45 protein-coding genes and 1 tRNA gene (2 of these 46 only partly in view) are annotated in these 57,671 nt (G+C 64.1%); 24 read left to right on the top strand and 22 right to left on the bottom strand.

What is annotated here, in order from left to right; translation table 11 throughout:
- A protein-coding gene (locus BA190_RS04930; RefSeq protein ID WP_068283452.1) for an FAD-dependent oxidoreductase crosses the window boundary here: on the bottom strand, positions 1-378 show its 5' end (the start). It extends 1,680 nt beyond the left edge of the window; 378 of the gene's 2,058 nt are visible here — the first part of the coding sequence; it begins with the start codon at positions 376-378; its stop codon lies beyond the left edge, outside the window.
- 655 nt (positions 379-1,033) lie between these two features.
- Between BA190_RS04930 and BA190_RS04925 the strand changes: the two genes are divergently transcribed.
- Entirely contained in the window at positions 1,034-4,735 is a 3,702-nt protein-coding gene (locus BA190_RS04925) for an autotransporter outer membrane beta-barrel domain-containing protein (RefSeq protein ID WP_068283449.1), read from the top strand.
- Between the two features lie 116 nt (positions 4,736-4,851).
- On the opposite strand, the gene BA190_RS04920 is transcribed toward BA190_RS04925, so the two are convergent.
- The 3 genes from BA190_RS04920 to BA190_RS04910 are packed head-to-tail and all read right to left on the bottom strand — an operon-like array spanning position 4,852 to position 6,815.
- Complete coding sequence (locus BA190_RS04920; protein WP_068283447.1) at positions 4,852-5,322, bottom strand: hypothetical protein; 471 nt, start codon at positions 5,320-5,322, stop codon at positions 4,852-4,854.
- A gap of 22 nt (positions 5,323-5,344) precedes the next feature.
- Complete coding sequence (locus BA190_RS04915) at positions 5,345-5,965, bottom strand: SRPBCC family protein (protein ID WP_068283444.1); 621 nt, start codon at positions 5,963-5,965, stop codon at positions 5,345-5,347.
- A gap of 10 nt (positions 5,966-5,975) precedes the next feature.
- A complete protein-coding gene (locus tag BA190_RS04910; protein ID WP_068283441.1) occupies positions 5,976-6,815 on the bottom strand; it encodes a pyruvate, water dikinase regulatory protein in 840 nt (279 codons plus the stop codon).
- 632 nt (positions 6,816-7,447) lie between these two features.
- Between BA190_RS04910 and hemE the strand changes: the two genes are divergently transcribed.
- The 3 genes from hemE (at position 7,448) to rho (ending at position 10,512) form a co-directional block, all read left to right on the top strand.
- On the top strand, positions 7,448-8,470 hold the full coding sequence (gene hemE / locus BA190_RS04905) for a uroporphyrinogen decarboxylase (RefSeq protein WP_068283439.1): 1,023 nt from the start codon (positions 7,448-7,450) through the stop codon (positions 8,468-8,470).
- A 92-nt stretch (positions 8,471-8,562) separates the two neighbouring features.
- Complete coding sequence (gene hemJ / locus BA190_RS04900; RefSeq protein WP_068283436.1) at positions 8,563-9,003, top strand: protoporphyrinogen oxidase HemJ; 441 nt, start codon at positions 8,563-8,565, stop codon at positions 9,001-9,003.
- 243 nt (positions 9,004-9,246) lie between these two features.
- Positions 9,247-10,512 carry a transcription termination factor Rho gene (gene rho / locus BA190_RS04895; RefSeq protein ID WP_068283433.1) on the top strand — a complete coding sequence of 422 codons (1,266 nt, stop codon included), beginning with the start codon at positions 9,247-9,249 and terminating at the stop codon, positions 10,510-10,512.
- Between the two features lie 582 nt (positions 10,513-11,094).
- Here the strand turns inward: rho and BA190_RS04890 are convergent.
- On the bottom strand, positions 11,095-13,116 hold the full coding sequence (locus BA190_RS04890; RefSeq protein WP_068283430.1) for a thioredoxin domain-containing protein: 2,022 nt from the start codon (positions 13,114-13,116) through the stop codon (positions 11,095-11,097).
- A 109-nt stretch (positions 13,117-13,225) separates the two neighbouring features.
- Between BA190_RS04890 and mnmE the strand changes: the two genes are divergently transcribed.
- From mnmE to xth, 6 genes are all read left to right on the top strand, one after another.
- Positions 13,226-14,548, top strand: a complete 1,323-nt coding sequence (gene mnmE / locus BA190_RS04885) for a tRNA uridine-5-carboxymethylaminomethyl(34) synthesis GTPase MnmE (protein WP_068283427.1) — start codon at positions 13,226-13,228, stop codon at positions 14,546-14,548.
- 245 nt (positions 14,549-14,793) lie between these two features.
- Complete coding sequence (gene mnmG, locus BA190_RS04880; RefSeq protein WP_068283894.1) at positions 14,794-16,662, top strand: tRNA uridine-5-carboxymethylaminomethyl(34) synthesis enzyme MnmG; 1,869 nt, start codon at positions 14,794-14,796, stop codon at positions 16,660-16,662.
- A gap of 342 nt (positions 16,663-17,004) precedes the next feature.
- Complete coding sequence (gene rsmG, locus BA190_RS04875; RefSeq protein ID WP_068283892.1) at positions 17,005-17,655, top strand: 16S rRNA (guanine(527)-N(7))-methyltransferase RsmG; 651 nt, start codon at positions 17,005-17,007, stop codon at positions 17,653-17,655.
- A gap of 41 nt (positions 17,656-17,696) precedes the next feature.
- Entirely contained in the window at positions 17,697-18,494 is a 798-nt protein-coding gene (locus BA190_RS04870; RefSeq protein WP_068283425.1) for a ParA family protein, read from the top strand.
- A gap of 9 nt (positions 18,495-18,503) precedes the next feature.
- Entirely contained in the window at positions 18,504-19,382 is an 879-nt protein-coding gene (locus tag BA190_RS04865) for a ParB/RepB/Spo0J family partition protein (protein ID WP_068283421.1), read from the top strand.
- A gap of 263 nt (positions 19,383-19,645) precedes the next feature.
- Entirely contained in the window at positions 19,646-20,467 is an 822-nt protein-coding gene (xth, locus tag BA190_RS04860) for an exodeoxyribonuclease III (protein WP_068283418.1), read from the top strand.
- A 571-nt stretch (positions 20,468-21,038) separates the two neighbouring features.
- Here xth and BA190_RS04855 read toward each other — a convergent pair.
- From BA190_RS04855 to dapF, 3 genes are all read right to left on the bottom strand, one after another.
- A complete protein-coding gene (locus BA190_RS04855; protein ID WP_068283415.1) occupies positions 21,039-21,854 on the bottom strand; it encodes a DUF3108 domain-containing protein in 816 nt (271 codons plus the stop codon).
- A gap of 398 nt (positions 21,855-22,252) precedes the next feature.
- Positions 22,253-23,491 carry a tRNA (N(6)-L-threonylcarbamoyladenosine(37)-C(2))-methylthiotransferase MtaB gene (gene mtaB / locus BA190_RS04850; RefSeq protein ID WP_068283413.1) on the bottom strand — a complete coding sequence of 413 codons (1,239 nt, stop codon included), beginning with the start codon at positions 23,489-23,491 and terminating at the stop codon, positions 22,253-22,255.
- Positions 23,488-24,351, bottom strand: coding sequence for a diaminopimelate epimerase (dapF, locus tag BA190_RS04845; RefSeq protein WP_068283411.1), 864 nt, complete (start codon positions 24,349-24,351; stop codon positions 23,488-23,490). Before dapF ends, mtaB begins: the two co-directional genes overlap by 4 nt.
- 352 nt (positions 24,352-24,703) lie before the next feature.
- Here dapF and BA190_RS04840 point away from each other — a divergent pair, with 352 nt between their 5' ends.
- The gene (locus tag BA190_RS04840; RefSeq protein WP_068283409.1) at positions 24,704-25,522 is read left to right on the top strand and encodes an APH(3'') family aminoglycoside O-phosphotransferase; all 819 of its coding nucleotides are present in this window, start codon (positions 24,704-24,706) and stop codon (positions 25,520-25,522) included.
- Here BA190_RS04840 and BA190_RS04835 read toward each other — a convergent pair.
- Entirely contained in the window at positions 25,489-26,592 is a 1,104-nt protein-coding gene (locus BA190_RS04835) for a glycosyltransferase family 4 protein (protein ID WP_068283890.1), read from the bottom strand. The genes BA190_RS04840 and BA190_RS04835 overlap by 34 nt on opposite strands.
- A gap of 574 nt (positions 26,593-27,166) precedes the next feature.
- On the opposite strand from BA190_RS04835, the gene BA190_RS04830 reads away from it, so the two are divergent.
- Entirely contained in the window at positions 27,167-28,594 is a 1,428-nt protein-coding gene (locus BA190_RS04830; RefSeq protein ID WP_156771360.1) for a hypothetical protein, read from the top strand.
- Positions 28,595-28,611: 17 nt separating this feature from the next.
- On the opposite strand, the gene BA190_RS04825 is transcribed toward BA190_RS04830, so the two are convergent.
- Complete coding sequence (locus BA190_RS04825; protein ID WP_068283401.1) at positions 28,612-29,478, bottom strand: family 16 glycosylhydrolase; 867 nt, start codon at positions 29,476-29,478, stop codon at positions 28,612-28,614.
- 493 nt (positions 29,479-29,971) lie between these two features.
- Here BA190_RS04825 and BA190_RS04820 point away from each other — a divergent pair, with 493 nt between their 5' ends.
- The 4 genes from BA190_RS04820 to BA190_RS04805 all read left to right on the top strand — a co-directional run bounded on the left by BA190_RS04820 (position 29,972) and on the right by BA190_RS04805 (position 35,763).
- Entirely contained in the window at positions 29,972-31,462 is a 1,491-nt protein-coding gene (locus tag BA190_RS04820) for an oligosaccharide flippase family protein (protein ID WP_068283397.1), read from the top strand.
- A gap of 4 nt (positions 31,463-31,466) precedes the next feature.
- A complete protein-coding gene (locus tag BA190_RS04815; RefSeq protein ID WP_245314556.1) occupies positions 31,467-32,408 on the top strand; it encodes a glycosyltransferase family 2 protein in 942 nt (313 codons plus the stop codon).
- Positions 32,409-32,423: 15 nt separating this feature from the next.
- Positions 32,424-33,287, top strand: a complete 864-nt coding sequence (locus BA190_RS04810) for a glycosyltransferase family A protein (RefSeq protein WP_068283394.1) — start codon at positions 32,424-32,426, stop codon at positions 33,285-33,287.
- Between the two features lie 163 nt (positions 33,288-33,450).
- Positions 33,451-35,763: an NADP-dependent malic enzyme gene (locus BA190_RS04805; RefSeq protein ID WP_068283391.1), complete on the top strand. Its 2,313-nt coding sequence runs from the start codon at positions 33,451-33,453 to the stop codon at positions 35,761-35,763.
- Between the two features lie 133 nt (positions 35,764-35,896).
- Here BA190_RS04805 and BA190_RS04800 read toward each other — a convergent pair whose 3' ends face one another.
- Complete coding sequence (locus BA190_RS04800) at positions 35,897-37,216, bottom strand: MFS family transporter (protein WP_068283384.1); 1,320 nt, start codon at positions 37,214-37,216, stop codon at positions 35,897-35,899.
- Positions 37,217-37,611: 395 nt separating this feature from the next.
- Between BA190_RS04800 and BA190_RS04795 the strand changes: the two genes are divergently transcribed.
- A complete protein-coding gene (locus BA190_RS04795) occupies positions 37,612-38,154 on the top strand; it encodes a hypothetical protein (protein ID WP_068283380.1) in 543 nt (180 codons plus the stop codon).
- A gap of 43 nt (positions 38,155-38,197) precedes the next feature.
- Here BA190_RS04795 and BA190_RS04790 read toward each other — a convergent pair.
- Positions 38,198-38,273: transfer RNA gene (locus BA190_RS04790), tRNA-Thr, on the bottom strand.
- Between the two features lie 325 nt (positions 38,274-38,598).
- Here BA190_RS04790 and rpmB point away from each other — a divergent pair.
- The 4 genes from rpmB to BA190_RS04770 all read left to right on the top strand — a co-directional run bounded on the left by rpmB (position 38,599) and on the right by BA190_RS04770 (position 41,703).
- Positions 38,599-38,889: a 50S ribosomal protein L28 gene (gene rpmB, locus BA190_RS04785; protein WP_068283377.1), complete on the top strand. Its 291-nt coding sequence runs from the start codon at positions 38,599-38,601 to the stop codon at positions 38,887-38,889.
- Between the two features lie 249 nt (positions 38,890-39,138).
- Entirely contained in the window at positions 39,139-40,137 is a 999-nt protein-coding gene (locus tag BA190_RS04780) for a TerC family protein (RefSeq protein ID WP_068283883.1), read from the top strand.
- A 335-nt stretch (positions 40,138-40,472) separates the two neighbouring features.
- Positions 40,473-40,748, top strand: a complete 276-nt coding sequence (locus BA190_RS04775; protein ID WP_068283375.1) for a hypothetical protein — start codon at positions 40,473-40,475, stop codon at positions 40,746-40,748.
- A 277-nt stretch (positions 40,749-41,025) separates the two neighbouring features.
- Positions 41,026-41,703 carry a FecR domain-containing protein gene (locus tag BA190_RS04770; RefSeq protein ID WP_068283373.1) on the top strand — a complete coding sequence of 226 codons (678 nt, stop codon included), beginning with the start codon at positions 41,026-41,028 and terminating at the stop codon, positions 41,701-41,703.
- Here BA190_RS04770 and BA190_RS04765 read toward each other — a convergent pair.
- From BA190_RS04765 to BA190_RS04755, 3 genes are all read right to left on the bottom strand, one after another.
- A complete protein-coding gene (locus BA190_RS04765; protein WP_082979457.1) occupies positions 41,639-42,274 on the bottom strand; it encodes a GNAT family N-acetyltransferase in 636 nt (211 codons plus the stop codon). The two genes, BA190_RS04770 and BA190_RS04765, sit on opposite strands and share 65 nt — an antisense overlap.
- Before the next feature lie 130 nt (positions 42,275-42,404).
- Positions 42,405-42,674 (bottom strand): 50S ribosomal protein L27, encoded by a 270-nt coding sequence (gene rpmA / locus BA190_RS04760; RefSeq protein WP_068283371.1) that lies wholly within the window; start codon positions 42,672-42,674, stop codon positions 42,405-42,407.
- A gap of 120 nt (positions 42,675-42,794) precedes the next feature.
- Positions 42,795-43,454: a 50S ribosomal protein L21 gene (locus BA190_RS04755; protein WP_068283368.1), complete on the bottom strand. Its 660-nt coding sequence runs from the start codon at positions 43,452-43,454 to the stop codon at positions 42,795-42,797.
- A 381-nt stretch (positions 43,455-43,835) separates the two neighbouring features.
- Here BA190_RS04755 and BA190_RS04750 point away from each other — a divergent pair, with 381 nt between their 5' ends.
- Entirely contained in the window at positions 43,836-44,474 is a 639-nt protein-coding gene (locus BA190_RS04750; RefSeq protein WP_068283366.1) for a tetratricopeptide repeat protein, read from the top strand.
- Between the two features lie 237 nt (positions 44,475-44,711).
- Positions 44,712-46,403, top strand: a complete 1,692-nt coding sequence (locus tag BA190_RS04745) for a GMC family oxidoreductase (RefSeq protein WP_068283363.1) — start codon at positions 44,712-44,714, stop codon at positions 46,401-46,403.
- 116 nt (positions 46,404-46,519) lie between these two features.
- Here the strand turns inward: BA190_RS04745 and BA190_RS04740 are convergent, their stop codons facing one another.
- The 7 genes from BA190_RS04740 to BA190_RS04710 all read right to left on the bottom strand — a co-directional run bounded on the left by BA190_RS04740 (position 46,520) and on the right by BA190_RS04710 (position 57,482).
- Entirely contained in the window at positions 46,520-49,216 is a 2,697-nt protein-coding gene (locus tag BA190_RS04740) for a nitrate reductase (RefSeq protein WP_082979456.1), read from the bottom strand.
- Between the two features lie 127 nt (positions 49,217-49,343).
- Positions 49,344-50,984: a sulfite reductase subunit alpha gene (locus BA190_RS04735; protein WP_068283360.1), complete on the bottom strand. Its 1,641-nt coding sequence runs from the start codon at positions 50,982-50,984 to the stop codon at positions 49,344-49,346.
- On the bottom strand, positions 50,981-52,744 hold the full coding sequence (locus BA190_RS04730; protein WP_068283355.1) for a NirA family protein: 1,764 nt from the start codon (positions 52,742-52,744) through the stop codon (positions 50,981-50,983). Before BA190_RS04730 ends, BA190_RS04735 begins: the two co-directional genes overlap by 4 nt.
- Positions 52,744-53,979 (bottom strand): NAD(P)/FAD-dependent oxidoreductase, encoded by a 1,236-nt coding sequence (locus BA190_RS04725; RefSeq protein WP_068283352.1) that lies wholly within the window; start codon positions 53,977-53,979, stop codon positions 52,744-52,746. Before BA190_RS04725 ends, BA190_RS04730 begins: the two co-directional genes overlap by 1 nt.
- Positions 53,980-54,005: 26 nt before the next feature.
- Entirely contained in the window at positions 54,006-55,223 is a 1,218-nt protein-coding gene (locus BA190_RS04720) for a NarK/NasA family nitrate transporter (protein ID WP_068283346.1), read from the bottom strand.
- Positions 55,224-55,583: 360 nt separating this feature from the next.
- Complete coding sequence (locus BA190_RS04715) at positions 55,584-56,837, bottom strand: CmpA/NrtA family ABC transporter substrate-binding protein (protein WP_068283338.1); 1,254 nt, start codon at positions 56,835-56,837, stop codon at positions 55,584-55,586.
- 54 nt (positions 56,838-56,891) lie between these two features.
- Complete coding sequence (locus BA190_RS04710) at positions 56,892-57,482, bottom strand: ANTAR domain-containing response regulator (RefSeq protein WP_068283332.1); 591 nt, start codon at positions 57,480-57,482, stop codon at positions 56,892-56,894.
- Between the two features lie 156 nt (positions 57,483-57,638).
- On the opposite strand from BA190_RS04710, the gene BA190_RS04705 reads away from it, so the two are divergent.
- Positions 57,639-57,671 carry the 5' portion of an HAD family hydrolase gene (locus BA190_RS04705; protein ID WP_068283326.1) on the top strand. 597 nt of this gene lie beyond the right edge of the window, so only the first 33 of its 630 coding nucleotides appear in the window; its start codon is at positions 57,639-57,641; the stop codon falls past the right edge of the window.

The following is a 57,671-nucleotide window of genomic DNA, read 5'->3' as shown; positions in this document are numbered from 1 at the left end:
GGCCGACGGGGCCAGGACCGGCTCGCGCGTGAGGCGATTATTGGCATGGGAGCCGCCATGCCACAGCTCCACGCCGGCGAGGCTGCCATGGGCATGGATGGCCTCGACCGTGGGAACGAGCGAGCGCACGTCATCCTCGTCCCACAGGGTTAAAAAGCCGAAGGGAGAATCATCGGAGCTCGGATGGATCGAGCAATATTCGGTGCACACCACCCCCCAACCACCCTCGGCCTTGATGCCGCGCAGCCTGGCACCGCTTTCGGGCTTGAGATAGCCCATGCCGATGGCGTGGGGCGTCTGGTAGAAGCGGTTGGGCGCGGTGACCGGACCGATCCGTACCGGCTCGAACAGAATGTCATATCGCGGATTGCGGGCCATCGCGGGTCGATCTCTTGTTGTACACTCGTTCAACAAGATAGGCTTTTCGCGGCGGAACGCAAGCGCCCGCGGCTTTTGTCACGATGCAGGAGGGTGACGAACGCCGTCCGACTGGAGCCGGCCTCGTCACTCCGCTGAGGCGAGGCAGTATGTGGAGGATATCGTCTCAGGTTTCGAAGACACGGTTTGATGCAGGCCGTCCGCGTGAAACAGCGATGGTCTGGCAGCAAATACTGATTTTGGCTTAGCCTTTCGGCTCGCAATAGCCGTCAAAGACCGGGTGAAGTTTCTGCCACCAGGCCGATCGCTCAACACCGGCTCCAGCAGCAGCAGAGGATTTAATCTTCTGATTTCGCTGAAGAAATTAAGGCTACATGCCGCCCCTCCATCGGTCTGGAGGGCAACTCACGCCCCGCAGGCCACGGACGGTCTCGCCACGCAAAGCGTGGGCAAAATACCTCTGGAATCAACGACATAATGCTTTTGAGTGTGCGAAATCGCACATCGCCCTGCGTCGCCGGCCTCGATATGTGCGCTATCGCACCAATCGGTCAAAGCAAGAAAAATGACAAAACGACGCAAGAATTCCTTCGGCTCTCGGAACAAATCCTCTGCAGGACAAAGGCACCAGCCGATCAGGACCACCGCGAGCCGATTGCTTGCCCCGTTCGTGTTCCGCACCTCGCTTTCCTCCATTTCGACATCCGCGCTGGCCGCCGGCCTCATCGCAGCGCCGGTAATGCTGCCTGGCGCCCTGATCAGAAATGCCGACCGCGCATGGGCCGCCTGCACTGCCGGCCCCAATGCCTATGCCTGCTCGGGCAATATGGGCAGCCTGAATATCACGGACACGCCGCTTACCTCCCTATCGCTGGACTCGACGTTCGTTGTCACCGGAACGGGCTGGGATGCCGTCGCCGCGACAAATAACGGCCCCGGTGCCATGACCATCACATCGGCCGGATCCGCCACGAGCCTGGTCTACAATTCCAACCCCTACACTGCCGGGGTGAACGCACGGAACAATGCCGGCAGCACGGACCTGACGATCAACCAGACCGCCGGAACCATCGCGGGCCTCATGTACGGCATCAATGCCTTCCAAAGCGGCACGGGGGCAATGACCATCACCACGGCCGGAACGGTGAACGGTTCGATGGATAATTTCCAGTCCTTCGGAGTCTATGCCGTCTACGGCAATTCTGCCGGCACGGGCAATGCCACCATCAACCAGACCGGCGGCACTATTTCCGCCATGATGAGCGGCATACGGATCGAGAATTACGGATTGGGCGCGACAACGGTCACGACGGCTGGAACGATCACATCGACGGGGGCAACCAACAGCGGCTACTTTTCTTACGCGGCTGTCTATGCCTCCGCATGGAATGCGCAGTCCACCAGCACTGTCACCGTCAACCAGACGGCTGGCAGCATCAGCGGCGGCGATGCCGGCATTCTTGCCCAGCATTACGGCCTGGGCTCGGTCGATGTGACGACGGCCGGCACGGTTGCCGGGACCTTCGCACCGCAGAGCGCGGGCGTGGTAGCCTCGATCGTCAACAACGCCTCCACCGGCAATGTAACGGTAACCCAGACGGCTGGATCAATCTCGGGATCCACTTTTGGCATCCGCGCCACCAACGTCGGCAAGGGGTCGACCACCGTTACGACGGCCGGGACGGTGACCGGTACTGCCGGAATCGGTGTCCTTGCCACCAATAGCGGCAAGGATCTGAAGGTCGAGCAGACGGCCGGCAAGATATCGGGGGTCTCCAGCGGCATCAGCGCAACCAATACCGGCACGGGCTCGACCGCCGTCATCACGGTGGGCACGGTCAGCGCTTCGGCCGCAAACGGTACCGGTGTCCTGGCGACCAATTATGGGCAGAATCTCACGGTAGAGCAGACAGCGGGGTCGATTACGGGCGGTGGTACCGGCATCAAGGCCACCAATGGCGGCCAGGGCTTCACCGCCGTCACCACGGCAGGCACGGTGACCGGTTCCTCCGAAAATGGTGTCTACGCCTCGAATACCGGCACCGATCTGACGGTGAAGCAGACCGCCGGCGAGATTTCGGGCGGCACCAACGGCATCAACGCCGAAAATGGGGGTATGGGCACGGCATCCGTGACGACGGCTGGTACGGTGACGGGGTCCTCCGGAGCCGGCGTCCTGGCCTATAGCTACGGCACGGATCTGAAGATAGAACAGACGGCGGGCAAGATTTCCGGCTCCAGCGACGGCGTCAACGCAACCAATGTCGGCACGGGTGCGACAACAATCACGACGGCCGGCGCGGTGACCGGTACTTCAGGCAGCGGTGTCTCCGCGACCAATTATGGCACGGACTTGAAGGTCGAGCAGACGGCGGGCGAGATCAAGGGCGCCGCCGACGGTATCGGTGCCACCAATTACGGCACGGGAACGACGACCTTGAATGTCGCCGCCCTGGTCACAGGCGGTTCGGGCGCCGGCGTGCAGACGAATACCATCACCGGTTCCACCGTTGCGATCAACCTTCAGGCCGGCTCCGATGTCTCGGCTTCCTCCGGCCTCGGTGTCCAGGATACCGACGGCAATGCAACCGCCACTTTGCAGAGCGGCTCGAAGGTCTTAGGAGCGATCAGGCTCGGCAATGGCAGCGATACCGTCAACATCGCCGGCGGCGCGGATATTTCCGCCCTCACCGCCCTCGACGGTGGCGACAACGTGTCAAGCAGTGACGGCATGATCGACACACTGAACCTCGACCGCGCCATCACGGGGTCTTCGATCTCCACTGGAATGCCCGACAATATTCAGATCGCCAATTGGGAGAAGGTCAATGTGCGCTCGGGTGGCGCGCTCAACCTTACCGGCGACCTCGCCACCGAGATGCTCGACGTCAAGGGTGGCGGCACAGTGACATCGGCAGCAGGCATCCAGGCTGTTACCGTCTCCGGTAGCATCGCCAATGCTGGCACCATCGACCTCAACGCCAACAATACCAACACGGGAAACACCTTTACGGTAACGGGCGACTATGTCGGCAATGGCGGCACGCTCGAGCTCAACACCTATCTGGCCTCGGACAATGCGCCGACCGACAAGCTGATCGTCGACGGCGATGTCTCTGGGACGACAACGCTCAATATCCGCAACAGCGGCGGTCCCGGTGCGGCGACCACCGCCAATGGCATCGAGGTGATCCATGTCGGCGGCACTTCGCAGGCCGGTGCCTTCAGCCTCGGCGCTGCCGTGGCGGCGGGTGCCTATGACTACAACCTCTATCTCGGCGGCGTGGGCGACGATGCCGGCAACCAGAACTGGTATCTGCGCTCGACCGGCAAATTGTCGCCCAACAGCCAGACGGCCCTGCCCTATGCGGACGTGCTGTCGAACTTCGCGCAGGCGACGCTCGGCACCCTGCAGCAGCGCACCGGCAATCGCATCTGGCCCGATGGCACGGCCGCGGTCGCGGCCAATCTGCCGCCCGCCGGAGCCATGGCCTATGCCAAGGGCGGGCCAGCGCTGATCGGCCAGGGTGCCTGGGGGCGGATGGGGGGGCAATATTCCTCCTTCGCGCCCAGGACGGGCTCGGCCTATAATCAGAGCATCGGCTTCCTGCAGGCCGGCTATGAAGGCGTGGCCAGGGAGACCGCGGCGGGCGATCTCACCATCGGCGCCTATGCCATCATCGGCACCTCGACAGCCCGCATCGATGTGAGCAACGACCCGGCGACGGGAGCGGCCCGGGCCAAGGGCCGAATCACTACCCAGGGCTATGGCATCGGCGCCAATTTGACCTGGCTCGGCCATGACGGTCTCTATGCCGACGCCATCGGCCAGTTCACCTGGTACGATTCGAGCCTGTCGAACAAGAACGGCCGCAACCAGGGCTGGTCGACCGCGGCGAGCCTGGAGGTCGGCAAACGCTATGAGCTTGGCTCGGGCTGGGCGGTGGTGCCGCAGGCCCAGCTCGCCTGGACCCATGTCGACTTCTCCAGCTTCACCGACAATCTGGGCAACCGCATTGCGCTCGGCCGGGGCGACAGCCTCCAGGGCCGCGCCGGCATCCGGCTGGAACATTTGTCGAGCTGGCAGGATGCCAATGGCCAGACGGCGCGCCTGCAGTTCTACGGCATCGCCAACCTCACTTACGAGTTCCTGAAGGGCAGGAGCGTGAAGGTCTCCGGCGCCTCGCTGGTGCAGAGCAATCGCCGCCTGTGGGGCGAGGTCGGCGCCGGAGCGACCTATGCCTGGAACAAGAACTGGAGTGCCTATGGCGAGGCAAGCTATGCCATGGCGCTATCCGGCAAGGGTGGCGACAACTACACCCTCAAGGGGACCGCGGGGCTGCGTTACAGGTGGTAGGCTTGCCCAGGAAGTCATGGGAGTGAATCGCGGGTGCTTTTCCACCGCCATGAGGCAATAACGAATGTCCCACGGCACTGGTGAAAGGATGGGATGCCGTTTCGGCCGAAAAAGACCTATTGCCTCAGAAAGCGGGCCGGTAGCCGCACTGCCACCAGCCAGAACACCAGGCCGCAGAGAGCGCCCATCAAGCCGAAGCCGCAGGCTAGCCGGGCCAATTCGGTGCTCCCATTGGAAATCCACTCGGTGCCGAACATCAGATAGACCGAGCTGACGGCCGCAACGATCGCGGCGGCCGCCATATAAAGCCAGGGTGCCTGCCAGCCGAGCAAATGCAGGAGGGTACGGGTCAGAAGCGCCGGCAGGCCCGCGAGCAACACGGTCATATAGGTCAGGAAACCGATCAGCTTCGGGATATCACCGGCGTCTGCGAGGCCGGTGTCGGATCGAACCATCATCGCACCGATATAGGTCAGGGCCGCAGTGAGCGAAGCGAGGGCGATGCCGATGAGGCTGAAGGCGAGGTGGATGAGGAAGCTCAGAACCGGGCGCGGCTTCGGCGCCACAGGGGTTGCATCGGCTATCATCGGCTATCGTTCCCGAACTTCGTCAGCTTGCCGTGGGTGGAGAGTCCGTCTTCGCAGGCTTGACCGGTTCAGGTCGGCGGATCGTGCCGGTTTCCGCCAGTTCCTTGAGCTGCGCCAACGAGATCTCCTCCAGCGGGCCTATGGCCTTGTCAGCCAAGAGATAGCCGGCCCAGCGCTTGAAGGTTGTATCCAGCGCAACATCGGATGCCCATTCGAGCTGGGTGTCGCCGTTTCCGGCAAGGTCGAAACGAAAACGTCCCGACAGCCAGTCGGGAACATCGACGGCAATGGCGACATGCCGATCGGCCTCGCTCTCGACGATTTCGATCTGGCCGAGGATCTCCAGCTGTCGATCGGATCCGTTGCGAACCAGCCAGATCTGTTTCTGGCCGACGCCGGATGAAGGTCCGCTGATCGTCGTCGGGCCGGCTTGATCAGGCTTCGGCGCTGGATTCGGGCTGGTGAACAGCCACCACTGGTCGAAGGCCCTGAGGTCGTTGATCAGCGGAAAGACGGCAGAGGGTGGCCGACCGATTTCCGTCTTGCGATAGATGCTGACATGGTCGGGCAGAAGAGAACCTCCGCCGTAATAGGCCAGGAGGATACTTCCCAGGATTCCCGCCAACCATGCCAGAACCCGCATGCGCTTGCCCTCACGTCTCCACGATGCGGGCGCGGCGATGGGCACGCAGCAAGCCCTGGATGGCTGCTGCGGTTTCCTCGATCGAACGACGGGTGACGTCGATCATCGGCCAGCCACGCTGGGAAAACAGGCGCCGCGACTGGGCGATTTCCTCGGCCACGGCCATGCGGTCGGTATAGGTATCGACGTCGTGATGCGGGCTGAGCGTCAGCACCCGGTTCTCACGGATCTGCACGATACGCTCGGGTGAGGCAAACAGGCCGACGATCAGCGGGTTCTTCAGATGCTCGACCTCCGGCGGCAGCGCCACGCCGGGCACCAGCGGAATATTGGCGGTCTTGACGCCGCGATGGGCCAGATAGATCGAGGTCGGCGTCTTGGAGGTCCGGCTGACGCCGAGGAGCAATACATCGGCTTCCTCGTAGTCGGTCGGCATCAGGCCGTCATCATGCATCATCGTGTAGTTGAGCGCGTCGATGCGGCGAAAATAATCGGCGTTCAGCACATGCTGGGCACCGGGCTTCACCATTACCTCGGTACCGAGATAGGATTTGAACAGGTCGAAGATCGGCTGCAGCACGGACAGCACTGGCGCACCCATCTCGCGGCAACTGCGCTCCAACCGCTCCGCCAGCTCGGGCTCGACCAGGGTATAGAGCACCACACCAGGGTTGGCCTCGATCTCGGCGATGGTGCGATCGAGATCGCGCTCGCTGCGCACCAGCGGATAGATGTGCTCGAGCGCCGAGACCGCCGGATACTGGGCGGCAACGGCCCGCCCGGCCATGATCAAAGTCTCGCCGGTGGAGTCCGAAACCAGGTGAAGATGGAAGAAGCTTCTTGTGACCATGACAGGACCTAATCAGAGTTTCCCAGCGAGGTCCACAAAGAGGCCCCGCCGGGAAACCCTGCAATGTCTGTAAGTTTCAAATTGGCGCGGGATGGCATTGTGGACAAGTGGGGACAGCTGAAAGGCCTTAACCCCTTCTTAAGAGAGGCTGTGGAAGAACTCGATCTTTCATCAACAGGCTGATCGCTTGGGATGGGATTCCACGTGCTTGGCTGCAAAAGACTCATAAGGCGCTAAGTGAGACTCGGCGCCCTCCCCCTGAGCTTGCCGCCACTGCCTTGATTCAACGGCCGGAATCCGAAAGGCTTTCTCCCGATTTTTCGCATTGAATTTTCGGCGGCATTCTCCTGTCGCCTGTGAATAGATTGTGGACGGCGAGGAAGCACGGTAAACGAAGCGTTAAGAAGAAAGAGAATGAAGATTCATATCTCTCTTTTCTATTTTCTTTGGCGGTAGGTCGGATCGCGCTCTCGGTTCGATCGGGAGAATCCACACGGGCTGGATTTCCCATACGCCCTTCACGAATGGATCTGATAGTCCAGCGACGTTTCAATCTTTCAGCCGGGCCAGCCGACCGAAACGTCGGTTCGATCGATTGCCCTGCTTGGTGTTGCCGAGAAAGCCTGACCGACATGACCAAACCTCTCCTCGACGTCCTCGCCGGCAAGGCTCAGGCAGTGCCGCCAATCTGGCTGATGCGCCAGGCAGGACGTTATCTGCCGGAATATCGGGCGATCAGGACCAAGGCTTCGGGCTTCCTGAACTTCTGCTACACGCCCGATCTCGCCGTCGAGGCGACCTTGCAGCCGATCAGGCGCTTCGGCTTCGACGCCGCTATCCTGTTCTCGGACATTCTAGTGGTACCCGACGCCTTGGGGCAGAAAGTCTGGTTCGAGGAGGGCGAGGGCCCGCGGCTGGAGCCGGTCACCGATCTCGCCGGTCTGGCCGGGCTCAAGCCCCAGATCGATCTCGATCACCTTGCGCCGGTCTTCGAGACGATCCGCCAGGTCAAGGCAGCCTTGCCGGCCAATGTGACCTTCCTCGGCTTTTGCGGAGCGCCCTGGACGGTGGCGACCTATATGATCGCCGGCCGCGGGGTGAAGGACCAGGTCCCGGCGCGCCTCGCCGCCTATCAGGATCCGGCCTTTTTCGCCGCCCTGATCGACCGATTGGTAGCGGCTTCGATCGATTATTTGGCAGCCCAGCTTGAAAATGGCGTCGACGCTGTCCAGATATTCGACAGCTGGGCCGGTATCCTGCCGCCGGACGAATTCGAGCGCTGGGCTATCGAACCGGCGAAGCGCATCGTTGAGGGTGTCAGGGCGCGTCATCCCGGGGCGCGCATCATCGGCTTTCCGCGTGGCGCCGGTTCCTTCTATCGCGATTATGCCGAAGCCGTGGCAGTCGATGCCATCGGGCTCGACTGGGCCGTCGATCCGGCCTGGGCTGCGCGCGAGGTGCTGCCCCTGAAGCCGGTGCAGGGCAATCTCGATCCGCTGGCGCTGGTGGCGGGCGGCGATCCGTTGAACCGGGCGCTCGACCGCATCCTCGAAAACCTTGCAGGCCGGCCCTTCATCTTCAATCTGGGGCACGGCATCGTGCCGCATACGCCGATCGCCCATGTCGAACAGATGCTGAAGCGAATCAGGGGCTAGGGTTGCTAGACTGATGATCGTCCGTGCCGGAAAAGCAGCCTTCTCGACGATGAGGAGAAGGGGCGGCACCACCAAATGGCAGGAACGACGCGATGGACTATGGCAGCACGGCCTATGATCTCGTAAAGGCGGGGCACATCATCGCCGTGATCGCCTGGATGGCGGGCATGCTCTATCTGCCGCGCCTGTTCGTCTATCATGCCGAGGCTGCCAAGGGCTCGATCCAGAGCGAGACCTTCAAGGTGATGGAGCGTCGTCTTCTGAAGGCCATCATCAACCCGGCCATGGGCGCCACCTGGATTTTCGGCCTTCTGCTGGTGTGGTCGTCTGGCTTCTACCACCAGCCCTGGTTTCATGCGAAATTCCTGCTCGTCCTGGTGCTTTCGGGCGTGCATGGCTGGTTTTCGAAGCTGACGCGGGAATTCGCCGAGGACCGTAATGTTCGCCCGGCGAAATTCTTCCGGATGATCAACGAAATTCCCACCGTGCTGATGATCCTGATCGTCATCCTGGTGGTGGTGAAGCCCTTCTGAGGATTTCGCGCTTTTTCGACATTTGGCCGGTCCGCCCGCTTGCCCAGGCGCAGAGCCGGCTGTATAAAGCGCTTCTCCTTCCATTGCAGGCTGGCGTCTTGAGGGTATGGGTGTCGAACCCGGCCACGGCGCTGACGCAAGACTAAGTCTGGCGATAACAAGACCTGTTCCCCCCGAAAATCCTTCTATCCGCGCTTTTTGATGCGCGTCATGAAACGAATCGATCCCCCAACAAGGACCCCCATGCGGGAAATCAAACTTCAGGATCTCAAATCCAAAACCCCAATCGAAATGCTTGCCTTCGCGGAGGAACTCGAGGTCGAGAACGCCTCCTCGATGCGCAAGCAGGAACTCATGTTCGCCGTGCTCAAGCAGCTCGCCAATCGCGAGGTCGAGATCGTCGGCGAGGGTGTCGTCGAGGTGCTGCAGGACGGTTTCGCCTTCCTGCGCTCGCCCGAGGCCAATTATCTGCCCGGCCCTGACGATATCTATGTGTCGCCCTCGCAGATCCGCAAGTTCGGCCTGCGCACCGGCGACACGGTCGAGGGCATCATCCGCTCTCCCAAGGATGGCGAGCGCTATTTCGCCCTGCTCAAGGTCAATACGATCAATTTCGAAGATCCGGACAAGACCAAGCACAAGATCAATTTCGACAACCTCACGCCGCTCTATCCCAACCAGCGGCTGAAGCTCGAGATCGGCGACGCCACCAAGAAGGATTATTCCTCGCGCGTCATCGACATCGTCTCGCCGATCGGCAAGGGCCAGCGCGCCTTGATCGTGGCGCCGCCGCGTACCGGCAAGACGGTTCTCCTGCAGAACATCGCCCAGTCGATCACCGCCAACCATCCCGAATGCTATCTGATCGTGCTTCTGATCGACGAGCGTCCGGAAGAAGTCACCGACATGCAGCGTTCGGTGAAGGGCGAGGTGATTTCCTCCACCTTCGACGAACCGGCCGGCCGCCACGTGCAGGTTTCCGAAATGGTGATCGAGAAGGCCAAGCGCCTGGTCGAGCATGGCCGCGACGTGGTCATCCTGCTTGATTCGATCACCCGCCTCGGCCGCGCCTACAACACCGTGGTGCCCTCCTCCGGCAAGGTGTTGACCGGCGGTGTCGACGCCAACGCCCTGCAGCGCCCCAAGCGCTTCTTCGGTGCTGCCCGCAATATCGAGGAAGGCGGTTCGCTGACCATCATCGCGACGGCCTTGATCGAGACCGGCTCGCGCATGGACGAAGTCATCTTCGAAGAGTTCAAGGGCACCGGCAACTCGGAAATCATCCTGGACCGCAAGGTCTCCGACAAGCGCGTCTTCCCGGCGATCGACATCACCCGCTCGGGCACCCGCAAGGAAGAGCTGCTGGTGGCGAACGACATTCTCAAGAAGATGTATGTGCTGCGCCGCATCCTCAATCCGATGGGCACGGTCGACGCCATCGAGTTCTTGCTCGACAAGCTTCGGCAGACCAAGCTCAATGCAGACTTCTTCGACTCGATGAACACCTGATACATCCATCAGGACGTTATTGTGAACGGCCCGGCAGCATGCCGGGCCGTTTTGCTATCGGCATCGATTCGGAGACGGAATGGAGTAGCCGGGCAAAAAAAGGTGCAGTTCCCCTTCTGGTACTGTGGGAGAAGACCGCTCCTGCAAGGGCGAATATGGCGGTGGCTTGGCCAGATATCGCAAAGCCGTTCCGGCAGTCCATGAGATAGGGTTGGGAACAAGGAGCGAGAACATACAGGCGCTCCCTCTCGACGTGTTCTGCTCGGAGGCAGCCTGCCGAGTGACGGCAGAAGCCGCCGGGCGGAATTAACCCTGTTTCACGTGAATCACCCTCGCACCCAATGCAGCGCATTCCGGCAGCAAGCGGGCTTGAACGAGCCTTGTCGTCGCTGGCATCGGAACCGAGGATACATTCCCATGTCCGCTCTGGCATGTCCCCGGCGGCAGGCCCATGTCCTGCGATGACGGACCAGGCGGGCTGTCTCGGCCAATCGAACGAGTTCGGACCTGATTCACGTGAAACAAGGCATACGGTGATTCACGTGAAACAGGGCCGCCTCCGCAGGAAGGCCTGACCCGGCATCATCCGGATGCCCGCATGGATCCGATAGTCGCGACCAGGCCGTCTGTATCTCCGGCGGGAAGAGAGCAGCGCTGTCCAGAGCAGACGAAAGCCGCGGGTTCGCTGCCGATACTGGCGTTGTGTGCCGCATGGCCTTCGGGCAAGTCGCCGAGGCTTTCGGCTCTGAAAACGATTCTGGATGGAAAGGGTTGATCGAGAGCGGCGCGATATAGCTGTTCGGCTGCTGCTCCCTTGCCGATCACGATAATCTCCAGGCCGTGAAGCCTCAGGTCGAGGGCATTGAGCAGGGAAGCATGTCCGAAGACATTGCCGGCCATCGCGGGGGAGAGTGCCGTCAGCAACGCGTCTGCACGCTGCAGCCAGCGCTCGTCGCCGGTCAGGGCGGCAAGGCGGACGAGATTATCCGCCATGATGCCGTTGGCATTGGGAACGGCATCATCGAGCGTGGAGCGTGGGCGGGTGATCAAGGCGGCGGCGTCCTCAGCCGTGAGGAAATAGCCGCCGCCCTCGGCATCGGCGTAATCGCGCTCGATCGCCTCGGCCCAGCCGATGGCTTGGTCGAGATAGTTCCCGCCCGCATTGGCTTCGTGCAGGGCGAGCGCGGCACGGATCATCGCCGCGAGATCGGTGGCCAGGCCGGGCTTCAACAACCGGCCCGCGCGCCAGGAGTGGCCGAGCCGCGCCCCGTCGGCCATGGATTCGGCAACGAAATGAAAGGCTGCTCGGGCGAGATCGCGCCAATCTGGCTTGCCAAATACGCTGGAGGCGCGGGCAAGCGCGGCAATGGCGAGGCCGTTCCAGTCGGCCAAGACCTTGTCGTCCCGAGCTGGGGCAACACGCCTGGCTCGCTCGGCGATCAGCCTGGGTCTGAGATCCTGCCAGCCGATATCGAGAGCCGGTTCGAGGTCGTCCCTGCCGAGACGGTTGGGAATGGATTGGCCTTCCCAATTGCCCCCGTCAGCGATGTCGAAGCTGTGGGCCACGAATTCGGCATCATCCAGACCGAGGATCTCGACGAGTTCATGCGGCCTCCAGACATAGAAGCGGCCCTCATGTCCCTCCGAATCAGCATCGAGGGAGGCGGCGAATGCGTGGCCATCTCCCGCCATCATTTCGCGTCGCAGCCATTCGACCACCTCGACGGCCGCCTGCCGATAGAGATCGCGTTTGGTCTCTTGCCAGGCCAGTGCCAGCAATTCGAGCAATTGGGCATTGTCGTAGAGCATCTTCTCGAAATGCGGCACCAGCCACTGTTCATCGACACTGTAGCGTGCAAAACCGCCTCCGACATGATCGCGGATGCCGCCCTGGCAGATGCGCTCCAGCGTCAGCAGCATCAGCTTGCGGGCTTCGCTGCCCGGTCCACCGCGCCACAGCAGTTCGAGATAGGAGGCATTTGGAAATTTCGGCGCACCCTTGGTGCCGCCATTGACCGGATCGGTGATGCCGGCCAAGGCACTGATCGCCTGAGCGAGGCCATCGGCGCCGAAGGTGCGATCGCCACGCTGGGGAATGCGGTTGAGCGCGCCGAGCAACGCCTGGCGATTGCGGCCGACCCGTTCGAAATCGGTATGGTAGGCCTTGGCGATGGCCCGGAGCACGTCGACGAAGCCGGGGCGGCCATAGCGCGATTCGGGCGGATAGTAAGTACCGCCCCAGAAGGGCTCGCCTCCAGGCGTGAGGAACATGGTGAGCGGCCAGCCGCCCTGCTCGCCGAGAGCGTGGAGGGCACCCATATAGATCTGGTCGATATCGGGCCGCTCCTCGCGATCCACCTTGATGTTGATGAAAAGCTCGTTCATGACGGCGGCGATGTCGGGATTTTCGAAGCTCTCATGCGCCATGACATGGCACCAATGACAGGCGGCGTAGCCGACGGAGAGCAGGATCGGTTTGTTCTGGGCCCGGGCGAGCGCCAGGGCCTCTTCGCCCCAGGGTTGCCAATGCACGGGATTGTCGGCGTGCTGGATCAGATAGGGGCTGGTTTCATGAGCGAGGTTGTTTTGCAGCGCGGTGGACATGATGGCAGCCTCTCTTTCAAGAAGAGAGTATGGGGGCGCCGGCCGGGAAGTGAAAGCACCTCGCCGTCATCAAGGGCAGGATCTGCCGGAGCGGGTGGAGTGCTCGCGCATGGCTGAGACCATCGTCGCACTCGCCTCGGGTGTCGGCCGTGCCGGCGTTGCCGTGATCCGGCTGTCGGGTCCCTCGGTTCGATTCGGATTGGAAACGATTGCCGGGAGCGTGCCGTCGCCGCGCCGCGCCGCCTTGCGGCGTCTGAAGGATCCTGAAGGCGGCGAGGTGCTCGACGAGGCGCTGGTGCTGTTCTTTCCGGGTCCAGCCAGCTTCACAGGCGAGGATGTCGCCGAATTGCAGGTGCATGGCGGTCGCGCCATCATTTCTGGCGTGATCGCCGCTATCGCCGCCCTGCCGGGCTTTCGTCTGGCCGAACGGGGCGAGTTCACCCGACGGGCCGTCGCGAATGGCCGGATGGATTTGACCTCGGCGGAGGGTATCGCCAGCCTGGTCGAGGCGGAGACGGGCAGCCAAAGGCGGCAGGCGCTGCGGCAGGCGGGTGGTGCGCTGGAGCGGGCGGCTACGGCCTGGCGCCAGCGTCTTGCCGGTCTGCTGGCCCTGATGGAAGCCGAGATCGACTTTCCCGACGAGGAGGATGTCCCTGCCCTGTTCCAGTCGGTCCGCTCGGGCGCCGAAGCCTTGCTGGCGGAGATCGAAGCGGCCTTGCGAGGCGCACGCAGCGGCGAGCGGTTGCGCGAGGGCGCGGTGATGGTGATTGCGGGCCCGCCCAATGCCGGCAAGTCGACGCTGCTCAATGCCCTGGCCCGGCGCGATGTCGCCATCGTCTCCCCCATTGCCGGCACCACTCGCGATACACTGGAGGTGCATCTCGATCTGGGCGGCTATCCGGTAACCCTGATCGACACTGCCGGCTTGCGCGATACAGTGGATGTCGTCGAGGCGATCGGCGTAGAACGGGCGCGCGCAAGCCTGGACCGTGCCGATCTGGTAATCTGGCTGGAGGCCGGCGATGCCCGCGCCGACCCACCCGATCTGCCCGTTCCTCTCCTGCGCGTTTTCACCAAGCAGGACGACGACCAGGCTGCCTTGCCGCAGACTCTGCCTGTGGGCTTCGAGCTCGGCCTATCGGCTCGCAGCGGTGCCGGCATGCCGGCCTTGCTGGAGCGGCTCGAGCAGGCGGCGAGAACAGCCCTGGAGAGCGGTGAGACAGCCCTTGTGACGCGGGAGCGTCATCGCCGGGAGCTCGAGATCGTGAAGGCCCATCTGGCGACGGTGCAGGCGGCGGATGAGACGACGCCGGTGGAATTCGTCGCCGAGGATTTGCGCCTGGCCGTGAGGGCCATCGGCCGGCTGACCGGCAGGGTCGATATCGACGAGATCTATGATGTGATCTTTCGCGAATTCTGCATCGGCAAGTGAGCGGAACGAGGTATTGGAAACGCCAGCGTGACTGGCTGGAACCACTCCTCCAGCTCTCGGCCACACGCTGGTTTTGACGTGGAGGCCGCTTCAGCGTAAGAGCTGCAGCCGAAACACGGATATTCTGCGCCATCACCGTGAGCGCAGCCGGACGATGCAGGCGCTGAACCCCTGGAACGTCCGGCGGCGTTCGCCATGACGGATGGGCGTTCGAGGCCGCGGATGGCGGGCGAATGGATTCGATGATGAACCGGCAATTCGATGTGATCGTGGTGGGCGGGGGCCATGCTGGCTGTGAGGCGGCGGCAGCCGCCGCACGGCTTGGCGCCCGGACGGCTCTCATTACCCATCGGGCCGAGACGATCGGCACCATGTCCTGCAATCCGGCGATCGGTGGGCTCGGCAAGGGACATCTCGTGCGCGAGATAGACGCGCTCGATGGTTTGATGGGGCGGGTCGCCGATCAGGGTGGCATTCAGTTCCGCGTGCTCAACCGTCGCAAGGGCCCCGCCGTGCGCGGACCGCGGGCGCAGGCCGATCGTGCGCTCTATGCCGCTGCCATGCAGACGGCGATTGCCGAGCAGGCCAATCTGACCGTGGTCGAAGCCGAGGTGGACGATATCGAGATCGTGGATGGCGCGGTCCGGGCCGTATCGACCACGAAGGGTGATCGATTCGGCTGCGGATCAGTTGTCCTGACCACCGGAACCTTTCTGAGCGGCATCATCCATATCGGCGATACCAGGATTGCGGCCGGCCGCGTCGGTGAAGCCCCTGCCCTCGGTCTTTCCCGAACCCTCGCCCGCATCGGTTTCGAGTTGGGGCGACTGAAGACGGGTACGCCGGCGCGTCTCGACGGCCGAACCATCGACTGGGCCTCGCTCGAGATGCAGCCCGGCGACGAGCCGCCGGAGCCGTTCTCGACACTGACGACGCATCTGTCCAATCCGCAGGTTTCCTGCGGTATCACTCGTACCACGCCGCAGACCCACAAGGTCATCCAGGACAATATCCACCGCGCACCGATCTATTCGGGGCAGATCGAGAGCCGGGGTCCGCGCTATTGCCCGTCGATCGAGGACAAGGTAGTGCGCTTCGGCGAGCGGGACGGCCATCAGATCTTCCTGGAACCGGAAGGCCTGAACGACCATACGGTCTATCCCAATGGCATCTCGACCTCCCTGCCCGAGGATGTGCAGCAGGCCATGCTCGCGACCATTCCAGGCCTCGAGAAGGTCCGGATGATCCGGCCCGGCTATGCCATCGAATATGACCATATCGACCCTCGCGAGCTCGATGCCACGCTCGAGGCACGGCGGGTGCGCGGACTGTTCCTGGCCGGCCAGATCAACGGCACCACCGGCTATGAGGAGGCGGGCGCGCAGGGCCTGGTCGCCGGACTCAATGCGGCGCACCGGGCGGGTGGCGCCGAAGGCGTTAGTTTCCGCCGCGACGAATCCTATATCGGCGTGATGATCGATGACCTCGTCACCCGGGGTGTGAGCGAGCCCTATCGCATGTTCACCTCGCGTGCCGAATATCGCCTGACCCTGCGAGCCGACAATGCCGATAGGCGCCTGACCGATCGCGGCATCGCGCTTGGTCTGGTCGGTGCTGTCAGGGAACGGGCCTGGAAGACCAAGCAGGCGGCCTTCGAAACGGCCCTTGCCTGGGGCCGATCCGTTTCGGTGACGCCCAACCAGGCGGCGGTGGCTGGCATTCATATCAATCGTGATGGCGTCAGGCGCTCCGCTTTCGATCTCCTTGCCTACCCCGATGTGGCTTTCACCGATCTTGCCCGTCTGTGGCCGGAAGCCGCCGGATTCGAGGGTGCCGTGCTCGAGCAGGTCGAGATCGAGGCCAAGTACGCCGTCTATCTGGAGCGGCAGAAGGCGGATGTGGCTGCCTTTCGTCGTGACGAAGATATTGAAATACCTGGTGATTTTGACTTCCAGGCCGTGGTGGGCTTCTCCAATGAGACCCGGCAGAAATTCGCCAGTGTGCGGCCGCGTACCATTGGCCAGGCGAGCCGGATTGACGGTATCACGCCGGCGGCAACCACCCTTCTGCTTGCGGCCCTCCGCAAGCGTAAACAGGCAAGGGCCTCTCTCTGATCGATTCGGACTCGTATCGAATCTTTTCCAGAACCGCGAAACGGTATGCAGTCGCATGACCGACATGCCGCAGGCTAAGCCCAATGCAGGTCTTTCAAGGAAGAAAACGTCTGGCCATTTAGAATGGCGCCAGCACGACGCGGAGATCTTGGTTGGATCACCGGATTGAGCCGATGATGACAAAGCCGAACAAACTGGCGGACAGCTAAGTGAACCAGATTCACGCTATGCCGTACGCCCGATGAAAATAGCCCACTCCGGTTCATGAGGCCGGTCGGCCGCAGCGTTGGATTACTCCAGGTCTCGCTTGCCACCGCGAGTGGGATCAGCCATGGTCCGGCCATGACACTCGATATTGACCGCCAGGAAGCGCTGCGATCCCTCCCTGTTTCACGTGAAACAGTTGGAGACTTAGACCTGTATGTCGAGCTCCTGCAGCGCTGGCAAAAGATCAAAAACCTGGTGGCCCCGTCGACCCTCTCCCAGGCCTGGACTCGCCATATTGCCGACAGCGCTCAATTGCTTCCCCTGCTTGGGGATGCCAGGACGATTGTCGATTTCGGCAGTGGCGCCGGCTTTCCCGGCATGGTCCTGGCGATTGCTAACAAGAGTGTGCCGGGATTTCAGGTGCATCTGGTCGAGTCGAATGGTCGCAAGGCTTCTTTCTTGCGCGAGGTGGCGCGTATAACCGGCGCGCCAGCGACAGTGCATGCGGTTCGGATCGAGGATTTTGTCTCGAACTGGCAAAGTCCGGTGGATCTGATCACAGCCCGCGCCTTGGCGTCGCTGCCCGAATTGCTCGACTACAGTGCGGAGCTGTTGAAAACGGGAGCCCGTGCGTTGTTTCTCAAGGGTCAAGATGTAGGGCAGGAATTGACCCGAGCAACTAAATATTGGAATATCCGAGCGGAATTGATACCGAGCCTTACTGACTCGACTGGGCAGATTGTTTCGATCAAAGCCGCGACAAAGCGCCTGGCGGGTGACAAATAGATGCCGTTTCCACGCTTCGTGCTGCAGGAAAGATAGGTGCCATGACGTTGCCGCGTATTCTCACTATTGCCAATCAAAAGGGTGGGGTCGGCAAGACCACGACGGCCATCAATCTCGGTACCGCGCTTGCCGCGATCGGCGAGGATGTGCTGATCATCGATCTCGATCCCCAGGGCAACGCTTCAACCGGTCTCGGAATCGGCATGAAGCAGCGCGTGCGGACCACCTATGACGTGATGGTGGGGGATTGCGATCTGCGCGCGGCAATCGTCGAGACGGTCGTGCCGCGGCTGCATATTGCGCCGTCCAATATGGATCTGCTCGGTGTCGAACTTGAAATTGCGAGTGAACGGGACCGCGCATTCCGCCTGCGCAAGGCCATCCATGCCCTGACTTCATCGAGCGATTTCCCCTGCTCCTATGTCCTGGTGGATTGCCCGCCCTCGCTCAATCTTCTCACCGTGAATGCCATGGCAGCTGCCGATGCCGTGCTGGTGCCCCTGCAATGCGAGTTCTTCGCTCTGGAAGGCTTGTCGCAACTCCTGCGCACGGTGGAGCAGGTGCGTAATTCGCTCAATCCACATCTCAGCATTCATGGTGTGGTGCTGACCATGTATGACGCCCGCAACAATCTTTCCGGGCAGGTCATGGCAGATGTTCGCGATTTCCTGGGCGAGAAAGTCTATCAGACGGTGATCCCGCGCAATGTTCGCGTGTCGGAAGCCCCGTCCTATGGCAAGCCGTCCCTGCTGTATGATCTCAAATGCCCGGGTAGCCAGGCCTATGTTCGTCTCGCCTCCGAAGTGATTCAGCGCGAGAAATTGTTACGTGCTGCGTAAGGATCGACCATGACTTCTGATGACAAGATGCGCCCGAGGCTGGGACGCGGCCTGGCAGCCCTGATCGGGGATGCGGGCGATGAAGGCGCGGCGATCGAACGGGCCCGGGGGCAGCGTCGGGTGCCAACGGGTTTCTTGCGGCCTAACCCGAAGAATCCCCGTCAGAATTTCAGCGAGGAAGAACTCGAGGATCTCGCGAATTCCGTTCGCGAGAAGGGCATCATCCAGCCGATCCTGGTCCGCGCCGTCGCGGGCAGCATGGATGCTTACGAGATCATCGCTGGCGAGCGGCGCTGGCGTGCCGCGCAGCGGGCCGAGCTTCATGATGTACCCGTAACGATCGTCGAAGCCTCCGACAAGGAAGCGCTCGAACTTGCTATCATCGAGAATGTCCAGCGAGCCGACCTCAACGCGATCGAAGAAGCGATCGGCTATGACCGCCTGATCGAGGAATTCTCCTATTCTCAGAACGATCTTGCCAAGGTCATCGGCAAGAGCCGTAGCCACGTGGCGAACACGCTGCGCCTGCTCAAGCTTCCCGATGCGATCAAGGTCAATGTGGTGAGCGGCAAGCTGACGGCTGGGCATGCGCGCGCCCTCCTGTCGGTCTCCGATCCCGAAAGCGTGGCCCGGCTGATCATCGATGAGAATATGTCGGTGCGCGACGCTGAGAGCATCGTACAGGATCAGTCGCAAAGTGCCGGCAAGATCTTGCGGGCGCGCAGCCGCGTCGAGAAAGATCCCGATACGATTGCCCTGGAGCGGACCATCTCCGACGTACTCGGTCTCAAGGTCGTGCTTGATCACCGTGGCGATGGCGGCGAGCTGAAGATTCGCTACAAATCGCTCGAGCAGCTCGACGATCTCTGCCGCCGTTTGCGCGGCTAGGCTTTGTGCCGACAGCGACCTCCTCCTTTCGGAACAGTGCCGCCGTAGCGAGAAAGTAGGGCATCTGTTCTGATCCCTGAATCGGATCGGGGCACCGTCTTCCGATCTTTCCCCGATGGCAGCCAGGCCGATCGCGAGGCCCGGCAGAGTTGGGGGGCAAGGATCATTCGGCTCCCGCTGGTAGCGTTGCCCGACAGCCGGCATCTTCGACCAGGACCACCCCACGCAAGGCGTGGCGACCCCCTCACCCGAGTATCTTCTCCATGCAGATCACCCTCACCACCTGGAATATCAATTCGGTCCGCTTGCGTATGGGATTGGTGGAGCGGCTCGTGAGGGAGAAGAACCCGGACATTCTGTGTCTGCAGGAAACCAAGGTCGAGGACGGCAAGTTTCCTCTCAACGATGTACGCAAGCTGGGCTTCGAGCACATCGCCTTCAATGGGCAGAAGGGCTATCACGGCGTAGCGATCTTCTCGCGCCTGCCTTTCGAGACCGTCGACAAGCGCGAATTCTGCCAGAAGGGCGACGCCCGCCATATCTCGATTCGGCTCGGGGCCGAAGCCGGCCTGAAGCAGCCGCTCACCGTTCACAATTTTTACGTGCCGGCGGGCGGGGATATTCCCGATCGCGAGCTCAATCCGAAGTTTGGTCATAAGCTCGATTTTCTCGCGGAGATGCATGCCTGGTTTGCCGGCGATTTTCCGCAAGCCAATGGCCGGGCCTTGCTGGTGGGAGACCTCAACATCGCGCCCTTCGAGCATGATGTCTGGAGCCATAAGCAACTGCTCGATGTCGTCTCGCATACGCCGGTGGAAACCGAGGCGATGAAGGCGATGATTGCCGTCGGAGGCTGGATCGACCTGATGCGCGAATTCACGCCCGAGCCGGCCAAACTCTATACGTGGTGGAGCTATCGCGCTGCCGACTGGATCGCCTCCAACCGCGGCCGGCGGCTCGATCATATCTGGGCGAGCCCGAGCCTGACCGGCACGGCCCGGTCGATCGAGATTCTCAGTGAAGCCCGTGGCTGGGAAAAGCCCTCCGATCACGTGCCCGTCACCGGTGTCTTCGAGATCGACTGACAGCACTTGGGCGAAGCGCCCTGGCGAGCAAAAGCGGGCGAGGATGCCCGCACTTCCGGGGGAAAACCCGTTTCAATGGCTCGCCATCCCGGAACGCAATGCCTGCGGGTGGGTCTGGGAACCGCTTGCCAAGTCGCTGGCTTGGCCTTTATCGACGTTTCTTGCCGGGATATGGTTGACGGAAAGCTAAGCCGGCAACTTAATGGCGGCTGGCGGCTGTTAATCGTGGCGGAGGATGTAGCCGAACCCTGAACGAATCACCGACGAATCGGAAAGATCCGGGGCTTTCTCGATGTTTCCACGGTAGTTTGGTGTCGATCGGGGTGGGAGGAGGCGATAGGTTCGGAATGTGTCAGCTGGCCATCCTCATCCTAGCCCTGCACGGAACGCGCCGATGAGACCCTATCGGTAAAACAGGTGGCCGGCTTCTCATCGTGTTGAACAAGCCGATCAATAGTTGGCTAAAGACAACCCTGTTCCACCCCTGGCAAGGGATGGAAGTCAATTGAGACGAAATCGGGCTGCACGGGCTTAACCTCCGGCGTCCCGTTTCGGGACAGCCGCATCGGGTTCACTCAGCGTCGCCGCCAAAGCGGGATGCGGTCAGGGTCAGACGCCCGATCTGGGTACCGATAATGATCTTGAACGGAGCGAGCACATGGGTCTCGCCGATCGGCGCCAGCCATAGCTCGATGTCGCGATTATCGACCATGAACTTGGTCTGAGAGCGCGAAGGCCGGTGTCCGGCAATCGGCACATAGCGTGCCGAGCAGACGATGGCGGGACCGGCATATCCCTTGCCGCTCACCTGCTCCGTACGGGCGTAGGACAGCCTGATGTCGAAACGCTGCGCCCCGTCGAACACCGGAAGCGAGCGTCGGCAGGCCGAGGCGTCAAGGGTCGCGCTGCCGGTGACGGGTACCAGCACGGCCGAAAGCGGGTCGATCACGCCATGCTTGTTGGCATCCGTGAGCGGCACTCGATCCTTGCGCGGCGGCAGGTCCGGCTGCAGCTGCAGGGCGGTGACATTGCCGCCTGCGAGAGCCATCTGCACGGATTGCGGCTTCTTGCCTGCCACCGAGGTGAGGGTATAGGCCGTTGGCCGGACTTGGCTGGAGCCGAGTTTGCCCGATGAGGACGCCGAGCCACGCCCATCGCTGATCAGCCGGATCAGACCGCCCACCTTGGCGGAGGCGTCGATCTTGTAGGGGCCGCCATCGCTCAGATTGATGGCGAGGTTTGCCGTGCCGATGGGAAAGCCGGCAAGGGTGACACCGTAGTTTATCGCTGTCTTGGCGCTGGCAGCCGCTGCCAGGGAAGGCGCCAGGCCGGTAGCGATGAAAAGGCTGGCGCCGAGCGCCGATCGAAAGAAATGCGAAATCGTCACGCCGGTCTCCGGGGGCCGCTTACGGCATCGGATCCGAATTCGGGTTCGGGCCCGACGCCATAGGTTATTGTCGTCGCGTCATTCTCGCCGAAAAAGGCGTCCGCTTTTCGGCAGGAGGCTCTGGTCGGCAAGTTCGTCATGCGCATAGAGTCTCTCAGGCGCATTCTAACAAGGTAAACGTTACGTAAAGCTTGCCGATGCCGGTACTGTTGGAGCTATCTTGGCGTCCCCAGGCTGAATGGCCGATGAATCAGACGTGGCGCAATTGTGTCACGGGGAGCGCGGTCATCCGGGCCGCCTCTTTCCCGCAGTCCTGCCGGTTCCAGAATACGCACATCGCACCATGCAACCATGCCGCTGAGACATGCGCGCCTCGGTGAAGCGCCGGCTGGCGCCGCCTACAGAGCCGTCGCCGTCAGTTCCCGGCCTTGCCGGCCGTCGATCCGCACACGCAGGAAGCTGCCCGGGGCCGCCGGCTTGTCGGGCCGCACGGCCGCGAATTGCGCGGTGCGGCCGATGCCGCCGCGCTCCATCAGGATCTCGCGGGTCTCGCCGGTTTCGCTGGCAAGAAAGCGTGCCATCGCCCGGTCGCCGGCCTCCCGCAGCCGGGCGGCGCGCCGCTTAACCTCCGCGCCGTCGACGGGCGGCATGCGCGCCGCAGGCGTGCCGGGCCGCGGCGAGAAGGGAAAGGCATGCAGATAGGTGATGCTGCACTGCTCGATGAGATCGAGCGAGCGGCTGAACATCGTCTCGTCCTCGGTGGGGAAACCGGCGATCAAATCGGCCCCGAACACGATGTCGGGCCGGAGGCGCCGGGCCTCGGCGCAGAAGCGGATCGCATCCTGGCGCAGATGGCGGCGCTTCATGCGCTTGAGAATGAGGTCGTCGCCGGCCTGCAGCGACAGGTGCAGATGCGGCATCAGCCTGTCATCCTCGGCCAGGGCCCGCATCAGATCGGCGTCGGCCTCGATCGAATCGATGGAAGACAGGCGCAGGCGCGGCAGTTCCGGCACCTCGCGCAGAATGCGGCGTACCAGGGTGCCCAAGGGCAGGGGATCGACCAGGTCGGGGCCATAGCTGGTGAGGTCGACCCCGGTCAGCACGATCTCCTTGTAGCCGGCCTCGACCAGCCGGCGGATCTGCGCGATCACCGTCTGCGGGGGCAGGGAACGCGAATTGCCGCGGCCGAAGGGAATGATGCAGAAGGTGCAGCGGTGGTCGCAGCCGTTCTGGATCTGCACGAAGCCGCGTGCCCGGCCCTCGAAACGCTCGACCTCGGGCAAGGCGATGTCTTCGGCCGTCATGATGTCGGAGGTCACGAGCTTGCCCGAAGTCTTGCTCAGCGAGGCCCAGGTGCGGGCTTTCAGCTTCTCTGCATTGCCGACCACGAAATCGACTTCCGGCATGGCGGTGAAGCGGTCTGCATCCGTCTGTGCCGCACAGCCGGTGACGGCGATCCGCCGCTCCGGATTGTCGCGCTTGAGCCGGCGGATGGCCTGTCTGGCCTGGCGCGCCGCCTCGGCCGTCACCGCGCAGGAATTGACCACGGTCAGATCGTCACGCGAGCCGATGACGGTCTTCATCGCCTCGGATTCGTGAATGTTGAGGCGGCAGCCGAAGGTGACGATCTCGGTCATGCCGCGTCGGCGAACCAGGAGGCCGCAAAGCGAGCCTCATGCTCGAGTTCCGCTGCGCCGGTCATCAGCACGTGACCATCGGTCTCGCGCCATTCGATCCGGAGGTCTCCGCCCGGCAGGCTGATGCGCGTCTCGCGCCCGGTGAGGCCAAGCCGCGCCGCGGCCACGCCGGTGGCGCAGGCGGCCGAGCCGCAGGCGCGGGTGAGGCCAGCGCCGCGCTCCCACACGCGCAGCACGATATGGCTGCTATCGCGAACCTGGGCGATTGAGACATTCACCCGCTCGGGAAACAGGGGATCGTGCTCGATGGCCGGGCCGATGGCCGCGAGGTCGATCTCGGCGGGATCCCGGTCGATCCAGAACACCGCATGGGGATTGCCCATGCTCACCACGCTCGGCGATTGCAGGACGGCAGCCCCGGCCGGGCCATAGGCATAGTCGATCGCCCTGGTATCGCCGGCGTCCCGGGACAGGGGGATCGCCTGCCAGTCCAGGGCGGGCGGGCCCATATCGACGGTGAAATCCGCACCGGCGCGCCGGGCCTCGACCAGGCTGGTCGGCGTCTGCAGCACCAGGCGGTCCTTGCCGAGCACCGGCATCAGATACCAGGATACGCAGCGCGTGCCGTTGCCGCAGGCGCCGGACTGGGAACCGTCACCGTTGAAGATGCGCATGAAGGCATCTGTTCCCGCCTGCTGCGGCGGATAGAGCACCATCAGCTGGTCGAACGGCTCATGTGCCGCGATGGCCTGGGCTTCCGCCGGCGTGACGACATGCGACCCGTCGGTGAGATCGAGCACGACGATCTCGTTGCCGATGCCGTTCATCTTCAGATAGGGGCGGTTGGCGAGGCCAGACATGGTGCTTCCGAGTGATTGAAGGCCCTTGATATAGGGCAAAAGCCCCTGCGAACCAATGGGGTGCCACTCAGCCCGTGGCATCCCGAACTCGAGACGCAGGATCGGCCGCTCCGGTGCCGGGGAGGGGACAGGCATAGGCGCTAACTTTGCAGGGATAGTGCGGGATTGGAGTGCCGATCTCCAGATCGACATTCTTGAAAACTCGGAAAGAAGATGTCGACCAGAGGTCGACACTCCGCGTTCCGGCCGCCGCCTCATGCCAGGGTGCGAAAGATCGACCGATGCACATCGTTCCCGGGACTTGGTATTATTCTGCACTATGGTCACGGCTCCCAATTCGGAGCGATTCGCCATGCCTTCGGCCGCCAATATCCAGAGCCTGCTGCCAGCCTTGCCATCGGCAAAAGAATGGCTCGTGGTCGGCCATGGTGAATCGGGCGACAGCGTCTATCGCCGCAGCGATGGCCTGGCCTTTGCCAAACTATCACGGGGCAGGGGCGCCATGGCCCTGGAGGGAGAATGCCGGCGGGTCGAATGGCTGAGCCGCTTCAAGCTCGGTTCACCCGAGGTGCTCGATTGGCGTGCGGGGGAGGAGGGCGCCTGCCTGGTCACCAGTGCCATAGCCGGCGTACCGGCGAGCGACCTCGACGGCAATCAGCTATTGCAGGCCTGGCCGTCGATCGCGGCGCGGATCGGCGCGCTGCACGCGCTGGCGATCGAGGAGTGCCTGTTCGAACGCGGCCTGTCGACCATGCTCGCACGCGCGACCGACGTGGTGTCACGCGGCGCCGTCAATCCGGATTTCCTGCCGCCGGAGCAGCGGGAGGCGAATCCGGCCGGCCTCCTTCTTGCGCTCGAGGCACAGCGCGAACAGCGCCTGGCGGAAGAAGCCGGGGATCGCGTCGTCTGCCATGGCGATGCCTGCATGCCCAATTTCATGGTCGATCCCGCCACGCTGCGCTGCACCGGCATGATCGATCTCGGCCGCCTCGGCACGGCGGACCGCTATGCCGATCTTGCGCTGATGCTGGCCAATGCCGGCGAGAGCTGGTCTGGACCGGAGCAGGCTGAAGCGGCCTTCACCAGCCTGTTCGAGGTGCTCGGGCTGCAGCGGCCGGACAGGGGTCGGCTCGCCTTCTATCTAGGCCTCGACCCGCTGACCTGGGGCTGAGACCCGCCTGGGGCCGAAGCCGGCAGGCATTCACGATAGACCGCAAAGGTCTCCTCGACCACGCGGTCCAGGGTCATGCGCTCGGCATTCGCGCGGGCGCGGCTCTTGCCATCCTCCAGGGCTCCGGGGGTGGTGAGCAGGGAAACCAGGGCCTCGGCCAGGCGAGCAGGATCATCGGGGGGCACCAGCAGGCCGGCCTTGCCGCCATCCAGCATTTCCGGCACGCCGCCGACATCGGAAGCGACGATGGCGCAGCCCGCCTCGCTGGCCTCGGAGAGCACCAGCCCGGCCGGTTCGGCCAGGGATGGCAGCACGAAGACATCCGCTCCCCTGAAGAAAGGCCGCGGGTCGTCCCAGCCACCGTGAAAGGTGATCGCCGCCGCGCATGGCATGGCCGCGGCCATGGCCTCGTATTCGGCGCGGTGCGGGCCGTCGCCGACGAAATGCAGCGAGGCCCCGGAAACTTCCCTGGCGACCCGCTCGAAGGCCCGCAGCAGGACGGGCGCCCCCTTGCGCGGATGCAGGCCGCCGACATAGAGAAGCGAGGGCGTGCCCAGAGCCGCAGGCGGGCCGGCCGGCGCCGAGAGGCGCGGCGAACCGATATTGCCGTTCAGCACGGTGCGGATGCGGGAAGCCGGGATGCCGCGCTTGGCCATCGAACGGGCGACGGCGTCGCTCACGGCAATCACCCGCCGGCCCACGCCCATGGCGACGGCGCTGCGCGCAAATTCGTTGTGAACTGTGGTGACCAGCGGCACGCCCGCCGCCTTGCAGGCCGGCCAGCACAGCACCGCGCTCGTCATCATATGGGCATGCACGATATCGAAACGGCGCGAACGCAGCAGCCGGGTGAGCGCGGCGACCGCGCGCAGCGCCACCAGGGGCTTCTGGCGCTGGTCGATCCGGATGATCTCAACGCCATGGGCCGCCAGCAAGGCGTCGAAGTCACCATCGCCGCTGGCGATGGCCACCTCATGACCGAGCTGCGCCTGCATGCAGGCGAGATCGATGGTGAGGTGCACATGACCGTTGAGGCGGCGTGTATGATTCAAGACATGCAGGATGCGCAAGGCCAGCTCTCGTCGGAAAGGAAAAACGCCAAACAGTTTCTTGTCGATGCGGCTTGCGAAGGCTCGTCGCCATGGTGTGGTTGCATCGCCGGGGCTGACCGCTGTGGCAAGGTCCTTCCGCCAAGCTTCGACATTCGAAACCGGCGGCATCATGGCCAAGACGATCTGAGCATAATCCACAAAAGCCCGGCGCAGGCCACTTGGCTAAAGGGATGGGGCTCCTTCTCATTGATATCCGCCGAATGGATATCTGTCGGCTGCGTGTGCCATTGTCTAGAAAAGCCCGCTGGACACCGATCCTGCCAGGCCGGTATCGCTGCGGCTGCTGCCATGCTTCGGAGGCGTTCGAACTGGAATCGTCGTGCGCCATGATGTGATACTGTCCCGACGGCGGAACCCGTGCCGGCATTTTTGCGCGAACGGGGCCATTCGGGAATATCTTTCCTGAGCCGGAAAACAGGCGTTCCACGGTTCGAACTGCTTTCGAACGCTGCGAGGCCGGGCCGAAGCAAGGATTGGAGCGGGCGTTTCTGCTGGAACGTACCCTGCCATGGGCAGACAGAAAGGGCCTGGCGTGAGTTTGGAACCCATCGGCGTCTTCTTTATTCTGCTTGGAATCCTGGCTTTGAGACGCGGGCCGATCTTCGGCGTCTCCGTGCTCATCCCATGCATGATCTTTGGTTCTTCCGCCGCGTTGATCCTGGCGGGCACCACCATCCAGCCGGCCCATCTGCTGCTGGGCTTCACGGCGGCATCCGTGCTGACGCGCCCGGGCACCTGGTCGGTCGTCACGGCACGCCTCACCTTTCCGCGCGAGGGATTCTGGTTCGTTGCGACGGCGGCTGTCGGCATCGTCGGGGCCTTCATCCTGCCGCGCTTCTTCGCCGGGGCCTCCTATGTCGCCGCCATCGGTGCCACCTCCGACGGTGGCTCTGCGCCCATTCTGGTGCCGCTTTCTCCCACCACCGGCAATCTGACGCAGAGCGTATATTTCATCGGCGACATCGTCTGCTTTCTGATCTGCTACATCGTTGCGCGGACCAGGGAAGGCCTGGAGGCTGTCACCAATGCGGTGGTGGCCTATTGCGCCCTCAATATTTTCTTCGCGGCCGTCGATCTCGCCACCTTCTGGACGGGAACCGCCTTCCTGCTCGATTTCATGCGCAACACCACCTACACGATGCACGACGATACCGTGGTCAACGGGCTCAAGCGCATCAACGGCTCCTTCACCGAGGCGGCGGCCTTCGCCTCGTCGTCGATGTGGGCCGGCAGTTTTGCTCTCCGGCTCTGGCTCGGCAATATCCGCCCTCAGCTCACATTCTGGCTGGCGCTGATCAACTTGCTCCTGGTGATCTTCTGCACTTCCACCAGCGGCTATGTTGCCTTGCCGGTGGTGCTGGCGATCCTCTACGCGGAGTCCTTGCTGCGGCTCGTGCGGGGAGGGCCCCTGCCGCGCAGCGTCTATGCCTATCTCGCTTTTGCGCCCCTGCTGCTTGCCGTGATCGTCGCAGCCGTGCTGCTCACTCCCGCCTTGGCAGAAACGATCTACGGCATGATACAGGACTTCGTCCTGAACAAGGGAACGAGCCAGTCGGCGGCGGAGCGCGGCATGTGGAACCAGACGGCGCTCGAGACTTTCTTCGCGACCTATGGGCTGGGAGCCGGCATTGGCACGGTGCGCGCCTCGAGCTTCCCGCTGGCGGTTCTGGCCAATCTCGGTGCCATCGGCGCACTCACCTACGGGATCTTCATCCTGATGGTGCTGTTCAAACCCGCTATCCGCCCTCTCGATTGGGCCACGATCCAGCTGCGCGCCGCCCTGCGGATCGGCTGTCTCGTGGGTCTGATCATGGCGACGATCTCGGGTACCCTGATCGATCTCGGCCTGCCCTTCTACATGCTGGCCGGCATTGCCTGCGCTACCTGCGACCTCGATTCGGGGGCCAGAAAGCAGACGGCGGAGGCCATCAGGCCGGCCAGAGCCGAGGTCATGGGTTAGAAGCTATGGGTTAGAAATCATGGGTTGATGGCAACCGCGTCCGGATCCTTGGAATAGATGCGGACATAATCGATCAGCATGTCGTAATGGCCGTTTTCGGGAACGGTAATCGGCCAGCCGCCGCCCATGGCCAGGTTGAACATCCAGAAGAAGCGGTCGACGCTATCGGCCCGCAACAGCGAAACCGTGTGGACGAGCTTGCCGTCGAGAAAAGCGGAAACCTCGTTGTCGCCCACCAGATAGCCATAGGTATGGAAATCGGCGGTCAGGTCGGGGAGCTTTTGCGACATGGCGGGGGAAGAGGTCTTGTTCCCCCAATTGTGGACGATGGTGTGGAAGATGGTCATGTCGACGCCATAGGCTTCCAGCCCGTCGATCTCGATGGAACCGAGCGGATCGCCCTCAGGGGTCTGCGATTTCAGGTTGAGGGCCCAATTGGCCGGCCACACGCCCTTTCCGGCCGGGAATTTCTGGCGGACCTCGACATAGCCGCGCCGAAAGGCTGCGCTCGGCGGCTTGCCGTTGGGAAAGGCCGTGCTGATCATGCCGGAATACCATTTGCGCTTCCAGCCGGTGGGATCGGCAAAGTCGGCCTTGTGGTTGGCCCGGATCCGCAGCTTGCCGTCCGCGACCTGGTAGACCTGGCCGAAGAGCTCGGCGTCCGCCTGGCTGGCGGTGACGAAATAGCTGTCGGAACCCCACTGCTCGCCCTTGGGATTGGTGCCGATGTGCCATTTGTCGCGATCGAGCTCGGTGCCGTCGAACTCGTCCCTGAAGATGAGCTTGTAGCCGCTGAGATCCGGTGCGGCCTGCCCCCATGCCGGAGCGGCGAACAGGCCCAGGGCGGGAACGGCCAGGAACAGGCGCCGGGTGATGGGACTCATGGGTACGAATTCCTTTCAGGCTCGCGGGTGCTCCATCGACGGAGCGTTGCAACGGGCTGCTGATGTGTGATGATTGGGAGCCGCCAGGTCTTTGCCGAGCTGCCTGAGGATAGCCCAGAGGGTGCGACGCGGACCACCTCCCAAAAGGGGGAGTGGTTCCCTTTTGGCGATCCTTCGAATGGATAGCTGTCAGGCTGCGAGGCCTTTGCATAAAATAGCCATCGCTGGTAGCAGCCGTCATCATCGGCGGTCATCCGCGGCCGGATAAGCCACGACTTGTTTTGATAGCCGGTCTGGGGCACGAACCCCGGGTCGAGATTTTTGTTCGCTGATGAAAGGCTCCGGTCGTCGCGCCGTGATATCCACGTTCCATACACTTCAACCTCGATGATGATCCTGATCGTATCTCCCCAATGGCAGCGCGGAGCTTCCGGCGCCGGCTTCGAAACTGCTTGGTCCCTAAGGGGGCAGGCAGAGGGGAGCCTGTGCCGCCATGAGGGCTGAAATCGGCGCACTTTCGAAACAGACGGCCAAGGCCGGTGCCTGGACGGCCGGAGCGCGGCTTGCCGGCAAGTCGGTGGATTTCGTCGCCCTGATCGTGCTGGCCCGTTTCCTCGGGCCCAGCGATTTCGGCCTGGTCGCGATGGCGATGACCTTGATCTTCATCGTCGAGGCCGTGATGGAACTGCCGCTCGGCGCAGCCATGCTGCGCGTTCCCGAGCCGACCGCGGAGGTCTACAACACCGCTTTCACGCTGGGCGCCCTGCGCGGGCTGATTATCGCCGGCTTCTTCATTCTCTGCGCCTGGCCCATCTCGATCTTCTATGGCGAGCCCCGGCTGGTGCCGCTGGTGATGAGCCTGGCGCTGGCGCCTGCCATGCGCGGCTGCGTCAGTCCCATGCTGGTGGAATTCAACCGGCGCATGGATTTCCGCCGCCAGGCAGGGCTCGACATCACCAGCAAGACCATTGCCGTGACCACCGCGATCATCGTGGCGATCCTGACGCGGAGCTACTGGTCGATCGCGCTCGGAACCATTCTGGTCGCCTTCGTCGCCCTGGTCGGCTCCTATTGGCTCGCGCCGATGCGCCCGCGCCTGACGCTGAAGGCCTGGCCGGTCTTTGCCGACATCCTGACCTGGAACCTGATGTCGCAGATCCTGTCGGCCATCAACTGGCAGGCGGACCGCTTCATTCTACCCCGTTTCATTCCGCCCGCCGCCTTCGGGCGTTATGTCATGGCCAACGATCTTTCCTCGCTGCCGTTCCAGGTCCTGGCCGCCCCGCTCGGGACGCCGTTGAACGTGGCCTTCGTCAATGCGCATCAGAATGGCGGCCTTCGGAACAGCTATCTCAAGGCCAGTGTCGGCATTTTCCTGCTGATGGCCCCGATCCTTTGCTTCGGCGCCATCATGGCCGAGCACCTGATTCATGTCTTTCTCGGCCCGCAATGGGCCGAGGCCGCCCCCATCCTTACCGGCATCGCCCTGGCCTGCATCGGCTCCATTCCGGCGCTGCCGATGGCGCCGCTGGCCGTCAGTCTCAACAAGTCGCGGCAGATCACCTTCAGGAACCTGATCGAGTTTGCCGTGCGCGTGCCGCTCACCATCGCCGGTATCCTGTGCTTCGGCGTTATGGGAGCGATTGCAGCCAAGGGGCTTGCCACGCTTGCGGTGCTGGTCTCGACCATGATGGCGGTGAAATCGATGATCGGGTTGGGCTATCGTGCCCAGCTTGCCGCCTTTGTCGGGCCCTGTGCAGCCCTGGTGATCAGTGCGCTTTTCCTGGTCTATGTCTCGACCCTGTTTCAAGACAGTACCGACATCGTCATGAATCTGGTCCGGATTGGCGCTGCCGGCGCGGTCTATCTCGTGACCTATGTCGGCAGTGTCTATCTGATGTCGCGCTGGTTCGGCGATGCGCTCGGGCTGACCGGCCTGGTCGACCAGCTCATGTCGCGGGCACGGCTTCGGTTCAGGACCTGACGACATGCGTGGCGATGGCAAGGAAGACCTGCATCATGGAGAGATCGGCGTGAAGGCGCATGAAAACATGCGGATTGCCGTCGCAATCGCGACGGCGGGCCGACGGGATGTGCTGACCGAGACCGTGCGGGTGATGATGGGCCAGGAGCGCCGGCCCGACGATTTCCTGATCTGCCCGGCCAAGCCCGCCGATGCCGACGAAGCCGCCCTCCGCCAGCTCGTTCCGGGCCTGAAGATGATCGCGGGCCCGGTCGGCCTGCCGCATCAGCGCAATGCCCTGATGGCCGCCACCGATGCGGACATCGTGATGTTCTTCGACGACGACTTCCTGCCCGCGCCCGATTTCCTGGCCGAGACCGTCAGGCTGTTTGTCGAAAATCCCGATATGGTGATGGTCACCGGGACGGTGCTCGCCGATGGCGCCCCGGGAGCGGGGCTCGGCATGCGCGAGGGCCTCGACAGGTTGGAGGCGGCGGGCCCCAATCGCGCGGCTGACACGCTGGAGCCGGTCTATAACGGCTATGGCTGCAACATGGCGGTGCGGCTCGAGCCGGTGCGCCGGCACGGCCTTGCCTTCGACGAGAAGCTGCCGCTCTATGCTTGGCTCGAGGATGTCGATTTCTCCCGGCAGCTCGCGCCTTTCGGCCGGATCGTCAGGAGTGGGCGCCTGCGCGGCGTGCATCTGGGCACCAAGTCAGGCGGCCGCAGTCCGGGCCGGCGGCTCGGCTATTCGCAGATCGCCAACCGCGTCTACATCATGCGCAAGGGCAATATGAGCCTGCGCGGTGCGCTGGAGGGCAGCATCGAAAACCTGGCTTCCAATCTGGTCAAGAGCGCCTTTCCGGAGCCTTGGACCGACCGGCGCGGACGGCTCGCCGGCAATCTTCTAGCTCTGTGGGATCTGGTACGGGGGCAACTCGATCCTGCGCGGATTCTCAAATTGTAGGTCAAGGCGCAGACGATGGCCGTACATTTTTCACTGGTGATGGCGACGCTCGGACGCTCCGAGGAGATCGCATTGATGCTCGACAGCCTGGAAACCCAGACCTTCAGGGATTTCGAGGTGATCATCGTCGACCAGAATCGCGACGAGCGGGTTACCGAGGTGCTGGCGCGCAAGATGCGCCCTTTCCCGATCCGCCATCTGCGCACGCCCGGCGTGCCGGGTGCAAGCCGGGCCCGCAACAATGGCGCCAAGGTCGCCGAGGGCGAGCTGCTCGGCTTTCCCGATGATGATTGCACCTACCCGTCCTGGCTGCTGGAAAAGGTGCGGAAGACCTTCGCGGAAACGGGAGCCGATATCGTCAACGGCCGGGCCGCCGACGAGACGGGGCGCTCGATCAATGGTCGCTTTGCCGAGGGGGCACGCTGGACCGGCGCCCGCGATGTCTTCGACACGCTGATCGAATGGGTGTCCTTCTGCCGACGCGATGTTTTCGAGGCCGTCGGCGGCTATGACGAGGATGTCGGTGTCGGCGCCACCTCGCCCTGGCAGGCCTGCGAGGCGCCCGACATCGTGCTGCGCATGCTGGAGCGCGGCTATCGCTCCTATTATGATGACGCCATCTATGGCCATCATCCCGAGATTCGCATCGACATGATGGATGTCCGCATGCAGCAGAAGGCGCGCGGCTATGGCCGCGGCATGGGCTATGTCCTGGCCAAGCATCGCATGGGCACGCTCTATTCCTTCAACTACATGCTGCGCTCCTTCGGGGGCTATGTCCTCAGCCGAGCACGTGGCCAACGCGGCCGGGCGATTTATTATCTCAACACGCTGAAGGGCCGGCTCGAGGGTTATCGCGACGGCCGCCGGGCAGCCTGACGCCCTTTTTCGCAGTGAACGCGATGGGCCGGCAGCGCGGTTCCTGCTGCTTTTTCTTCCCACTTGGAAGCAGGAGGAACAGCGGCCTTCGCGGCATCGTCCGTGGACGAAGCCCGTAATTGTGCTTAGGGTCGGTTCCCCTGATAATGGAAACGCCCCCGCAATGACGGATAAGAAACCGCCGCGCCCAGTCGGCTCGACCCCGGTCCGCTCCAATCAAGCCCGCCCCAGCTTCACCGATCAGGAGGCCCTGGCCTTCCACGCCCAAGGCAAGCCAGGCAAGCTCGAGGTGGTACCGACCAAGCCGATGGCGACGCAGCGCGACCTCTCGCTCGCTTATTCGCCGGGCGTGGCGGTGCCTGTGCGGGCGATCGCGGAGAACCCGGCGCTGGCCTATGACTATACGGCCAAGGGCAACATGGTGGCGGTAATCTCCAACGGCACCGCCATTCTCGGTCTCGGCGATCTCGGCGCACTGGCCTCCAAGCCGGTGATGGAAGGCAAATCCGTGCTGTTCAAGCGCTTTGCCGATGTCGATTCGATCGATCTGGAGATCGATACCAAGGACGCCGATGCCTTCATCAATGCGGTGCGCTATCTCGGCCCGAGCTTCGGCGGTATCAACCTGGAAGACATCAAGGCGCCGGAATGCTTCATCATCGAGCAGCGCCTCAAGGAATTGATGGACATCCCGGTCTTCCATGACGACCAGCACGGCACCGCCATCATCGCTGCCGCCGGCCTGTTCAACTGCCTGAAGCTGACCGGGCGCGACATCAACTCCACCCGTCTGGTGGTCAACGGCGCCGGGGCGGCCGGCATCGCCTGCGTCGAGCTGGTCAAGGCCATGGGCTTTGCGCCGGACAACGTCCTGCTCTGCGATACCAAGGGCGTGGTCTACAAAGGCCGCAGCGATGGCATGAACCAGTGGAAATCCGCCCATGCCGCCGAGACGGACCGGCGCACATTGGCGCAGGCTCTCGACGGCGCGGACATCTTTTTCGGCCTGTCGGTCAAGGGCGCCCTCACCACCGAGATGCTGCGTTCGATGGCGCCCAATCCGGTGGTCTTCGCCATGGCCAATCCCGATCCGGAGATCACGCCGGACGAGGCCCACGCCGTGCGCGACGACGTCATCATCGCCACCGGCCGCTCCGACTACCCCAACCAGGTCAACAATGTCCTGGGCTTTCCCTATATCTTCCGCGGCGCGCTCGACGTGCATGCCACGGCCATCAACATGGAGATGAAGGTGGCGGCAGCCCAGGCCCTGGCCGAGCTTGCCCAGGAGGAGGTGCCGGACGAGGTGGCGAGCGCCTATCAGGGCGCGCGGCCGCGCTTCGGCCGCGACTACATCATTCCCGCCCCGTTCGATCCTCGCCTGATGACGCGCGTGCCGGTGGCCGTGGCCAAGGCCGCGATGGAGACCGGCGTCGCCCGCAAGCCGATCGCCGATCTCGTTGCCTATCGCGCTGCGCTCTCGGCCCGCCGCGATCCCGTCGCCGGCACGCTGGCCGGCATCTTCGACCGGGTCCGCCGTTCGCCCAAGCGCGTGGTGTTCGCCGAGGGCGAGGAGGAGGCGGTGATCCGTGCCGCCGCGTCCTTCGTCAACCAGGGGCTGGGCACCGCCATCCTGGTCGGCCGCGAGGATCGCGTGGAGGCGGCCGCCGCGTTTGCCGGCGTCGAGCTGCGCGAAGGCATGGTGATCCAGAATGCCCGCATCTCGCCGCGCACCAATGCCTATGCGCAATATCTCTATGACAGGCTGCAGCGCCAGGGCTATTTGATGCGCGACTGCGTGCGCCTGGCCTCGATCGACCGCAACCATTTCGCCGCCTGCATGGTGGCGATGGGCGATGCCGACGCCATGGTCACTGGCCTGACCCGCAATTATTCGATCGCCCTCGAGGATGTCAGGCGCGTCGTCAGCGACAAGCCCGGCCATTGCGTCCTCGGCCTTTCCATCGCCATTGCGCGCGGGCGCACGGTCCTGGTGGCCGATACTGCCGTGCACGACATGCCGACCTCGGAGGAGCTGGCTGCCATCGCCATCGAGGCGGCCTCGGTGGCCAAGCGCCTGGGCTATGAGCCGCGCGTGGCCATGCTCGCCTATTCCACTTTCGGCCATCCCGAGGGCGAGCGGGCCGAGCGCGTGCGCGATGCCGTGCGTATTCTCGACCGCCGGCGCGTCGATTTCGAATATGACGGCGAGATGGGCGCCGATGTCGCGCTCAACCGCGAGGCCATGGCGCTCTATCCGTTCTGCCGCCTGTCAGGGCCTGCCAATGTGCTGATCATGCCGGCTTTCCACTCGGCCTCGATCGCCACCAAGATGCTGCAGGAGCTCGGCGGGGCCACGGTGATCGGCCCGATCCTGGTCGGCCTCGACAAGTCGGTGCAGATCGTGCCGCTGGCCGCCAAGGACACCGATCTCGTCAACATGGCGGTGCTGGCAGCAGCCAATATCGGCGGGTGAACGAGGCGCGCTGGCCCCTCGGTCTGTTCGGCGCTATCGACAATTCCATGAGGCATCGAAGATGCCTCATGGGGCCATACTGGCGAGTTCACCGAAAACCTGCTCGCGCTTTGCGGCACGGGGCTATAGGGGCCTATTCCGTGCCCTCGCCCGCCAGATAGGTCGGCCGGTTGGCGAGCATGGTGAGGGCGGTGAGGAAGGCAATCGCGCACATCGCCGTGACATACCAGAAGAACCATGCCTCATGGCCGGCATCCTTGAAGGCAAGCGCTACTGCCTCGGCCGAACCGCCGAAGACGGCATTGGCGATGGCGTAGGAGAGGCCGACTCCAAGCGCGCGGACCTCGGCCGGAAACATCTCGGCTTTCACGAGCCCGCTGATCGAGGTGTAGAAGGACACGATCGCGAGTGCCGCTACCACCAGGAAATAGGCCATGATCGGGCTCTGAACGCTGCCGATGGCCGTCAGGAGCGGCACGGTGCAGAGCGTCGCGAGGCCGCCGAACAGCATCATCGACCATTTCCGCCCGATCCTGTCGGAAAGCGCGCCGAAGAGGGGCTGCATGCACATATAGGTAAACAGCACCGCCGTCATGGTGACGTTGACCGTCTCCTTGGCCATGTGCGCCGTATTGACCAGATATTTCTGCATGTAGGTGGTGAAGGTGTAGAAGATCAGCGAGCCACCGGCCGTGTAGCCTATCACGGTCAGGAAAGGCCGCGGATGCCGGCGCAGCAGGCCGACGAGCGAGCCAGCTTCCTTGCGGGCGCGTGTCTCCGCCGACGAGGTCTCGTGCAGGGAGCGCCTGAGGTAGAAGGCGACGACCGCGGCGCAAGCGCCCACAACGAAGGGAATTCGCCAGCCCCACGCCCGCATTTGCTCGTCGCTGAATGCGAGTTCGAGGATGACGATGACGGCCGAGGCGAGGAGCTGGCCGCCGATCAGCGTCACATATTGGAAAGAACCGAAGAAGCCGCGCCGCCCGGCGAGCGCGACCTCGCTCATATAGGTCGCCGAGGTTCCGTATTCGCCGCCCACGGACAGGCCCTGGACCATCCGGCAGACGAGGAGAAGGATCGGTGCCAGGATGCCCGCCGTGGCATAGGTCGGCAGCAGCGCGATCGCCAGCGATCCGGCACACATCATCAGGACCGAGATCATCATCGAGTTCTTGCGGCCGTAGCGGTCGGCAATCCAACCGAAGAGCCAGCCGCCGATCGGCCGCATGAGGAAACCGATGGCGAAGACGGCCGAGGAGTAGAGGAGCTGGGTGGTCGGCTCGGCATTCTTGATGAAGCCGAAGAAGGCACTCGAAAAGTAGAGTGCCGTAAACGCATAGGCGTAGAAGTCAAACCATTCGACAAGATTTCCGGAAGATGAGCCGACAATCGCCATCACCCGTCGACGGGTATCATGTGGGTCTACTGCCGCCACGGCCGCGGTGCTACTCATATGTCTCCCCCTGACTGATCTTGTCTTTAGGTACGTCTTTCAAAGCGATTGTGATCATGCTGTGGCTTTGCTGATCCAGGCAAGCCATTTTTCCCGAAGGGCAGGGGCTGGATGCCGAGATAGGCGTGGATGCTTCGACGGAACCGCCAGCCAGATCCATCATCTCGTCCCCGGCGTTTCGGGATGGCAAAGACCGGATCGCGCTCAATCGCGGGGCCGTGGAGCTCCATCCGTCCTGCCGCCTGGCAGGGCAACCAATGTGCTGGTGCCGGCCGGTATGACGGGGTGGGGGAAGCTGCAGGATCTTGAATATTTGCAGAGCTTCTCGATATTGACCACGAAGGAGCACCGTCGAGAAGCTGTGCCGAGGATTCTGGCAAGGGACCTGCACGCGCATGAGCGACGATCGTTGGAACCGCTATCTGTTCGAGCGCCATGACCGGCAGGAGATCGCGCAATGGGCGCGAAGGCTGCGTTATTTCCGCTTCTGCCGTGCTGTCGGCGGCCATGCCAATGACGGAGACGAACTGCTGCTGGCGATCGCGCTGCAGGCGGAGGTTGGCCTGGTGGATGTCTGCGCTGGCTTGGGGATTGTGCTGGACGCCGTTGCGCCCGGCTCTCCCCAACCGGGGCCGGGCGTTGCCTACACGGCCGAGGCCTATCAGGGCTTTGCTTCCATCGTGCCCGGAACCAAGGGCATCCGCCAGCCTGGCCATATCCAACTGGCTGGGCAGCCCGTCTATGTCCATGCGCGGGCGAATCGGTTGGAAATCAGCCTGAGCGACCCCGATGCGCCCTACGAGGTCAGGGAAGCGACCATTCGTTCAGCAGAGCAGGTCGAGACGCTGCTCGCACCGCTGGCGGGTCGCCTGATCGATCCGCCGCGCACCAGCCGGCATTGCGTCTGCCCGGCCTTTTATCCTGAAATGTGGAATTGAATGTCAGCCCTGACAACGCGAACGGTCGATATAAGGCTGAGAGTGGTGCCGCTTGCGTGACTCGAACACGCGACCCCATCATTACGAATGATGTGCTCTACCGGCTGAGCTAAAGCGGCGCCAACGGTCTTTCAGAAGGCGATCCTTGCGGATGCGCCGCCCTGATACAGGCAAGCACAGCGGAAGGCAAGCCCTCTCGCGCATGCGTCCCAAGTTTAGAGTCAAACTCTTGACGCGGCACAAGCTCCCGACTATAGCAACCCACACAAATTTTGGCGGGAGGTTCCGCCCCCATTCTGGGGTGGCGGTTTTCTTTTTGCCCAAGCGATTCTGCCGGCGCAAGCCATGCAGGATTGCCGGACCCTCTTAACACCGGCAGGTTCTTCCGGATCTGCCCTGGCCCCGCTGCAGCGGCGCCGTTCCGAATCGAGAAGGATAGACAAGATGTCCCGCCGTTGCTCGTTGACCGAGAAGGGCGTTCAGACCGGCCACAAGGTGAGCCATTCGAACGTCAAGACCAAGCGCAAGTTCCTGCCGAACCTGCACAATGTCACGCTGATCTCCGACGTGCTCGGCCGCTCCGTGCGCCTGCGCGTCTCGGCGGCCGGCCTGCGTACCGTCGAGCACAATGGTGGCCTCGACGCTTGGCTGATCAAGGCTTCCAGCCACGAGCTTACCGCGCCGGCCCTGCGCCTGAAGCGCGAAATCGAAAAGAAAATGACGACTGCCCACTAAGGCTGGTCGCATAACTGACTTTTCGGGCCGGGGCCTTGCGCTCCGGCCTTTTTCATTGCCGGGTGCGCACGGGACGACTACAGCCCGTCCTGCTCCAGATGAGCAAAGCTTAATGTGACCGCCCCTTGACGGGATATGCCCGTTTCGGCGATTTGAGAGCGCCGGTTACCGGGCCCCTCTGGCGCATGCCCTGCATGACGCGATGTCGGAGCCGGCTTCGATGTTCTCGAAGCAAAAGGGTCCGGCATGATGCTCGATTTCCTGTATTCCGATTTTGCCGGCCAGCCGACCTGGATGTGGCTGGCCTTCCTCGCCTTCGTGGCATTGCTGCTCGCCTTCGACCTCGGCGTGCTCAATCGCGACGACAAGGTGCTCAGTGTCGCCGACAGTTTCAAATTGTCGGCCGTCTATATCGCCATCGCCATGGCTTTCGGTGGTGCCATCTGGTGGGGCATGGATACCCGCCCCGACGGCACCAGTCCGGCGCTCGACTATTTCACCGGCTATTTCATCGAGAAGTCGCTGTCGATCGACAATGTCTTCGTCATCGCGCTGATCTTCCGCTACTTCGCCGTGCCGCCGGCCTATCAGTATCGCGCCCTGGTCTGGGGTATCCTGGCCGCCGTGGTGCTGCGCGGCATCATGATCGCGGCCGGCGCCAGCATCGTGCAGAGCTATGGCTGGGTGCTCTATATCTTCGCGGCCTTCCTGATCCTGACGGGCCTGCGCATGCTGGTAGCCTCGGACGACCATGCCGAGTTCAAGGAAAACTGGCTGGTGCGCTTCCTGCGCCGCCATATGCGCATCAGCGATGAATTACATGGCAGCCGCTTCGTGGTGCGCCAGCCGGACCGCGCCACGGGCCGGAACCTGCTGCATGCCACGCCGCTGCTGCTGGCTCTGATCGTCATCAACGTCGCCGACATCGTCTTCGCCGTGGACTCGGTGCCGGCCATCCTGGCCATCACCACCGATACCTTCATCGTCTACACTGCCAATATCATGGCCATTCTCGGCCTGAGGGCGCTCTATTTCGCTCTGGCGGCGATGATCGATCGCTTCCACTACCTCAAATATGCGCTGGCCCTCGTCCTCGTCTTCATCGGCGGCAAGATCTATTGGGGCCATCTCATCGGCAAGGTCGATCCGGCGCTTGCCCTGATCGTGACCGTTGCGATCATCGTCGGCGGCATCGTCTTCTCGCTCTGGAAGACGCGGGGCCAGGACAGCTCGAGCGTTTCCTCCTGACGACGGTAGAGAAGAAAGGGCAACTCCCGCAAAAGTTGAGCTGTTTCAGCGGGAACAGACGGGCTAGAGTGACGGCGTGATGATGGCTTGATCGGGTTCGTCTGCTCTTTGCGGAGCAATGGGGCCGGTCAGCGTCGCCGGGACGGATCCTGCGATCCGTTCCCGTCCGGGGGGAAAACAAGGCAGAGGCCATGCCAAGCGGCGTGGCCGGAATGGTTTCGTGCGGGTTCTCCTCCCGACAGGCAGCGCTTTTGAGCAATCATCATCCGAAAGCCTGCCCGCACGGCTTGCCGGGCCCTGCTTTTCGGAATCGTGTTCGAGCGAGGAGAACTGCGATGACGATTTCCGGCCTGAAGCTTCGTTATCTGCTGCTGGGCGCCGTTCTGGGCGCGGCCGCCCTGGCGCCGCTGCCGGCCTCCGCCCAATATGGCGGTGGGGGATATGGTGGCGGCGGATACAACAGCGGCGGCTATGACGATGACGACTATGGTGGCGGCTATCGCCGGCAATATCGTCCCCGCTGCTACTATCGCGTCGTGCGGGTGTATGACGACTATTACGGGCGCTACGTCAAGCGGCGCCAGCGCGTCTGCGAGCGCAGCGGCTACTAAACGAAGCGCATTTGGACCAAAAACGGCTTTGCCCCATAGCATCGAACCCGATCTCGAAACCGGGTTCGATGCATATTTGCGATTCTGGGCGCTTCTGCCGAATTGCAAAATGCTCTAGAGGTTTTCTGCGGCGTTGGGTTCGATTTGGATTGGATCCGGTGCTGGCCACGTGCCACTTGTCACGGCCCAGACGGAATCCTTGGCCTATGGCATTCGGACAAGGATTGTGTTTCGTGGCTTTCCGCCCCAGGACGGATAGGGACAAGGAAGCGTCATCATGTTGATTCACCGCCGTACCGTGCTTGCCGGCCTGGCTCTTGCCGGGCTGCGGCCGGGTATCGCCTCGGCAATGCAGATCGTCGAGGCCGGCACCGTTCTGGCTGTCACGGGGCAGACCACGGGGCAGCTCAGGGGCGAGAAACGCGCCCTGCAAGTCGGCGAGCCGGTTTTCATCGACGACATGCTGGCAACGGGGGAGGGCGCCCGGCTGGCGGCGCGACTCGGCGACGCCACCCGGCTGTCGCTGGGTGAGCGCACGCGGGTGCGCATCGACAAATTCCTGGTGGACCGAGGGGGCGACCTGGTGCTGGAGCGCGGCGCCATGCTGTTCGACCGGCCCGACAACCAGCCTTCCGGCCCGCTCAACGTCACCACGCCGTTCGGCCTGATCGCCGCCCGCGGCACGAAGTTTTTCGCCGGCCCCAGTGAAGGCGTCTTCGGCGTCTTCGTCGAGCATGGCGTGGTCACCGTCGCCACCAAGGGCGGTCAGGTGACCCTCACCAATGGCCTCGGCACCAACCTGGTCAATGCCAGGCAGGCGCCGTCCGAGCCGACGAGCTGGAATACGCTGCGCATCGCCCAGGCGGAAGCATCCGTGATCGGCGGGGCCTCTATGGAGTCAGCTCCGCCAGCGGCGGCGGTGCCTCGCGGACCACGGCCGGCACCCAAGCCTTGAAGCTCGCCCAGTCGGGGCGGGCCAGACTGAAGCGATCGATCGGCAGAGCACCGCCGCGGGCCGGCGCATGCTGCAGGCCGGAATTGACATAGCGCAGCCCGCACTTTTCCATCACCCGGCGCGAGGCTTCGTTGATCACCCGGCATTCGCCGGTGATCGAGGCGATCGGCAGGGTCGAAAAGCCATGGTCGATCAGGGCCCGCGCCGCTTCCGTCGCCAGTCCCTGGCCCCAATGGGGCTTGCCCAGCCAATAGCCGATCTCCGCGCTCTCGCGCTTGGGAAAGCGCAAGCCGATGCAGCCTAGGAAGGCACCGCTGTCGCGGCATTCGATCGCGAAGGCGAGTTCCTTGCCCGCCTTGCGAGCCTCGTCCTGGTATCGCACGAAGGTTTCGGCGTCGGTCTCGCCATAGGGGAAGGGCAAGCGCCCCGTCATCAGCGCTACGGCCGAATCATTGGCGAGGCGCGCCATGCTCGGCACGTCGCCCTGATGCGGCTTGCGCAGCACGAGGCGCAGCGTCTCGATCTCGATCGAGGCAATGGTCGTGGCCGGGAGAGACTTGTAAGGGGGCATGATGGGCTCCTGGCAAGAAGAAGGGGCGGAAGGATTTCTCCACCGCCCCTGCGTCAACCTGGAGTCCCAATTGGGGTCTTTTCAGGTCCGCCGGTCCAGTGGAGCCGGCGGAGCTTCTGACCCGCCGGGATTATTCTGCTGCTACTTTGGTCGTGGCGACGTTGACGTAAATTCGGCCGTTGGCTCGGGTGCGGAAGTCCACTCGGCCGTCGGTAAGTGCAAAAAGGGTATGATCCTTGCCCATGCCGACATTGACGCCCGGATGCCATTTCGTGCCGCGCTGGCGCACGATGATGTTGCCAGCGACGACGGCTTCCGAACCGAACTTCTTCACGCCCAAGCGACGACCGGCCGAATCACGACCGTTGCGCGACGAACCGCCTGCTTTTTTGTGAGCCATGGCGATAACTCCTCGAATTCTGTCTACGCCGGTGCTGTGACACGGCGGTGAAATCCATCAATTGGGGGCGACAATGCCCGAAAGCCGGGCTGTTGTCGACCCCGTCCCTCCGAAACCGGCTCAGAGGTCCTTGCCGGAAGCCTGCTCGGCCTGATCGACCTTCGCACGCGGCGGCTTGCCGGCGAGAAGCTCCTTGGCCTGCTCGACCCACTCTTCGCGGGTGGCGCGGCCGCGCAGCGAGAGCTCTTCGTCCCACTTGGCGATGTCGGCATCGGTCCAGGCGGCGATGTCGTTCCAGCTGCTGATGCCAGCGGCGCGCAGCTTCTTCTCGATGGTCGGGCCGACGCCCGAGATCAGCGAGAGGTTGGAGGCGTCGAGATCGCCAGCCGGAACGGCGGCGGCAGCGACGGGAGCCTCGTCCTTGGCAACCTTGGCGGGCTTAGCAGCAGCCTTGGAAGGCTTGGCGCCGCCCGTGAGGATCTCGGCGATCCGCACCACGGTCTGGTGCTGGCGATGGCCGCGCTTGCGCTTCGAATTCTGCCGGCGGCGCTTCTTGAAAGCGATGACCTTGTCATCACGATCATGCTCGACCACCTCGGCGGCAACCGAAGCACCGGCAACCGTGGGGGTACCGAAAGTCAGGCCGGCGTCACCGCCAACGGCCAGGATTTCGGGGAATACGATGACTTCTCCAACCTTGGCGTCGAGCTTCTCGACCCGGAGAACGTCGTTCTGATTGACGCGGTATTGCTTACCGCCCGTCTTGATGACCGCGAACATGTTTTTCCTCGTTCGGACCCGGCTTTCGCCCGCCTTGCCTCCCTGAAGGGAAACGAAACGGATCGGGTCCTTGCCTGAGCAAAGTCCCCGCAGCGGCCGGCTTTTCCAGTCGTTGATATTTGCCGTCCTTCCTTGCGAGAATGAACGGCCACGAAAAAAGGCACGCGGCCCAAAGGCCGCGCGCTGGCGTGGCTTATACAGGCGTGAGCCGTAGAGTCAAGGAAAGCAAGGTGCATTTTCCTGGAAGAGCGGCCGGCGCCGGCGGGGTTGGTCAGCGGATTGCCCGGAAATGCCGAGCCGGCCGGCGACCTAGTACAGCCCGCCGACGAATAATATCCCGCTCCATGTGTTTTCCCGGCATCCATGCAAGGGAGAGACACCATGTCCTTTATCCGATCCTCGACGCGCCGCCTGGCGGTCACCGTTCTTTCGGCAGCCTTCATGTTGACCGCGGGTGCGGCCCTCGCCGCGGGCGGCGGCGGCGGTGGTGGCAGTTCCGGTGGGGGTGGTTCCGGTGGCGGCGCCGGCGGTGGGGGAGGCGGCAATGGCTCCAGCGGTGGAGGCGGAGTCACCAACGGCAAGCCGATCACCGACATGACCACCTGTCCGCGCGGGCAGGTCTGGAGCACCCGCAAGAAAGCTTGCCTGAAGCTGAAATCCGAGGCCCTGCCCGACGACGACATGGCCAACTATGCCTGGGTACTCGCCAAGGCCGACCGCTATGACGAATCGCTGCAGGTCCTGGATCTGCTCAAGGATCCGAATACCGCCAAGGCTCTCAACTATCGCGGCTATGCCACGCGCAAGCTCGGCCGGACCGACGAGGGCATCGGCTATTATCTGAAATCGGTGGCGGCCGATCCCCAATACGCACAGGTCCGCGAATATCTGGGCGAGGCCTATGTGATCAAGGGCCGGCTCGATCTGGCCAAACAGCAGCTCGACACCATCAAGACGCTCTGCGGTACCGGCTGCGAAGAATATCAGGACCTGAACGAGGCGATCGAGAAAGGCATCTGATCGCTGCTGTTCCGCCGGAAATAGCCTCCGGCATGATCAACAAGCAAAGTGTGCAGACCCCTTTCCCCTCGAAGGGGTTTGTGCGGGTGTGGCCCTGCCGGTTTTCGTCGCGGTAGCCGGCGGGGCTTCACTCCCTCCTGACTCGCCGCCTGCACCGCGCCGGCTCCCTTCATTTCCGTTTGGAGAGCAGCGGCAAGCCCGGCTATGACTGGTGGCTGAAATATCGAGGGTGGAAGCATGTCGCGCGGCAAGGCTGAGCAGGCCAGCTCCTTGGCGGGTCCTTTCGACTTCATCGTGGTGGGAGCCGGCTCGGCCGGGTGCCTTCTGGCCAACAGGCTCTCCAGCAATCCCAGCCGGCAGGTGCTGTTGCTGGAAGCGGGGCGGCCGGACAACTACCCCTGGATCCATATCCCGGTCGGCTATCTCTATTGCATCGGCAATCCGCGCACCGACTGGCTCTACCAGACCGAGGCCGAGCCCGGCCTGAACGGGCGTTCGCTGCGCTATCCGCGCGGCAAGACCCTGGGCGGCTGCTCCTCCATCAACGGCATGATCTATATGCGCGGCCAGGCCCGCGACTATGACGGCTGGGCGGCAACGACTGGCGACGAGGCCTGGAGCTGGGCGAACAGCCTGCCCGACTTCAAGGCCCACGAGAATCACCATCGCCTCGATGGCGGTGCCGATCCCGCCACCGGCGATAACAGCCGCTTTTCCGACATGCACGGCCATGGCGGCGAATGGCGCATCGAAAAGCAGCGCCTGCGCTGGGATATCCTCGATGCCTTCGCCGAAGCGGCGGTGCAGGCCGGCGTGCCGCGCACCGAGGATTTCAACAGTGGCGACAATGAGGGCGTCGGCTATTTCGAGGTCAACCAGAAGGCCGGCTGGCGCTGGAACACTTCCAAGGCTTTCCTGCGGCCGGCGCGCGCACGTCCCAATCTCACCGTGTGGACACAGGCTGAGGTCGAGCGCCTGACCTTTGCGCTCGGCGACGATGGGCGGCAGCGCTGCACCGGCGTGGTGCTGAGGCGTGGCGGCGAGCTCGTCGAAATCCAGGCCAAGCGCGAGGTCATCCTCTCGGCCGGCGCGGTCGGCTCGCCCCAGATCCTGCAGCTTTCCGGTATCGGCCCGGCCGGCCTTCTGCAATCTCACGGCATTGAAGTCGTGCATGATCTGCCAGGCGTCGGCGAGAACCTGCAGGACCATCTGCAGATCCGGGCCGTGTTCAAGATCGAAGGGGCCCGCACGCTCAACACGCTGGCGAGCAGCCTGACCGGCAAGATGGGCATCGGCCTCGAATACATGCTCCGCCGCAGCGGGCCGATGAGCATGGCACCCTCCCAGCTCGGCGCCTTCAGCCGCTCCGACCCCGGCCGTACCCACGCCAATCTGCAATATCACGTGCAGCCCCTCAGCCTGAACGCCTTCGGCGAGCCGCTGCATGATTTCCCGGCCTTCACGGCAAGCGTGTGCAATCTCAATCCAACCAGCCGGGGCAGCGTGCGCATCCGCTCCAACCGGGCAGGCGAGGCGCCGGCCATCGCGCCCAGCTATCTCTCGACGGAGGAGGACCGCAAGGTCGCCGCCGACAGCCTGCGCCATGTCCGCAACATCGTGAGCCAGAAGGCGCTGGCCCCCTACAAGCCGGTGGAATGGAAGCCGGGCGTCGAATTCCAGAGCGACGAGGAATTGGCGCGCCTGGCCGGCGATATCGCCAGCACGATCTTCCACCCGGTCGGTACCACCCGGATGGGCCGGGCCGATGATCCCGATGCCGTGGTCGACAGCCATCTGCGCCTACGCGGCGTCGATGGCCTGCGCGTGGTCGATGCCGGCGTGATGCCGGCGATCACCAGCGGCAACACCAATTCGCCGACCTTGATGATCGCCGAAAAGGCGGCTCGCTGGATCGCCCGGGGCGAGTGAACAAGACAGGGCGGACAGGATGTCCGCGGTCCCAGCCGCGCTGCTTCCTGTGCGAGCCCCTCATGGTTTGCGGCCGAACCGTCACGGCTGGGATCGCGGACGTCTCGTCCGCCTCCTCAAGCCGGCTGACGGCAGCCTTCCAGGATCTTACGGATTTCAGGTCGGCAGGACCCGCAATTCGTGCCGGCCTTCAAGGCCGCGCCGATCGCCTCGACGCTGTCGACGCCACTGCGTGCCGCCGCCTCGATGCGGGCCTGGTCGATGCCGAAGCAGGCGCAGACCTGGCGGCTCGGGCGCAGGCCTGGATCGGGTGCCCGCCCGGCGAGGATGAAACGGCGGGTGGCGGCGTCGATCCGTTCCCGGGCCAGCAGATCCCTGGCCCAGGCTGCGCCGTCCTCGTCCCGGCGCGGGGCGGTGGAAAGCAGGATCTCGAGGCGATGGTCCACGATCGAGGCCGAGCGGTAGAGATCGGCGACGGGATTGCGCTGATGCAGCGGGCTCGTCCACAGATTGAGCCAGTTCGAGAGGAGATCATGCAACGCTCCCGGCGCGCGCGGGCTGGCGAAATGCACGATCTCGCCATCCGCGACTGTCATGCGGGCGTGGCTGAGCCAGGCCGGCAGGGGCAGGCGGCGGCGCGAGGCGATGAAGCCTTCCGCCTGTATCGCCCAGGGCCGGATCGAAGCCGGCACCGTCTTCGAATCGGGCTGACCGGAAACGGGATCGGTGCGGGCATGGACGAGCGAGCCCACGCGGGCGCGGGCGGCATTGGCATCGGTCCAGTGGATCGGCGCGAAGATCGAGCCGGCCTGCTGGCTGTCGGTGACCACCACGCGCAGCTCGACCTGGCCCTCGCCGGCGCTCACGGCGGCAAAGGCACCGTCCTTGAGGCCGAAGCGCTCGGCGTCGGCGGGATGCACTTCCACGAAGGGGGCGTTGCGGTGCTGGGCCAGGCGCGGGCTGAGCCCGGTGCGGGTCATGGTGTGCCAGTGGTCGCGCACCCGGCCGGTGTTGAGCAGGAGCGGATGTTCGGCGGTGGGCTCAGCGGCCAGTGCCGGCGGTGCCAGCGGGACGAGGCGGGCGCGGCCATCGGCATGGACGAAGCCGCCTTCGGCGAACAGGCGCTGCGTGCCGGCGTCTTGGCCCGATGGCAGCGGCCATTGCACGGGTTCGAGCGTATCATAGGCTTCGTCGCTGAGGTCGGCGAGGCCGCCGATGTCAAATAGGCGCGCGCCGTCATTCTCGAAAGCCGACAGCGCGGCATGCTCCCGAAAGATCGCCGCAGGCGAAGCAAAATCGAAGGCCTGGGCATGGCCAAGCCTTCTGGCGACCTCGCAGATCTGCCACCAGTCGGGCTGCGCCTCGCCGGGAGGCGCCAGGAAGGGCCGCTGGCGCGAAATGCGCCGCTCGGAATTGGTGACGGTGCCGTTCTTCTCGCCCCAGGCAGCCGAGGGCAGAACCACAGTCGCGGCATCGGTGAGGCCGTCGACATGGGCGCTGACCTCGGAAACGGCGAGGAAATCGAGCTGGCGCAGGGCTGAGCGCATGGCGTCGGCGCGCGGCAGGCTGGCGGCGGGATTGGTGCAGAGCACCCAGAGCGCGCGGATCTCGCCGCGCTCGATCGCCTCGAACATCGAGACTGCCTTGCGGCCTTCCTTTTCGGCCATGCGGGGGGCCTGCCAGAAGCGGCCGACGCGATCCACCTCGTCCGGCGAAAAGCCCATATGGGCGGCGAGCTGGTTGGCGAGCCCCCCCACCTCCCGCCCGCCCATGGCATTGGGCTGGCCGGTGAGTGAGAAGGGGCCGCAGCCGGGCCTGCCGATGCGGCCGGCGGCGAGATGGGCGTTGAGGATGGCGTTGACCTTGTCCGTCCCCTGGGCCGACTGGTTGATGCCCTGGCTGAAGCAGGTGACCACACGCGGGGTCTCGATCCACAAGTCGAGGAAGGCGGCGAGGGCCTGCTCGCTGAGGCCGCAGCGGGCGGCGGCATCGGCGCGGCTGGGAGCGATCTCGTGGGCATTGGCCAGGGCGGCTTCGAACCCGTCGGTGTGGCTGGAGACATAGTCTGCGTCGACGGCGCCTCTTTCGGCGATTTCGACCAGCAGGCGAGCGAAGAGAACGGCGTCCATGCCCGGCGCCACGGCAAGATGCAGGTCGGCGCTGTCGGCGGTCACCGTGCGGCGAGGGTCGATCACCACGATGCGGGTGCCGCGCCTGTTGCGGGCCTGCTCGATGCGCTGCCAGAGCACGGGATGGCACCAGGCCGTGTTGGAACCGGTCAGCACCACGAGATCGGCCTCGTCGAGATCCTCGTAGCAGCCCGGCACGATGTCGGCGCCGAAGGCGCGGCGATGGCCGGCGACGGTGGAGGCCATGCACAGGCGGGAATTGGTGTCGACATTGGCCGAACCGATGAAGCCCTTCATCAGCTTGTTGGCGACGTAATAGTCCTCGGTCAGCAGCTGGCCGGAGAGATAGAGCGCCACCGCATCGGGGCCATGGCGCTCGATCGTGTCCCTGAATCCCTTGGCCACGGCATCGAGGGCGCGGTTCCAGGTGGTGCGCACGCCGTGGATGGTGGGATGGACGAGGCGATGGCCGGTGGCCAGCGTCTCGCCGAGCGCCGCGCCCTTGACGCAGAGACGGCCCTGGTTGGCGGGATGGGCGGCATCTCCGGCAATGGCGGCACCGCCCTTGCCGTCGGCGGTGGCGACGACACCGCAGCCGACGCCGCAATAGGCGCAGGTGGTGCGCACGGGTGTCGGGGCGGGCGTGATCGTCGCAGGATCGGGGGCGGGCATGGAGACGTTCATGGCTGGGGTCTCCGGGGCCTAGACAAGAAGGCGCGAATACCCTTCTCCCCTTGCGGGAGAAGGTGGCGCGAAGCGCCGGATGAGGGGTGCGTAGCGCTGTGTTCCGCCTGCTTCATCGCACCGCCCCTCAATAAACGTCTGCCTGGTAGCGGCCGGCCTTCTTCAGCCCGTTGACGAAGCCGGCTGCCTCCTCGGTGGAGCGGGCGCCCCATTGCGCCACGATGTCGACCAAAGCGCGCTCGACGTCGCGCGCCATGCGCTTGGCATCGCCGCAGACATAGAAATGGGCACCTTCGGCCAGCCAGCGCCAGAGATCGGCACCGACCTCGCGCATGCGGTCCTGCACGTAGAACTTGCCCTCGGCATCGCGCGACCAGGCCAGCGACAGGCGGGTGAGCAGGCCGCTCTCGCGCATGGCGGCGAATTCGTCCTCGTAGAAGAAGTCATGGTCGCGATGCTGGTGGCCGAAGAACAGCCAGTTGCGTCCGGGGGCGCCCCCCGCCCGGCGTTCCTGCAGGAAGGCGCGGAACGGGGCGACACCCGTGCCCGGCCCGATCATGATCACCGGCGTTTCGCTGTTCTCCGGCAGGCGGAAACCGTGGGCTTTCTGCACATAGACCTTGAGCGCCTCGCCTTCGGCGATGCGCTCGCCCAGGAAGGTCGAGGCGACGCCCAGCCGGTCGCGCGCGCCGATGCGGTAGCGCACCGTGTCCACGGTAAGCGAGATCCGGCCCGGATTGGCCTTGTGCGAGGAGGAGATCGAGTAGAGCCGGGGCTGCAGGGGATCGAGGGCCTCGAGGAAAGCCTCGGCGCCGGGGCGGATGCCCTGGAACTTGTAGAGCACGGCGAGCACGTCGAGCGTTGCCGCATCTCCGTCCGGGTCCTCGCCATTGGCCAGTGCCCGGGCCTTGCGGCGCAGATCTCCGGTGCTGAGATAGGACAGGAGCTGGAACAGGCTGTCGGGCGGCGTGCCGAGCGAGATGTCCTCGATCAGCCTGTCGCGCAGGCTCTTGCCGTCGATCAGCGCTTCGGGCCGGGCCCCGAGCAAAGCGATGATCTGGTCGGCAAGGCCCGTCTGGTTCCTGGGAACAATGCCGAAACTATCGCCCGCGATATAATCGAGCCCGCTCTCGGACAGGTCGAATTCGACATGCCAGGTCGTCTTGGCGGATTTCTCGCCATTCAGCCGGCGGCGCGAGAGGAAGCGTGCGGCGACCGGGTTGTCGCGCGAGCGGCCGGGCAGGCCGTCAGCAGCCGGGGGCTGGCTGACCTCGGTCGGAGCCTCCTCGGCCTTTGCGGCAGGGCTTGCAGGAGAAGCGGTGCCGCCCTGCCCGATCTCCTGCGCCAGGGCCTTGAGCATGCGGGCGGTTTCCTTGCCGCCGGGCGCGCACAGAGTGAGGCGCTCTTCCTTGCGCAGGAAGAGCGCATTGGCATAGTCGGCGCAGTTGTAGCCGCATTGGCCGCAATCCTGCTGGGCCATCGCCGCCATCAGGCGCGGCGCCAGCGGCCTGTCCTTGGCCAAAGCGAGACGTTCGTCGAGGCCCATGCCTGGGTCGTGCCAGGGTGCCTCGTCATTGTCGGCCAAAGTGAGGCCGGCAGGCTGATCGGGCACGGTGGCAGTGGAGCCCGGCAGGTCGGCAATAGCCATGCCGCTCTGGGCGGCGAGGACAGCGCCGAAAAAGCCGTCGAGCCAGGCCCTTTGCTCCGGGCTGAAGGGGGCGCCTTCGGGAATGAGCGAACGCTGGGGCGGGATGGCGATCATGTTCATGCGCCGGCAAGCTCCCTGTCGTCGACCAGGCCGCGCAGCGCTTCGGGCTCGTGCCGGCTGGTAAAGGCCTGGAAGCTCTCCGCTGGTCCTTCGCGGCGTTCGAGATAGGCACGCAGCAGCCCCTCGACCTTGCCTGGACAGTCCTCGGCCCGGATCTCCTTCCAGAGTTCCCGGCCGATCCGGGCCTGGTCGCCATAGCCGCCGCCGACCACGATCGAATAGCCCTCGGCTTGGTCGCCTTCCTCGTTGAGGGTCACCTTGGCACCGATCAGGCCGATATCGCCGATATAATGCTGGGCGCAGGAATGATGGCAGCCGGTAAGATGCACGTTGACGGGCACGTCGAGCGCGAGTCCTGCGTCTGCAAGCCGGGCATCTACATGATCGGCGATCTCCAGGGCATGCTCCTTGGTATGGGCAGCGGCGAACTTGCAGCCGGTGGCGCCGGTGCAGGCCACCAGGCCGGCGCGCAGCGACGTCGCCTTCCAGTCGAGGCCGAGCGCCTCGATCGCAGCCTTGGCGTCCGCGACGTTGCCATCCGGCACGCCGGAGATCAGCAGGTTCTGCCAGACGGTGAGGCGGATGTCGCCATCGCCGAAATCGCGAGCGATGGCGGCAAGGCCGCGCATCTGGCCGGCATCCATCCGGCCAACGGGCAGGGTGACGCCGATCCAGTTCAGGCCGGGCTGGCTCTGGGGGTGCACGCCGATATGGGCGAGGCGGTCGAAGGCGGGGCGGGGCTCGACCCCGTCCTCGGACAGGCGGGTGAGCGTGCGGCCGAGCTTGGCCTCCACCGCCTCCAGATAGGTCTCGAAGCTGATGGCATCGAGGACATATTTCATGCGCGCCTTGGTGCGGTTGGTGCGGTCGCCCTTGTCGATGAACACCCGCACGATGGCATCGGCGATGGCGCAGCATTCCTCGGCCTTGCAGAACACGCCGGTCGGCCGGGCGAGATCACGATGGCCGGTGATGCCGCCGAGGACGAGGCGGAACCAGATCTCGCCGCCGATGCGCACGGCCTGGAAGCCGATGTCGTTGGTCTCTTCCAGCGTGGCTATCAGCCCGCCGCCATCGAAGGCGACGTTGAACTTGCGCGGCAGGCCGTAGAGCGAGCGGTCGTTGAGGATGTGATGGTGCCATTCCCGGGCCAGCGGCCTGGTGTCGACAAGTTCCTGCGGATCGATGCCGGCGGTGGCCGAGCCGGTGACGTTGCGGATGTTGTCGGCCCCGGAGCCGCGTGAGCACAGGCCGAGATCCTGGATGGCTTCCACCACGCGGGGCGCATTGTCCGGCATCACCTCGCGGATCTGCAGATTGGCCCGGGTGGTGACATGGGCATAGCCCCCGCCCATGCGTTCGGCGACATCGGCCATGCCGGCGAACTGCCAATGGTTGAGGATGCCGTTGGGGATGCGCAGCCGCACCATGTAGCTCGACTGGGCGGGCGCGACATAGAACAGGCCGAAATAGCGCCAGCGAAAATTGTCCTCGGGCTTGGGAAAGGCGTTGTCTTTGGCCTGGGCCTTCAGGCGGGGATAGGCGTCGAAGGGATGTTCGGCCCGCTTCCATTTCTCCTGGTCGACAAGTTTGCCGCCGCCGGCGGTCACGACATCCTGCGCCTGAAGATGCGTAGCGTCCGGGCCCGTCGGGATCGATGCCGCGGCGGCAGGCGCCGCCTTGGCGCCGCCGATGGCTTGCATGCCGGAGACGAAACCTTCGAGATAGCGTTTCTGGTCGGAGGTAAAGTCGCCGCCCATCATGCAGCCTCCCTCAGCACCCGCGACGGGGCGGTTTCGCAGAAGGCCCGGCCGAAGATCAGGCTTTCGCGGATGGCGGAGATGTCGCTGCCCCGCCGGATGAGGTCCTTGTACCAGACGGCATCCTCGGCCTCGCCGACCATGGCGGCGCCGATGAGGCGGTTGTCCTTCAGCACCAGGCGCTTGCACAGCCCGGCGCCGCGATCCTCCAGCAGGATGTCGTCATTGTTATCGCCGAGGAAGTCGCCGGCGGAGAACACCGGAATGCCGGAGACCTTGAGGTTGGTCGACAGCGCCGTGCCCTCATAGGCGGCCTTGGTGTCGCCGCCCCAGCGGCGCGCCAGCACGCGCGCCTGTTCATAGGCGGGCTCGACCAGGCCGTAGACCTGGCCGTGATGCTCGGCACATTCGCCGATGGCGTGGATGAAGGGCACCACCGTGGCAAGGCCGTCATCCACCTGGATGCCGCGACCAACGGGCAGGTCGGCAACCTTGGCGAGGCTGATATTGGGGCGCACGCCCACGGCGACCACCACCATGTCGACGGGCAGGCGCGAACCATCGGCGAAGACGAGGGCTTCGGCCTTGTCGTCGCCCGCGACCTCCTGGGTCTGGGCATTGAGCAGGACGCGGATGCCCTTGCGCTCCACCGCCCGTTTGAGAAAGGCGGCGGTCCGGCGGTCGAGCTGGCGTTCCATTAGGCGGTCCATGACATGGACGAGGGTGACCTTGGCCCCGCCCTTGGCCAGGCCATAGGCGGCCTCGATGCCTAGCAGTCCGCCGCCGATCACGGCGATGCGCCGGTTGAGACGGGCCGCTTCCTGCAAGGCCGGCAGGTCGGCGAGGTCGCGGAAGGTTGTCACTCCGGGCAGGGTCATGCCGGGGATCGGCAGGCGGATGGCCGAAGAGCCGGTTGCCAGCACGACCCGGTCGAAAGGCAGGTCGGTGCCATTGGCGAGATGGGCCATGCGGGCGGCCGGATCGAGACCGGCGACGGTTTGCCCGGTGAGCAGGCGGATGCCCTGGGCGCCATACCAGGCTTCGTCCCGCAGATTGATGCCGTCCCGGCCGATATCGCCGGCAAGTAGCGCCGAGAGCAGCACGCGATTGTAGCCCGGCCGTGGCTCGGCACCGACGACGGTGGTCTCGAACCGGCCGGGCGCGTGGGCGGCGAGTTCCTCGCACAGCCTGACGCTGGCCATGCCATTGCCGATGATGAGGAGCTTTTCCGTCATGTCTCGATCCTCTGGTCCAAACCGTTTCAGATTCTGGCGGTGGCGGTGCCGTCCTCGATGGTCCAGGTCGTGCGCCAGCGGCGCTTGACCCGGGTCAGGGCGGCAAGAGCGAGCACGGCGAGCAAGGCGAAGATCAGGAAGCCGGCCTGGTAGGTACTGGTGAACTGCTTGGAGAGGCCCAGGCTCGAGGCGAGGTAGAAGCCGCCGACGCCGCCCGTCATGCCGACCAGCCCGGTCATCACGCCCATCTCGGTGCGGAAGCGCTGCGGCACGAGCTGGAACACCGCGCCATTGCCCATGCCCAGAGCGAGCATGGCGATGACGAGGATACCGAGGCCGAGCCAGAGCTGGGCGAAGCCGAAGCTCACCAGGATCAGGGCGACGGCGGCGATGGCATAGAGCACGCTGAGGACGCGGATCCCGCCGAAGCGATCGGCGACGGCACCGCCGATGGGACGGAACAGCGAGCCGGCGAACACGCAGGCCGCCGTGCAATAGCCGGCCGTGACGGCGTCCAGCCCGTATTGCGTGTTGAAATAGAAGCCGAGCGAGGAGGCGAGGCCCGAGAAGCCGCCGAAGGTGACGGCATAATAGAACATGAACCACCAGGCGTCGGGCTGGCGCAGGATCCTGGCATATTCGCCGAACGACTTGGCCGGCGGCTGGTTGGGGCTGTCCTTGGCGCAGGCGAGATAGACCAGGAGGGCGACGACCAGCGGAATGGCGGCAAGGCCGATGACGTTGGTCCAGCCCACCATGGTGGCGAGCAGCGGTGCGAACAAGGCGGCGAACACCGTGCCGGAATTGCCGGCGCCCGCGATGCCCAAAGCGATGCCCTGATAGTGCGGCGGATACCAGCGCGAGGCGAGGGGAAGCGCCACGGCGAAAGACGCGCCGGCCATGCCCAGGATGAGGCCGAGGAACAGCAGCTGGCTGTAGGAGCCGATGCCGACGGCCCAGAAGCCGACGAGCCCGGCGATCACCACGAGCTGTGCCAGGATGCCGGTGAGCTTGGGCCGGAGATAGTCGACCAGGAAGCCGTTGACCACGCGCAGGAAGGCGCCGGCGAGCACGGGCAGTGCCACCATCAGGCCCTTCTGGGCGGCATCGAGGTGAAGGTCGCCGGCGATCTGCACGGCGAGGGGCCCGAGGATCACCCAGACCATGAAGCTCATGTCGAAGTAGAAGAAGGCGGCGAAGAGGGTGGGCCAGTGTCCGGCCTTGAGAAAGTCCCGCGTCTGCATCGTCGTGTTCCGCGTGCTGAATGCGCCAAAACAAAAAGCCGCCGAACCATTCCCGCCGATGAAAGGCAGCAGGAATCGTTCGGCGGCGTTGCCGTTTCGCGTCCATCGATGGACGCCGGGCTTTTCGGCCCAGAATCTTCAAGGAAAGCCGCTTATCGGGCCGTCATTGACCCTGCTGCGGAAAGAGACCTCTGTCTCTTATTGTGTGCAGTTTAGAAGCGGGCTGCTTTTTTGGGCAAGATCAAATATTGTGCGCCGCAGCATGGATTTGCCGATATTTTCAGCGCAGTGCAGGAAATGTCGGAGTGTCAGCCTCCGGCTGACATCCTGGAAACGAAACGTTTGGCGACGACAACGATGTCAGCCGGAGGCTGACACTCCAAAGGAGCGCAGATAGGCTTCGATGTCGTCGGGATCGAACAGCCTCCCGTCGAAGAAGCCGTCCGGACCGAGCACCATGGTGCCATGGCGCGAGGCGACCGGCGTTGCCTGCCGCAAAGCGCCCTCGACTTTGGCGCTTGCCCGGGGCAGGTCGATGCCGGTGCTGGCGAGGGCGGCGCGATAGAGATCCGGGCGATAGACCTGGCCGGCCCGCCGGACCAGGGCGGCGCTATAGTCAACCTGGCCCCAGCGCACCATCTGCGAATAGAACCAGAGGGCGTGGCTCGCCCAGGGGAAGTTGGCGGCATGGTCGTGGAAGACCAGGAAATCGGGGATCTCGGCGGCCGCCTCGTGTTGGCGGCGCACCAGTGTGCCGCTCAGCGCCCGGCCGATGATCTCGGGCGGCCTGTCGAGATAGACAGGCTCGGCGAGGATATCAGCGAGCTCATCGCGATTGCCGGCATCCTCAGCCCAGCGGGCCGCGGCATGCAGGGCACGCAGCAAAGCGGCGAGCCGGTCCGGGGCGCGCTCGGCGAAATCGGCCCGGAAGCCGAGCACCTTCTCGGGGCCCTGGCGCCAGAGGGTGGATTTGGTCACGGCGATCACGCCGACCCCGGCCTCGACCGCGAGCGAATTCCAGGGTTCGCCCACGCAGAAACCGTCGATCTGGCCTTCGCTGATGGCGTCGACCATGAAGGGCGGCGGCAGGACCACCAGCCGGATATCCCTATCGGGATCGATGCCGGCAGCGGCCAGCCAATAGCGCAATTCGTAGTTATGCCCCGAAAAGGGATGCACGACGGCGAAGGTGAGGGGAGGCTGCGCCGCCGCCTGCCTGTTGGCGACGACCTTGGCCAGGGCGGCACCGATGGCGGCCGGGCCGGCGGCAAGATCCGCGCCCTCTTGCTCCATCCGGGCGAAGAGCGGTGGGGCGAGCGTGATGGCGTTGCCGCCGAGGCCCAGCGAGAAAGGGGCGATCATCGGCACTTCGACATGCCCGAGGCCAAGCGTGGAGGCGATCGGCATCGGCCCGAGCATATGGGCGGCATCGAAATGGCCGAGCATGACGCGATCGCGGATATTGGCCCAGGAGGTCTCGCGCATCAGCCTGAGTTCGAGGCCCTCGGCGGCGGCGAAGCCCTTTTCCCTGGCGACGACCAGCGGGGCGGCGTCGACGAGCGGGATGAAGCCGAGCGTCAGATCGGCGGTGCTGTCCCTGTCCTTGCTGCTCATCGCCCGTACTCCCGGAATTCTGCACCGTCCGCGTCGTGACCGCTCATATCAGGCCTATTTGTCCAGCAGCCTGGCAGCGGTGACGAGGCTGCGCGCCACCTCGGCCACACGCCGGCTTTCGTTCATCGCCGTCTTGCGCAGCAGGGCATAGGCCTCCTCCTCGCTGATGCCCCGTCTCTTCATCAGAATGCCCTTCGCCTTGTCGATGGTCTTGCGATCCTCCAGCGCCTGGCGTGTGCGGTCGAGTTCCTCGCGCAAGCGATGGAAGGCGTTGAAGCGGCTGATGGCCATGTCGAGGATCGGCCGGACGCGCTCCTTGCGCAGGCCATCCACCACATAGGCCGAGACGCCGGCATCGATGGCCGCCTCGGTCGCGGCCTTGTCGGACTGATCGACGAACATCACCACCGGGCGGTGCACGCTGCGGGAGACCTGGAACATCTGCTCCAGGACGTCGCGATTGGGGTTCTCCAGGTCGATGAAGATGACGTCGGGATCGGCCTCGACGACCTGCCGCAGCAGATGGCGCATCTGGGTAATGATGGTGACGCGCTGGTGCCCCGCCTCGCGCAGGCCCTCCTCAATGACGGAAGCCCTCATGGCATTGTCGTCGATCAGCAGGACATGCAGGGGCGCGTCGCTCATTCCGGCAATTTCGGGCGTGCGCGCCAGCGAAGCAAGGCGCGATATTAGGCAGCATGCTGCAAAGGCAAGCGTAGAGGGGATTGCGTTCATGCATGAAGCTGCGTAAAAACGCATAATCATGCAATTAGACGCATACACAGGTGAAGGGAGATAGCTGTGGCAGACCCGATCAAGGCGGTGGTGTTCGAT

Source organism: Labrys sp. WJW, assembly GCF_001676615.1.
Lineage (GTDB): Bacteria > Pseudomonadota > Alphaproteobacteria > Rhizobiales > Labraceae > Labrys > Labrys sedimenti.
Note: the sequence above shows the minus strand (reverse complement) of the source record. Positions and strands in the feature narration are given on the sequence as shown.

Bases quoted from the DNA above. Each gene is read 5' to 3' on its own strand.
- mnmE (WP_068283427.1), top strand. From the start codon at position 13,226: ATGGCTGAGACCATCGTCGCACTCGCCTCGGGTGTCGGCCGTGCCGGC.
- BA190_RS04730 (WP_068283355.1), bottom strand. From the start codon at position 52,744: ATGGGCGGCGACTTTACCTCCGACCAGAAACGCTATCTCGAAGGTTTC.
- BA190_RS04915 (WP_068283444.1), bottom strand. From the start codon at position 5,965: ATGCGGGTTCTGGCATGGTTGGCGGGAATCCTGGGAAGTATCCTCCTG.
- BA190_RS04795 (WP_068283380.1), top strand. From the start codon at position 37,612: ATGAGCGACGATCGTTGGAACCGCTATCTGTTCGAGCGCCATGACCGG.
- BA190_RS04755 (WP_068283368.1), bottom strand. From the start codon at position 43,454: ATGTTCGCGGTCATCAAGACGGGCGGTAAGCAATACCGCGTCAATCAG.
- hemE (WP_068283439.1), top strand. From the start codon at position 7,448: ATGACCAAACCTCTCCTCGACGTCCTCGCCGGCAAGGCTCAGGCAGTG.
- BA190_RS04890 (WP_068283430.1), bottom strand. From the start codon at position 13,116: ATGTCCACCGCGCTGCAAAACAACCTCGCTCATGAAACCAGCCCCTAT.
- xth (WP_068283418.1), top strand. From the start codon at position 19,646: ATGCAGATCACCCTCACCACCTGGAATATCAATTCGGTCCGCTTGCGT.
- rsmG (WP_068283892.1), top strand. From the start codon at position 17,005: ATGACACTCGATATTGACCGCCAGGAAGCGCTGCGATCCCTCCCTGTT.
- BA190_RS04780 (WP_068283883.1), top strand. From the start codon at position 39,139: ATGCTCGATTTCCTGTATTCCGATTTTGCCGGCCAGCCGACCTGGATG.
- BA190_RS04820 (WP_068283397.1), top strand. From the start codon at position 29,972: ATGAGGGCTGAAATCGGCGCACTTTCGAAACAGACGGCCAAGGCCGGT.
- BA190_RS04805 (WP_068283391.1), top strand. From the start codon at position 33,451: ATGACGGATAAGAAACCGCCGCGCCCAGTCGGCTCGACCCCGGTCCGC.
- BA190_RS04815 (WP_245314556.1), top strand. From the start codon at position 31,467: ATGCGTGGCGATGGCAAGGAAGACCTGCATCATGGAGAGATCGGCGTG.
- BA190_RS04740 (WP_082979456.1), bottom strand. From the start codon at position 49,216: ATGAACGTCTCCATGCCCGCCCCCGATCCTGCGACGATCACGCCCGCC.
- BA190_RS04750 (WP_068283366.1), top strand. From the start codon at position 43,836: ATGTCCTTTATCCGATCCTCGACGCGCCGCCTGGCGGTCACCGTTCTT.
- BA190_RS04725 (WP_068283352.1), bottom strand. From the start codon at position 53,979: ATGACGGAAAAGCTCCTCATCATCGGCAATGGCATGGCCAGCGTCAGG.
- mtaB (WP_068283413.1), bottom strand. From the start codon at position 23,491: ATGACCGAGATCGTCACCTTCGGCTGCCGCCTCAACATTCACGAATCC.
- BA190_RS04735 (WP_068283360.1), bottom strand. From the start codon at position 50,984: ATGAACATGATCGCCATCCCGCCCCAGCGTTCGCTCATTCCCGAAGGC.
- BA190_RS04840 (WP_068283409.1), top strand. From the start codon at position 24,704: ATGCCTTCGGCCGCCAATATCCAGAGCCTGCTGCCAGCCTTGCCATCG.
- BA190_RS04775 (WP_068283375.1), top strand. From the start codon at position 40,473: ATGACGATTTCCGGCCTGAAGCTTCGTTATCTGCTGCTGGGCGCCGTT.
- BA190_RS04715 (WP_068283338.1), bottom strand. From the start codon at position 56,837: ATGAGCAGCAAGGACAGGGACAGCACCGCCGATCTGACGCTCGGCTTC.
- BA190_RS04920 (WP_068283447.1), bottom strand. From the start codon at position 5,322: ATGATAGCCGATGCAACCCCTGTGGCGCCGAAGCCGCGCCCGGTTCTG.
- BA190_RS04720 (WP_068283346.1), bottom strand. From the start codon at position 55,223: ATGCAGACGCGGGACTTTCTCAAGGCCGGACACTGGCCCACCCTCTTC.
- BA190_RS04765 (WP_082979457.1), bottom strand. From the start codon at position 42,274: ATGCCCCCTTACAAGTCTCTCCCGGCCACGACCATTGCCTCGATCGAG.
- BA190_RS04910 (WP_068283441.1), bottom strand. From the start codon at position 6,815: ATGGTCACAAGAAGCTTCTTCCATCTTCACCTGGTTTCGGACTCCACC.
- BA190_RS04800 (WP_068283384.1), bottom strand. From the start codon at position 37,216: ATGAGTAGCACCGCGGCCGTGGCGGCAGTAGACCCACATGATACCCGT.
- rho (WP_068283433.1), top strand. From the start codon at position 9,247: ATGCGGGAAATCAAACTTCAGGATCTCAAATCCAAAACCCCAATCGAA.
- BA190_RS04810 (WP_068283394.1), top strand. From the start codon at position 32,424: ATGGCCGTACATTTTTCACTGGTGATGGCGACGCTCGGACGCTCCGAG.
- dapF (WP_068283411.1), bottom strand. From the start codon at position 24,351: ATGTCTGGCCTCGCCAACCGCCCCTATCTGAAGATGAACGGCATCGGC.
- BA190_RS04865 (WP_068283421.1), top strand. From the start codon at position 18,504: ATGACTTCTGATGACAAGATGCGCCCGAGGCTGGGACGCGGCCTGGCA.
- BA190_RS04825 (WP_068283401.1), bottom strand. From the start codon at position 29,478: ATGAGTCCCATCACCCGGCGCCTGTTCCTGGCCGTTCCCGCCCTGGGC.
- rpmB (WP_068283377.1), top strand. From the start codon at position 38,599: ATGTCCCGCCGTTGCTCGTTGACCGAGAAGGGCGTTCAGACCGGCCAC.
- BA190_RS04770 (WP_068283373.1), top strand. From the start codon at position 41,026: ATGTTGATTCACCGCCGTACCGTGCTTGCCGGCCTGGCTCTTGCCGGG.
- rpmA (WP_068283371.1), bottom strand. From the start codon at position 42,674: ATGGCTCACAAAAAAGCAGGCGGTTCGTCGCGCAACGGTCGTGATTCG.
- BA190_RS04745 (WP_068283363.1), top strand. From the start codon at position 44,712: ATGTCGCGCGGCAAGGCTGAGCAGGCCAGCTCCTTGGCGGGTCCTTTC.
- hemJ (WP_068283436.1), top strand. From the start codon at position 8,563: ATGGACTATGGCAGCACGGCCTATGATCTCGTAAAGGCGGGGCACATC.
- BA190_RS04710 (WP_068283332.1), bottom strand. From the start codon at position 57,482: ATGAGCGACGCGCCCCTGCATGTCCTGCTGATCGACGACAATGCCATG.
- BA190_RS04870 (WP_068283425.1), top strand. From the start codon at position 17,697: ATGACGTTGCCGCGTATTCTCACTATTGCCAATCAAAAGGGTGGGGTC.
- mnmG (WP_068283894.1), top strand. From the start codon at position 14,794: ATGAACCGGCAATTCGATGTGATCGTGGTGGGCGGGGGCCATGCTGGC.